A 57,075-nucleotide genomic window follows, 5' to 3' on the forward strand; every position below is an offset into this window, starting at 1 on the left:
ACTCGCCTACGACGAACTCGACCGCCTCATCGGCGAAACCACCGTCCACAACGGCCAAAGCGCCACCGTAGGCTACCGATACGACCCGTTGGGCAACCGCATCCGCACCATCCTGCCCGACGGCCGCCCTATCGATTACCTGTATTACGGCAGCGGACACCTGCACCAAATCAGCCTCGACGGCGAAGTCATCACCGACATCGAACGCGACAAACTGCACCGCGAAATCCAAAGGACGCAGGGCAGCATCAGCAGCCTGTACGACTACGACCCTATGGGTCGTCTGAAAAGCCAGCGTACCGTCTGGAGCGGCACACCAACACTCCGCGGCAAACAAAACCTGTTGGCCGGCGGCGCCGTCAACCGCCGCTACGCCTACGACAAAGCCGGCAACCTGATCCAAAGCGCCAACCAAAGAAGCGGCGTCCTTAATTATGTTTACGACAAAATCGGACGCATTCAAGAAGCCCGCAACAGCCAAACCGACCGCAGCGAAACCTTCACCTTCGACCCCGCCCACAACATCCTTTCCGACAAAGCAGCCGAAGGGAAGGGCAAAGGCAGTAACCTTGTCAGTGGCAACCGCCTCAAAGAATACAACGGCATCGAATACACCTACGACGCCTTGGGCAACCTGATTTACCGCCAGCTGCCCGACGGCGAGAACCAATATTACCAATACGATTTAGAAAACCAACTCGTCCGCGCCGAAATCAAAAAGCCCGCCGGCAATACCGAGATCTGGGAATATGCCTACGACCCGTTCGGACGACGCCTGAGTAAGGAAAGAAAAGACAAACTTGCCTGGACGAGTACCGACCCGAAACGCACCCACTTCGTCTGGGACGGAACGCGATTACTTCAGGAGTACACCTACAAAGGCAGCTACACCTATATCTACACCGACCAAGACAGCTACGAACCGCTGGCGCAAATCTTTGATAACGCCAAAGACGGCAAACAATACATCGCCTATTTCCACAACGACCAAATCGGCATACCGAGAGAGATGACCGACATCCATGGTAATCTCTTATGGTACGGCGAATACACCGCATGGGGTCGTCTGAAAAAAGATGAACGCGTCTATCGGAATGCCCATCAGCCGTTCAGATTGCAAAACCAGTACTTCGATGAAGAGACCGGGCTGCATTACAACCTGATGCGGTATTACGAGCCTGAGGCCGGGCGGTTTATGAATCAGGACCCGATTGGGTTGTTGGGTGGGGATAATTTGTATTTGTTTGCACCGAATATGCAGACTTGGATTGACTCATTAGGATTAAGCGGAAAGTTAACAATTTATTCTGATACACATGATTTTGTAGGACATGCATTTATTGGATTAGAAAAAAATGGCAGAACTCAATATATAGGTCAATGGCCTGGAGGAGAAGGGTTTAGATATAATTCAAAAGATATTACTAGTATTTTGGTTAGTGATATGGGGGGAACTATGAGTTTTAATGATACGAGGTATTTAGATAGTAAGTATTTGGTATCAAGAAGTTATGATTTGAATGATGATCAAATGAAAAAGGTTGAGTCCTATATAAGGGACTTTAATAACAAAAATACAGAAACTTCTGGATATAATTTACGAAATAGGCAGTGTGCAAGTTTTGCATATGGAGCAAGTCAAGCTGCTGATATTAAAGAAATGAAAATGTCTGGTTGGGTTACTCCTGCTTCGTTAGCTAAGAAAATTAATAAATTAAATGGTAAATAAATTATGAAATCTATTTTAAGTTCTATTTTATCTCTAATAGTATCCTCCTCTTCTAATTTACCTTATGTTTCACATTACTCGTATGATTTTCAACATGGCTGGTTAAATATAATTTTATCAGAATATAATAGTCAAAAAACTTGTGGAGATATAGGTATAAGTAATAATGAGTTACAATATAAGCTTTTTTGTGGGAAAGAAAATGGAAAAGGAATGATTCCGTTAAGTAAAATAAAATTCAAATATGAGAAAGATATTTTTTCTGCTCAAAGTATTATAAGTGGAAAAATATTTTTTTCAGTTAAATGTACACAAGAGCAATACAGATATATAGAAAAATATATTAAGAAATAAACAGCAAGCAGTAGCCCGCATGAAACCACCAATTCCGATGTAGAGTGCGAACGGTACGCACGCACGCGGTTTCTGTTTTTCAGACGACCTCACTATCTTCTTTGAGGTCGTCTGAACCATTTGTTCTTTAACAATCTCATTAGCAGTTAACATAGAGGTCGTCTGAAAACTAACTTTCAGGCGACCTTCATCTTATTTCGTCAAAAATGTGCGTACGAAAGGGTTTTCATATCATACTGCTGCCTTTGAAATAGAATAAAAGGCGTATATAAAATCATGTGGGAGAATGATTTCAGAAACTAAACGGCAGGGATTAATTTCTAGGAAACAGGCAGCAAGACTGCGTAGAATTATTGGTAAATGTTCCTAATTTTATTAATGTAAATATATTGGAAAGGGTTAATATGACATACTTGATTAAGCCATATGAATCAATTGGTGATTTTGTATTTGGTACTTCTCTTGAGGAAATACAAGAAAAACATGGAAAACCAGCAAGAATGGTTGAAGATAATATTATGAATAATAAGGTGGAATATAGGAATGCTTGTGAGTTAGTTTATGAAAACGATAAATTGGTTTATGGATATTGCTTAAAAGATTCTAATCCCATATTAGGAGATATTGATATATTTAAAAATTCAATCGAAGACCTTAAAGCTATCGATTCAGAATTTATCGAAGGAAAAAAATATATTCTTTTTAAGAATCTCGGGATTTGTATAGGAGGTATGACAGGAAAAAAAATTCCTGAAGGCAAGTTATTAATTGCATTTGATAAAAATCACTTTGATTTTTTTGAATGTTTTATCGAGGTGTAATCGAACTGTAGCCAATGAAGCTTCCAATTCCGATGTAAAGTAAGTCATAACCTGCACAAAATCTTCAGTCATGACGTAGAGTGTGTGCGGTACGTACGTACGAGGTTTTTTGGTTTATTAGACGGCCTCAATACCTCTTTGAGGCCGTCTGAAATATTGGTTCTTTAATAATCTACTAAAAGCATTTATTATTATATATCCAATAATCATAATTTAAGGGAAACGTTCATGGCGTGGCGGTTTGTGTTACCTGCTTGGGTGGTTGGTGTAGTGCTTTCGTTTGCGTTGCCGTTTGTGCCGCCATGGTGGACTTGGTTGTCTGTAATCATTGGCGCGCTTGCGTTGTGTCGAAAATTTGCTGTGGCTTGGTTGGCGTTGGCCGTCTGCATGGGCATGGCGTTTGGTGTGTGGCGGACAGGGCTGGTGTTGGCCGGGCAATGGCCTGTAGGGGAGGTGGCGGCTAAAGTTTTGATGGTTGAAGTGGCGGATATGCCGCGTGATGATGGTCGGCGCGTGCAGTTTGCGGCGAGGGCTTGGGATGAGCGTGGGCAGGCTTTTGATTTGATGTTGTCGGATTATCAGCGGCGTGATTGGGCGGTGGGCAGTCGGTGGTCTGTATCGGCGCGGGTAAGGCCGGTGATCGGTGAAGTGAATGTGCGCGGTTTGAACCGTGAAACATGGGCTTTGGCCAATGGTATCGATGGCATGGGTACTTTGGGGCGCGACAGGAAACTCGTGCGGCAAGGCGGCGGTTTTGGTTTGGCTAATATGCGTGATGCGGTAAGCCGAAGTTGGCAGGGAACGGCGGACAAATATCCTGAGTTTTCAGACGGCATAGGGCTGATGCGTGCTTTGAGTATTGGCGAGCAATCGGCGTTGCGACCGCCTTTGTGGCAGGCATTCCGGCCGTTGGGGCTGACGCACTTGGTCAGTATTTCGGGCTTGCATGTGACGATGGTGGCGGTATTGTTTGCCTGGCTGATTAAGCGAATTTTCCGTTATTCGCCGTGGATTCCGGCGAAACCGCGTGTGTGGATATTGGCCGGCGGTGTTGCCGGGGCTTTGTTTTATGCACTTTTGGCCGGTTTTTCCGTGCCGACGCAACGCAGTGTGTTGATGTTGGCTGCGTTTGCGTGGGCATGGTGGCGCGGCAGTGGCGGCTCGGGTTGGACGGCATGGTGGCAGGCTTTGGCCGTTGTTTTGTTGTTGGACCCGTTGGCCGTATTGGGTGTGGGAACGTGGTTGTCTTTCGGTTTGGTTGCTGCTTTGATTTGGGTTTCATCAGGCCGTCTGAAAGAGTCGGGCTGGCGTTTGGCAGTACGGGGGCAATGGGCGGCAACGGTATTGTCGGTGGTATTGCTGGGCTATTTGTTTGCTTCGTTACCTTTGCTCAGTCCGTTGGTCAATGCGCTGGCTATTCCTTGGTTTTCTTGGGTGTTGACGCCGTTGGCTTTGCTGGGTTCGGTTTTCCCGTTTGAACTTGTCCAGTTGGTAGCGGCATTTTTGGCGGAATATACTTTACGCGGTTTGGTATGGCTGGCTACGGTATCGCCTGAATTTGCCGTCGCAGCGGCGCCTGTGCCTTTGTTGGTGTTGGCGATGATGGCGGCTTTGCTGTTATTGTTGCCTAAAGGAATGGGCTTGAAACCTTGGGCATGTTTGGTTTTATTGGGTTTTGTGTTTTACCGTCCTGCCAAGTTGGAAGAAGGGGTGGCAAGGGTTACGGTGATGGATGCAGGACAAGGTTTGTCGGTGTTGATACAAACGCGTAATCGTAATCTTTTGTTTGATACGGGAACGGAGCAAGTGGCGCAAACAGGTATTGTGCCGAGTTTGAATGCTATGGGTGTGCGCCGTTTGGACAGCTTGATTTTGTCGCACCATGATATTGACCATGACGGCGGTTTTCAAAGTGTATCGGCTGTCGGTACCGATAAATTGCTTGCCGGACAACCTGAGTTTTATCCGAATGCAGAGTTTTGCCAAGAAGACAAATGGCAATGGGACGGCGTAGATTTCGAGTTGCTCAGGCCGTCTGAAAATACGGGCAAGGAAGATAACGACCAGAGCTGCGTATTGCGTGTCGTGGCAAACGGCAAAGCCTTGTTGATAACCGGCGATTTGGGCATGAAGGGCGAGGCCGGTTTGATTGAGAAATACGGCAATGCGCTGTATAGCCAAGTGTTGGTATTGGGACATCACGGCAGCAGCACGGCTTCATCAGGCAGCTTTCTGCATACAGTTTCGCCGCAATATGCCGTAGCATCCAGCGGCTATGCCAATGCCTACAAACATCCGACCGTTGCCGTACAAAATCGTGTCCGTGCGCACGGCATTACTTTGTTGAGAACGGATTTGTCAGGTGCATTGGTGTTTGTTTTGGGGCAAGATGATGTGTTCCGAGGCCGTCTGAAAAAGGACAAGTTTTATTGGCAGAAGAAACCGTTTGAGTAAAAAGGATAAAAGGCCGTCTGAAAGACTTTCTCAGACGGCCTTGATATTTTTGTTTGATGGGCATTATCCAAATTTTGTGTGAATCCAATTGTGGATAGTTTGGTTTGATTATTGATAATAAAGAATAAACTAAATTTGATTAAATAATAGGCAAATAGAAAAGAGAAAAATAATTACAAAGTTATTAGTAATTATCGGTATGATATTCTGTATATCAAGCAGAGCCTAAAGCAGCACAGAGTTCGTGCGTTTCTACAACGAAGATGCTGCGCAGCTGACGGCCGCCAATATTATCGGCTGATGGTTGTTTTGAAGTTTAAGGCCGTCTGAACTTGATATTTCATGTTCAGACGGCCTTAAACTTTGTGTTTGTTAACTATATAATATCCGACCCATTTGTTTAAAAAGGCCATCGCCATGAACACCATACGCACCAAAATTTGCGGTATTACCCAACCTGAAGACGCACTGGCTGCGGCCGAATTGGGTGCGGATGCCATCGGGCTGGTGTTTTACGCCAAGAGTAAACGGGCTGTGAGTATTGAGCAGGCGCAGGCGGTTGTGAGAAATTTGCCGCCGTTTGTATCGGTGGTGGCCTTGTTTGTGAATGAAAACGAGCAAACCATCCGTGAGATTTTGCGTCAGGTGCCGATAGATGTGATTCAGTTTCACGGCGATGAGGACGATGATTTTTGCCGTCGGTTTGACCGCCCGTATTTGAAGGCCGTGCGCGTACAGTCCGCTGCCGATATTCAGACGGCCTGTGCCAAATTTCCGAATGCCCGCGCTTTGCTGTTTGATGCCTATCATCCGACCGAGTACGGCGGTACGGGACAAAGTTTCGACTGGACCATGTTGCACGGCAATATCGGCAAACCATGGATACTTGCCGGCGGATTGACTGCGGAAAACGTTGCCGAAGCGGTGAAAATCAGTGGCGCGGCGGCGGTGGATGTGTCCGGCGGCGTTGAAATCTCCGGCGGGGTTAAGAGCAGGGAGAAAATGGCGGCGTTTATTCAGGCGGTAAAGGCCGTCTGAAAATTTGTTTGAATGAAAAGCAACCGGAATACAGCTATGCAAGAGCCAATCGTTGAGTCCCATCCCTTCGCAGCCTTGTTGCCGCCGCAGGCAACGGTCATGATGATGGGGACGTTTCCGCCTAAAGAAGAAAAACACGCAATGCAGTTTCATTATCCGAATTTTCAAAACGATATGTGGCGCGTGTATGGGCTGGTGTTTTTCGGCGATGCGGCGCATTTTCAAAAGCCGGGAGAAAAGGCGTTTGATGCCGATAAAATCAAAGCGTTTTTAAGTGAGAAGGGGATTGCATCCTGTCCGACTGTATTGAAGGCGATACGCGAACATGGCAATGCTTCGGATAAGTTTTTAAAAGTGATAGAAACCGTCGATTTGGTGGCAGTATTGGCGCAAATGCCTGAGTGCTGCCATCTTTGTACCACCGGCGGCAAGGCAACCGAAGTTTTGTTGGAGATTCAAGGAAACGGCATGAAAATGCCGAAGACAGGTGAAACAGTACCGTTCCCTTATGCAGGACGTGATTTGACCCTAACGCGCCTGCCTTCGACTTCGCGTGCCTATCCTTTAAGTTTGGCAAAAAAAGCGGCGGCATATCGGGCTTTTTTTGAAACGGCTGGATTGACTGTTTTTCAGGAGTAGAGCGATGGACCGTTATGAAATCTCTTTAATGACGTTTATGGCTTTGTGGTGGCTTTTTAATGTCGTCTCAGTGTGGCTGAAGGCCAAACAATGGCATATCAAGGTATTGTTGGGCGGAACGCTTTTGTATGTGATACAAATATCTGCAGTCATTATGTCTGTTAACGGCCTTAATTGGATATTTTTGAACGTAAGCACTATAAATACCAATGAGTTGATTATTGCTTTGCTGGTGCTTAACTTTTTGGGTTGGTGGTTGCTGGCGCTGTGGTTGGGGATGTTGGCTTTAAAAATATGCCTGAGAAACAAAAGCGAAGAAAAACATATTGCGCCGCCGTTGGGTACGGCATTGGTTGCAACATCGAGCTGTACGCTGTTGTTTCTATTTTGTCTGCTGATATTATTATTCAATTAGTTGCCGACAAGATGAATGGAAAACGGCTATAATTGCTGACAATTTTACTTTCAGACGGCCTTGTACTGAATCAGGCCGTCTGAAACCATAAAACGAACAAGGAAAAATCCCATGAAAAATTATCACGCTCCCGACGAGAACGGCTTTTTCGGCGAACACGGCGGCCTGTACGTTTCCGAAACCCTGATTCCGGCTTTGCAAGAATTGGCAGAAGCCTATAAAGCAGCGAAAGAAGATCCTTCATTTTGGGAAGAGTTCCGCCATGATTTGAAACACTATGTCGGCCGTCCTAGCCCTGTTTACCATGCCGCGCGATTGTCCGAGCATTTGGGCGGCGCGCAAATCTGGCTGAAGCGTGAAGATTTGAACCACACCGGCGCGCACAAAGTCAACAATACCATCGGTCAGGCATTGCTCGCCCGCCGCATGGGTAAAAAACGCGTGATTGCCGAGACCGGCGCGGGTCAGCATGGCGTGGCTTCTGCTACTGTTGCAGCACGCTTCGGCATGACTTGCGACGTGTACATGGGTGCGGACGATATCCAACGTCAAATGCCCAACGTGTTCCGCATGAAATTATTAGGTGCGAACGTGGTCAGCGTGGACAGCGGCAGCTGTACTTTGAAAGACGCGATGAACGAAGCCATGCGCGAATGGGTGGCGCGTGTAGACGATACGTTCTACATCATCGGCACTGCCGCAGGCCCTGCTCCGTATCCCGAAATGGTGCGCGATTTCCAATGCGTGATCGGCAATGAAGCCAAAGAACAAATGCTGGAAGCCATCGGCCGCCAACCTGATGTTGCCGTTGCCTGTGTGGGCGGCGGCTCCAATGCCATCGGTTTGTTCTACCCCTATATCGAAGAAGAAAACGTACGTCTGGTCGGTGTAGAAGCCGGTGGTTTGGGTGTGGATACGCCTGACCACGCCGCACCGATTACCAGCAAAGCCCCTATCGGCGTATTGCACGGCTTCCGCAGCTACCTGATGCAGGACGAAAACGGCCAAGTTTTGGGTACGCACTCCGTTTCCGCAGGCTTGGATTACCCCGGCATCGGCCCGGAACACAGCCATTTGAACGACATCAGCCGCGTGGAATACACCGTTGCCGAAGACGACGAAGCACTTGAAGCCTTTGACTTGCTCTGCCGTTTCGAGGGCATTATTCCTGCGCTGGAATCCAGCCATGCCGTTGCTTGGGCGGTGAAAAACGCACCGAAAATGAGTAAAGACCAAGTGATTTTGGTTAACCTCTCCGGTCGTGGCGACAAAGACATCAATACCGTGGCAAAACTCAAAGGCATTGAGTTGTAAGCCTTATTGATTGAGCAGTAAAGGCCGTCTGAAAAAGCTGGATTTCAGTCTTTCAGACGGCCTTTGTTTCCGTAATGATTCAGCGTAGTATTTTATCCGCGCAAACTCTATCAAGTATCGGCGGCTAAGGAAATTTATCCTTTTAAACCGAGCTTGTACGCTTTCTAAACCGATTATTCAAGTTATCCATCACCATGAAACATTTAGCAATCCATCTAAAACTATTGGGCATGGCGGCGTTTTGGGGCGCATCTTGGCCGATGGGGCGGATGCTGGGACAAGCGCTGCCGCCTTTAACGGGCGGTATGCTACGCTTTTTGACGGCGGCAATCTTGCTTTTAGGCTGGCTGTTTGCACGGTATCGGTTGCGTACTTTGGCAGTTTTGTCGCGCAAACAATGGCTTGGATTGGCACTGGCGGCGGCATTCGGCGTTTTTGGTTTTACCGTATTGTCTATGCTGGGTTTGCAACGGATTCCTGCTTCAAGGGCGACAGTGTTGGTTACGTTCAATCCTGTGTTGACGATGTTTTTTGCGGCTTTGCTATTTGGCGAGAAACTCAACGGCAAGATTGTGTCGGGCATGTTGTTGGCAGTGGCAGGCTCGATATGGGCGGTTACACATGGCGAGATTGCGGCATTTTTGTCGGGCGACGGAATAGGGTGGGGCGAAGTGCTGGTGTTTTGCAGCCTTTGCTGCTTGGTTACTTATACGATGATAGGCAGGGCGGTGTTGCGGGGGATTGATGCGCTGACGGTCACCGTGGCCACCGCTTGGATGGGTGCAATGATGTTGTTGCCGCCTGCGTTGATTTCAGACGGCCTGCCGTTTGGTATGCTTGCCGAAATGGATGGTAGGGGCTGGTTTGCTTTGATTGGCTTGTCTGTCGGCGCAACGGTATTGAGCTATGCGTGGTATTTTGAAGGCGTGAAGACTTTGGGCGCAGGCAGCGCGGCGGCGTACATCACTTTGGTGCCGGTATTCGGCATTTTGTGTTCCGCTTGGTTTTTGGGCGAAGCATTGCATGTTTCCTTGGTTGCCGGCTGTTTGGCGGCAGTGGTCGGATTGGCGTTGATGCAGTACGGAAGACGTGCCGTCTGAAATAGAAAATATGTTATATAATAATGAGACTAATCAAACCATTGTTTTAAACATGTCTGAACATTCTTCCCTGCTTGATTTCGACCGCGTCCATCTGCTCCATCCCTATACATCCATGACCAACCCTTTGCCTGTTTATCCGGTGCGCCGTGCGGAGGGTGTGCACATCGAATTAGCGGACGGCACTCGGCTGATTGACGGGATGTCGTCTTGGTGGTGTGCGATACACGGCTACAATCATCCTGTTTTGAATCAGGCGGTTGAGGTGCAGATTAAGCAGATGTCGCATGTGATGTTCGGCGGTTTGACGCATGAGCCTGCGGTAGAACTGGGCAAGTTGTTGGTCGGGATTTTGCCGCAGGGGCTGGACCGTATTTTTTATGCGGATTCGGGTTCGGTTTCGGTGGAAGTCGCGCTGAAGATGGCGGTGCAATACCAGCAGGCGCGGGGGTTGACCGCAAAGCAGAATATCGCGACGGTGCGGCGCGGGTATCACGGTGATACTTGGAACGCGATGTCCGTCTGCGATCCGGAAACGGGGATGCACCATATTTTCGGCAGTGCTCTACCGCAGCGTTATTTTGTCGATAATCCGAAAAGCCGTTTCGACGATGAATGGGACGAGGCGGATTTGCAGCCTGTTCGCGCCTTGTTTGAAGCGCATCATGCGGATATCGCCGCCTTTATTTTGGAGCCGGTCGTGCAGGGCGCGGGCGGTATGTATTTTTATCATCCGCAGTATCTTCGCGGTTTGCGCGATTTGTGCGACGAGTTTGATATCGTGTTGATTTTTGATGAAATCGCCACCGGATTTGGGCGCACGGGCAAGATGTTTGCCTGCGAACACGCGGATGTCGTGCCGGATATTATGTGTATCGGCAAGGGCTTGAGCGGCGGCTATATGACGCTGGCGGCGGCAATCACTTCGCAAAAAGTCACCGAAACGATTTCGCGCGGCGAAGCGGGCGTGTTCATGCACGGGCCGACGTTTATGGCGAACCCGCTGGCGTGTGCCGTTGCCTGCGCTTCGGTCAAACTGCTTTTGTCCCAAGATTGGCAGGCAAATATCCGCCGCATCGAAAGCATCCTGAAAGGTCGTCTGAAAACCGCATGGGACATTCGCGGCGTGAAAGACGTGCGCGTTTTGGGTGCCATCGGGGTGATCGAGCTGGAAAAAGGTGTGGATATGGCGTGTTTTCAAGCAGATTGCGTGGCGCAGGGCATTTGGGTGCGCCCGTTCGGCAGGCTGGTATATCTGATGCCACCTTACATCATTTCAGACGGCCTTTTGACCGAAATTGCCGATAAAACCGTGCAAATTTTGAGGGAACACAGCAAATGAAAGGCGTTTACTTCGTCAGCGGCATTGATACGGACATCGGCAAAACTGTCGCCACCGGCGTGTTGGCAAAACAATTATTGCAGCAGGGCAAAAACGTGATCACGCAAAAACCCGTGCAAACCGGTTGCCAAAACATCGCCGACGACATCGCCGTCCACCGCAAAATCATGGGCATACCCATGCAGGAAGTCGACAAACAAGGGCTGACCATGCCCGAAATCTTCAGCTATCCCGCCTCTCCCCATCTCGCCGCCCGTCTTGATGGCAGGGCTTTAGACTTGGACAAAATCCGTACCGCTACTCAAGAGTTGGCGACGCAATACGAAATCGTCTTGGTCGAAGGCGCGGGCGGTTTGATGGTGCCGCTGACGGAAAATCTGTTGACCATTGATTATATTCAGCAACAGGCTTATCCCGTCATCCTCGTTACCAGCGGACGGCTCGGCAGCATCAACCACACCCTGCTCAGCTTCGCCGCGCTCAAACAATATGGCATTCAGTTGCACAGCCTGATTTTCAACCATATTCACGACAGCAAAGATGAAACTGTTGCCGGAGATACCTTGGAATATCTTAAAGGCCGTCTGAAAGATGAGTTTCCCGAAGCCAAATGGCAGGAGTTGGCCAAGACAGAGGTGTCAGATGGAGCTTGATATACCGCGTGGCACGCTTTGTTCACATGCCAAAGCTTCAAGTCTTTTGCCGTTTAAGGTCGGACATCTACTGACCGTTTCTTCGCTAACCGCTGCTTTACGCGCTTCCGGTAAGGATTTTTCAGTTGAGCCTGTGTATTTGGGTTTGACGAAGGGTGCGGAAAACGGAGACGAAATCTTTGTGCGCGATGTTTTGCTCAAACTGGACGGTGAAACAGTGATACAAGCCAGAAGCGCGTGCCGACCAGACAGCAGTCTATGGACAGAATTATTAGATTGCGGAACGCAGCCTTTGGGCGAGCGCCTGTTTGACGGTACATTGCCGTTGAAACGTTCGGATTTTGAGTTTCTTCGTTTTGAAAATTCCGACCATCCATCTTTCAGACGGCCTGTGACCGCGCGCCGTTCGTATTTCGATTGGAACGGCGAAACTTTAGAATTAACAGAATATTTCTTATTGAAATTAATAGATTTATATCGCTAAGGCCGTCTGAAAATAAAACCGATTACCGATATTTGTCATATTTTTGTTATAATACAATAAATTAAATTGTTAAGATCTGTTTAATTTCAGACGGCAATAAATTATAATAAGAGTTAAGGCTCTAAAAAGCCTTTCCTTCCGAATCGACACATAAACAACGACACATTACATCAATGAACATAAGGCGCTTTTTCTTACAAATTCTACCGCGTTACGCTGTCGGACGGATGGTGATATACGCCAAGCTGATGCGCGTCGACAAACCCATTGGTACACTGCTTTTGCTGTGGCCGACTTATTGGGCATTGTGGATTGCGTCTAAAGGCGTTCCCGATGCGGATATTTTTATTGCCTTTACCGCAGGCACATTTCTGATGCGCAGCGCAGGTTGCGTCGTGAATGATTTTGCCGATCGCAATTTTGACGGCGCAGTAGAGCGCACCAAAAACCGCCCGTTTGCCAAAGGTTTGGTTTCCAAAACCGAAGCGCTGCTTTTGACCGTCATGCTGTGTCTGATGGCGGCTTTATGCTTGGTGCCACTCAACCGCTTTACTTGGCTGATGAGCCTTCCGGCTTTATTTCTGGCCATCACATATCCCTTTACCAAACGCTTTTTCCCGTTGCCGCAGTTTTATTTAGGACTGGCATTTTCGTTCGGCATTCCCATGGCCTTTGCCGCCGTACAAGGCCGAGTGCCTCCCGAAGCATGGCTGATGTTTACCGCCAATGCCTTATGGACGCTGGCTTACGACACGATTTATGCCATGGCGGACAAAGAAGACGATTTGAAAATCGGCATTAAAACTTCGGCAATCACATTTGGCCATCACGATATTACCGCCTCTATGCTTTGCCATTTTTGGTTTACCGTATTGATGGCAGTGTTGGGTATTAAAATCGGCGCAACTTGGCCTTATTGGCTGGTATTGCCGGTAACCATTTATTGGCAGTATCAGCAGTATGACGCCATCCGTACGCGCGACCGCCAGTTGTGCTTCCAAACGTTTTTGGCCAACAACCGCATCGGTTTGGCGTGGTTTTGCGGATTGGTCTGCCATTATTTCTGGTTGTTTTTGGTTTCCAAACTGTTTTAGAAAACTAGGTTAAGGCCGTCTGAAAAGAAAGGGAAAAGGGGTATGCCGGACATACCCCTTTTCATTTGAATCATGGTTTTACCATTGATAGGATTTTTACTTTAAATTCTATATAAACAAATAGTTGAATTATTTTTAGCTCGTTAAAAAATATCAAAAACAACATGGAAAATGTTAGCAGGGCGAGTGTAAATTACGCCTTCAGGATTGAGATTTGCACCGACAATCGGTACAATCCCATTGTTTTGCGACATTTAAAAGAGATACACATGAGCCTGATCGGCGAAATTTTACCTTTGTCCCATATCGTTTTGGATTTGGAAGTCAGCAGCAAAAAGCGTCTGTTTGAAGAGGCCGCACAGCTGCTGGAGAATGAAGCAGAATTACCGAATACCAACGTGTTCGACTGCCTGTTTGCCCGTGAAAAGCTTGGTTCGACCGGTTTGGGGCAGGGGGTGGCGATTCCTCACGGCCGTCACGCATGCGTGAAAAAAGCCACCGGTGCGTTTATCCGCACCAAAGAGCCGGTTGCCTTTGATGCGCCCGACGGCAAACCCGTTTCCCTGATTTTCATCCTGCTTGTGCCTGAAAACGCTACCGGCGAACATTTGGAAGTCTTGTCCAAACTGGCCGGCAGATTCTCTCAAAAAGCCATCCGCGAAGCATTGATGGCTGCTACTTCTGCCGAAGAAGTACGCACACTCCTGAGCGAAGAGTAATTCATGCCCAGCATATCTGTCCGCCGCCTGTTTTCCGACAATCAGCACAAACTCGAACTCGCTTGGGCTGCCGGTAATTCCGGCGCGGACAACCGTATCGGTGTCGAAGCCGATAAACCCGTCTTGGCCTTGGTCGGCCACTTAAACTTTATCCATCCCAACCAAATTCAAGTTGTCGGCGTGGCTGAAGCCGAATATTTGCGCCGCTTGGAAACGGGCGAGCTCAACTACGATTTCGGCGAGCTTTTCGATATTCCCATGTCTTTGGTCATCGTTGCCAATGGCTTGCCGGTTTCGCCTAAATTGCGCGATTATTGCCATACCAACAGTATTCCTTTGCTGACTTCCAAGCAGGAAAGTCCGCACCTGATGGACGTTTTGCGGATTTATCTGCAACGTACATTGGCTACTTCCACCATCAAGCACGGCGTATTTTTGGATGTATTTGAAGTGGGCGTACTCATTACCGGACAATCTGGCTTGGGTAAGAGCGAATTGGCATTGGAGTTGATTTCGCGCGGTCACAGCCTGATTGCCGATGACGCGGTCGAACTTTTCCGTACAGGTCCGGAAATGCTGGAAGGCCGTTGTCCGCCTATGCTGCGTGATTTCCTCGAAGTACGTGGTTTGGGCATACTCAATATCCGCCATATTTTTGGCGAAACCTCCATCCGTCCGAAAAAAATCCTCCAGCTGATTATCAATTTGGTTCCGGCCGACGACGGATACATGAAACAACTCGATCGATTGAGCATCCGTACCGAAACAGAATCTATCCTCAACGTCAGCGTCCGTTCCGTTACCCTGCCTGTTGCAATCGGTCGAAACTTAGCAGTATTGGTTGAAGCTGCAGTGCGCAATTACATCCTTCAATTGCGCGGTAAAGACAGCACCAAAGAATTCCTCGAACGCCATCAAACACAACTCAAAGAAAACGAACAAAATCATGAAAATCGTCCTGATTAGCGGCTTATCCGGCTCAGGAAAATCCGTAGCCCTCAAACAACTCGAAGATTTAGGCTATTATTGCGTCGATAATCTGCCTTTGGAAATGTTGCCTTCACTGGTGTTGTACCATATTGAACGTGGCGAAGAAACTCAGCTTGGCGTCAGCGTTGATATCCGTTCCGGTATCAATATCCAAGAAGCGCAAGAGCAAATCCAATATTTGCGTGACGAAGGGCATCAGGTCGAAGTCCTGTTTGTTGAAGCAGAAGAGGGCGTGTTGGTTCGCCGCTTCTCAGAAACCCGTCGCGGACATCCTTTGTCCGGTCAAAACCTGACTTTGTTGGAAAGCCTGCAAAAAGAACGCGAATGGCTCTTCCCGCTTAGAGACATTGCATATTGCATCGATACGTCCAAAATGAACGCGCAGCAGCTGCGTTATGCCGTGCAACAATGGCTCAATATTGAACGTGTCGGTTTGCTGGTCATTCTTGAATCCTTTGGTTTCAAATACGGCGTTCCCAATAATGCCGACTTTATGTTTGATATGCGCAGCCTGCCCAATCCGTATTACGATCCAGAATTGCGTCCCTTTACCGGCATGGACAAGCCTATTCAAGATTATTTGGGCCAGCAGCCGTTGGCTCAAGAAATGGTTGATGACATCGACCATTTTATTAGCCGCTGGCTGCCGCGCCTGCAACAAGAGAGCCGCAGTTATGTAACGATTGCCATCGGTTGTACCGGCGGGCAGCACCGCTCCGTTTATGTTGTGGAAAAACTGGCCGAGCGCCTCAAAGGCCGTTACGAACTCCTTGTCCGCCACCGTCAGGCTCAAAGCTTGGCAGGACGCTAACTTGCCGTTTCAGACGGCCTCAAAGGAAGAAATCATGAAAAAAATCAGTCTGACCGCATTATCCCTGCTTATCTTGACCGCCTGTGCAACAGAGCCTGTCACTGCTTACCGTTGGCACCGCACCGGCGCAAGCGAAGCTGAAGTTTCCCGCCAAATTAATACCTGCAAATCACAAGTTCAAAATGGAACCAAACGTGGCGATACATCCAAAACGTTTGAGCAATGTATGGATGAAGCAGGTTATTACAGCTACGAGCATGGCAACCTCTAAATCCTGATTGACCGATTATCCAAATACCGAGGCCGTCTGAAAAACAATGATTTTTCAGACGGCCTCAGATACGAATAGAAAGAATAAAAAGACATGGCTATCCAATGGTTTCCCGGCCACATGAACAAGGCAAAAAAAGCCATTGCCGAACGCATTAAAAGCGTTGATATGGTGATTGAGATGCTGGACGCGCGTATGCCTGCTTCCAGCGAAAACCCTTTGCTTGCTCAGTTGTCCAAAGGTAAGCCCAAACTCAAAATCTTAAACAAGCAAGACCTTGCCGATCCCGAGCGCACCAAAGTTTGGCTCGAACACTACAACAGCCGCCAAGATACCCGCGCCATTGCGCTTGATTCTTCCGAAACCGGCGCGCATGGCAAAATTACCCAAGCCTGCCGTGCCATGATTCCGCATCGCCAAGGTATCGAGAAGCCGCTGCGTGTCCTGATTTGTGGTATTCCCAACGTCGGCAAATCCACCTTGATTAACGGCATGATTGGTAAAAAATCTGCCAAAACCGGTAACGAACCAGGTATTACCAAAGCCGAACAGCGCCTTTTCCTTGCCGACGATTTCTGGCTTTACGATACCCCGGGTATGTTGTGGCCAAAAATTATCGTCGAAGAAGGCGGCTACAACCTTGCGGCCGGCGGTGCAGTCGGACGCAACGCGTTGGATGAAGAGGAAGTGGCACTTGAGCTTTTGGATTATCTTCGCCGCCATTATCTGGTTCTGTTGCAAGAGCGCTATCAAGCCGACAAAGATCCAAGCAGTCATTGGGACGATACTTCTTGGCTGGAGTGGATTGCAAAGAAACGCGGTGCGGTTTTGAGCGGCGGACGGATCAACTACCAAAAGGCCGCCGAAAATATCCTGACTGATTTCCGCGAAGGCAAAATCGGCAGAATCACGTTGGAAACGCCAAACCAATGGGAAACTTGGCTGAAAAAAGCCAGACAGAAAGAGGCCGAACTTAAAGCCATTCGCGAAGCCAGAAAGGCGGAACGAAAAGGACAGCAGCCTTTAGCCGATTAATATAAAAGGCCGTCTGAAATCTATTTTCAGACGGCCTTTTGTTGGAATAGACAATTTAGAGGGCGGTACGGCTGAAGCTGTCCAAGGCTTTATCGGTTTGGATTTGGTTGAACTGCATGGTGGTTTTGTCGCCTTGCTTTTCGTCCAATTCGATTTTACGCACCAGTGTATCGCCGTTGATCTCGATACGGTTGAAGATTTGACGGGTAATGGCGGTTTTCGGAGTTAAGGTCAACGTCCATTTTTTCTCGTTGCCGTTTAATTTCAAATCAAATTGTTTTTCTAAGCCTTGGGTATTGCCGCCCAAAAGGTCGAGGAAGAGTTTGATTTGGCGGCTTTGGCCGTTGAGTTTGCTGGCATTTGGGTTGACCCATTGGCTGCCGTTCCATTGCATGATGCCGTCTGAACGCACGCGCAGGGTAGTTTCAAATGGTTTTTGCATTTTCCAGAGCAGGCCTTTTTGTGGGACAAGGGTAAAGCTGCCGCTGGTGGTCATGGGTTTGCTGAGGGATTTGAGCTGGCGTTGTTGGACAAAATTGCCTTGCACGTTTTGCGGTTTTTGCAGGGTTTGTGCCAATTCGGCAGGGGAAAATGCCCACAAAGCCGGAGCGCTGATGAGGAGAGTAAGAGAAAGAATGGTTTTTTTCATTGTGTTTCCATAAGGTTTGAGGCCGTCTGAAAGTTCAGACGGCCTTTTATTGCTTTAATTATAAGGCTGACAAGGCCTGATTAAAGGTTGCGCTTGGACGCATCGCTTGCGCGGCTTTTTCAGGATTGGCTGCGTAGTAGCCGCCGATGTCGACCGCTTTGCCTTGTACGGCAGAGAGTTCTTCAACGATTTTGGCTTCGTCGGCAGTCAAAGCGGCTGCCAATGGCGCAAATGCGGCTTTCAGTTCGGCATCTTTGTCTTGCGCTGCCAATTCTTGCGCCCAGTAGAGGGTGAGGTAGAAATGGCTGCCGCGGTTGTCGAGTTCGCCAGCTTTGCGTTTAGGCGATTTGTCGTTCAACAGCAGTTTTTCGGTGGCTGCATCCAAAGTGTCGGCAAGGACTTGGGCTTTGGCGTTGCCGGTTTTTTGCGCCAGATGTTCAAACGATACGGCAAGCGCGAGGAATTCGCCCAAAGAGTCCCAACGCAAGTGGTTTTCTTCGAGGAATTGTTGAACGTGTTTCGGTGCAGAACCACCCGCGCCGGTTTCAAACATACCGCCGCCATTCATCAATGGAACGATAGACAGCATTTTCGCGCTGGTACCCAGTTCCAAAATTGGGAACAAGTCGGTCAGGTAGTCGCGCAGGACGTTGCCGGTTACGGAGATGGTGTCTTCGCCGTTTTTCAGACGGCCCAAGCTGAATTTAGCGGCTTCTTCAGGAGCGAGGACGCGGATGTCGAGGCCGTCGGTATCCAGTTCGGCAAGGTAGGCTTTAACCTTGGCGAGTAGGCTCTTGTCGTGCGGACGGTTTTCGTCGAGCCAGAATACGGCGGGCGTGTTGCTCAGACGGGCGCGGTTGACGGCGAGTTGTACCCAGTCTTTAACCGGAGCGTCTTTGGTTTGGCACATACGCCAGATGTCGCCGGCTTCAACGTCGTGTTGCATCAGGACATTACCTGCTGCATCAATGACTTGAACTTGGCCGTCGGCTTCGATTTCAAAAGTTTTGTTGTGTGAACCGTATTCTTCGGCGGCTTGCGCCATCAGACCGACGTTAGGAACGGTACCCATGGTTGTCGGGTCAAACGCGCCGTGTTCGCGGCAGAAGTCGATGGTTGCTTGGTAAACGCCGGCGTAGCTGCTGTCAGGAATCACGGCTTTGGTGTCTTGCGCTTTGCCGTCTTTGTCCCACATACAGCCGGAGTTACGAATCATTGCAGGCATAGAAGCATCGACGATGACATCGCTAGGAACGTGTAGGTTGGTGATGCCTTTGTCGGAATCGACCATGGCCAAATCAGGGTTGGCGGCGTAAACGGCGGCGATTTCAGCTTCAACGGCTGCGCGGGTATCCGCATCCAGTTTGTCCAGATTGGCAAGCAGGTTGCCGAAGCCGTTGTTGACGTTGACGCCGGCGGCAGCCAGTTTGTCGCCGAATTTTTCAAAGACAGGCGCAAAGAATACTTTGACGGCGTGTCCGAAGATAATCGGGTCGGACACTTTCATCATGGTGGCTTTCATGTGCAGCGAGAACAATACGCCTTTTGCTTTCGCGTCTTTCACTTGTTCGGCAAGGAAGGCGAGCAGGGCTTTTTTGCTCATTACGGTCGCGTCGATGATTTCGCCGGCTTTCAGGGTAACAGGCTCGCGCAGCTCTTTTTTGTTGCCTTGTTTGTCGGTGAATACGATGGATACGGAAGTCGCTTCAGGTACGGTAACGGATTGTTCGTTATGGAAAAAGTCGCCACTTTGCATGGTAGCAACGTGGGTTTTGGAGTCTTTCGTCCATGCGCCCATGCTGTGCGGATGTTTTTTCGCAAAGTTTTTCACTGCTTTAGGCGCGCGGCGGTCGGAGTTGCCTTCACGCAGGACAGGGTTTACCGCGCTGCCTTTAATGCGGTCGTAGCGTTCGCGTACGGCTTTTTCTTCATCGGTTTGAGGGTCGGCAGGATAGTCGGGAACGGCAAAGCCTTTAGATTGCAATTCTTTAATCGCGGCAGTCAGTTGAGGTACGGATGCGCTGATGTTCGGCAGTTTGATTACGTTTGCATCGGGTTGTTTCACCAGTTCGCCCAATTCGGCAAGCGCATCGGGTACGCGTTGCGCTTCGGTCAGGTATTCGGGAAACGCTGCCAAAATACGGCCGGAGAGAGAGATGTCGCTGGTTTTGACATCAATATCGGCGTGGCGGGTAAACGCCTGCACGATTGGCAGCAGAGATTGAGTGGCCAATGCAGGAGCTTCGTCGGTGTAGGTATAGATAATGGTGGATTTAGTCATGGGATTATTCTCTATGTAGGTTAAGTTTTTCTTTTCGGGCACATCGCGAGAAGAAACGTGCTAAGCCTATTATGGCATATTTCGGCGGATTTGGTTGTTGTTTTGATGTTATTGTTTTTTAAGTTGCGGAAAAGAAAAAGGCCGTCTGAAAAGACAGCCTAAATATAAGGACTTATCCGATAATCAAAACGGCATTGCTGCCGCCGAAGGCAAATGACGAGCTGGCGGCAATGCGTTTTTCAGACGGCCAGCGGCTGTTTTCATCGGTCAAAGCGATGTTGGGCAGCTCGGAATCGGGTGCTTTGTCCCATTGTTGCGGCGGCAGTTTGCCTTCCGGATTGTATTGGCGGTTGGCCATCAACCAAGCAAACGCGGCTTCAATCGCACCTGCTGCACCCAAGGTATGACCGGTGGACGGCTTGGTTGACGTGCAAAGGGTATGGCTGCCAAATACTTCGGCAACGGCTCGGCTTTCCATGCTGTCGTTGTGCTGCGTGCCGGTGCCGTGCAGATTGATCCAGCCGATGTCTTCCGCTTTCAAACCGGCTTTATCCAATGCGGCCTGAAAAGATTGGGCTGCGCCCAAACCATCAGGGCGGGGCGAAGACATATGGTAGGCATCGCTGCTTGCGCCGTAGCCCAGCAACTGCATTTCGCCGTCAAAATCTGCATCGCGCGTCATTACGAAAAATGCGGCCGCTTCGCCGATATTGATGCCGTTGCGGTTGGCGGAAAAGGGCTTGGCGATGCCATCTGAAAGCACTTCCAAAGAGGCAAAACCATTAATCGTCAGCGGAGAAAGCGTATCCGCGCCGCCGCAAATCACAGCATCACACAATCCGGCGCGAAGCAGTCGGGCTGCGCTGATGAGGGCGCGTGCGCCGGAAGTGCAGGCGGTGGAGACGGTATAGCGCAAGCCGTCCAAACCGTAAACTTGGGCGATAAATTCGGAGGGCGAAGCCATGGTGTGTTGCAGCTGTTTGAACGGAACATCCATCCATTCACCGCCTTGGACAACGTGTTGGAACAAGGGGATATTTTCGTCTGCGCCACTGGTGGACGTACCGGTAACGACAGCGACCCTTTCTTTGCCGTAACGGGCAATGGCCGTCTGAATCAGTCCGTCTATTTGCGAAAGTGCGTGCAGGATAAGCTGGTTGTTGCGGCTGCGATGCGCTTCGGGAATGCTGTCGGGCAGAGGCATCAGGGTTTCTTTGACTGCACCGAAAGCATGCGTTTTGCCTTTTACCCATTGGTCTGAAAAAGTCAGGGGCGTGTTTTGAGACGGCGTGAGTAAGGCATCGGCATGAACTTGCAAGCCGCTGCCCAATGCGCTGGTCAGTGCCGGACGGCTGAGATAAACAGGAGTATTCATGAATTAGTCTTCTGCAATCGGGCTGACCGTCCAGAAAGTTTGGTCGGGGAAGCCGATAAGGAATTGTTCGGAATGGTGGGCGACACACCACAAATCACGCTCGCGGTAGCTGAATACCGCGCCTTTGCCGTCTGGACAGAAGCCTTGATGGGAGGCGTTTTGTTGGCGGGCTTCAGGGTAAAGTGTGGCGGCGTGTTCGGCGGCCAAAAGCGGTAATAGGGCGGCAAATAATCGGCGCGAACTGGCATTGGGCATCACAAAGCCGTCATTTTTCCAACCTTTGGTGCTGACCGATTGACGCGATACCGGCGCACCCAGTGCATCGGTTTGGACAAAGCGGATGCCGTCTGAATGAGGCTCGACTGCCAAGAGATTGGTTTGAACGGTTTGCCCCGCCGCATTGGTCTGCTCGAGTTTGAACCATTGGCCTTCTTTGGAAAGTGGCGGCAGCGTTTGCGGTTGGGGGAGCGAGGTTGCGCATGCGGAAAGCAGCAGTGCGGCAAGCAAAGGGATAAATCGCATAAGGTTTTATCTATCGGTCAAAATATTTAATGGTGTGGATGAAGTTTCAGACGGCCTGTTCCGTTTTCAGTCTAGGCCGTCTGAAAGGCATTCATCCTTATTCTACCTTCAAATCGCCTACCAATGCGGCAAGTGTGGACAAGCGTTGCTCGGATTTTTCCACGAATGGATTGTTCGTATCCCAAGCGTAGCCTGCCAAAATAGACGAAATCATGCGGCTGATTTCAGGGCTGCGATTAGGCGCGTAGATGGCGTTTTGGAAGCGGAAATCGTACCAGCCGGTTACATAAGTGCGGAACGCGTTCACGCCGATCATCAGCTGGTCGGCAAATTCGGTTTGCCAATCGGCCGCTTCGCCTTTGAGCTGTTTGCCCAGTAAATCGGCAGCCAGTTTGGCAGAGTGCAGGGCAATGGTCACGCCGGAGGAGAAAACGGGGTCGAGGAATTCGGCGGCGTTGCCTAAAAGAGCGAAGTGTTTGCCGTATAAGGTTTTCACGTTGGCGGAGTAGCCTTGGATAGAGCGGAACGGGAAGTCGTTTTCCCAAACGGCTTTATCCAAAATTTCCGCCAGCATCGGGCATTCGTACACAAATTTTTTCAACACGGCTTCTGATTCGCCTGCCAGTTTATCGGGCGTGCCGACAACGCCGATGGAGCAGCGGTTGTCGCCGAAAGGAATCAGCCAAATCCAGACATCGCGATGTTCAGGATGCGTGTTGATCAGGATTTTGTTGCGGTCGAATTTCGGGCTGGTGATGTTGTCGTCGATATGCGTGAAGTGGGCTTGGCGCGGAGGCAGCTCGGACGGGCTTTCCAAGTCCAAAAGTCGGGGCAGGACGCGGCCGTAACCGCTGGCATCCAAAACAAATTTGGCAGTCAGTTCATAGTTTTCGCCTGTATCGGTCGCAACGCTCAAACGTGCCACATCGCCGCTGTTGTCAAACGCGGTTACGCCGTGTCCGAAGCGGACATCGACGCCTTGTTTTGCCGCTTCATCAATCAGGATTTTGTCGAAGATGCCGCGGCGCACTTGATAAATGGTGCCGGGGCCGTCTGAAAATTTTTCAGTAAAGTTGAAATCTGTGTAACGGCTGCCCCATGAAAACGCAGCACCGTCCTTAAATTGAAAGCTGGGCTCTGCATGCACTGCGTCGGCAAAACCGGCCTCTTCCAACATTTCCATGCAATGCGGCAACAAGCTTTCGCCGATGACAAAGCGCGGGAAATGTTGTTTTTCCAATACGCAAACTTTAAAGCCTTGTTTGTTCAGCAAAGCAGAAGCAACCGAACCTGAAGGACCTGCGCCGATAACGGCAACGTCAAATTCTACGGACATTTGAAAATACCTTTGATTTTAATGATAAATAATGTTTAATCCATCGCCTGAAATTTTTCAGACGGCCTTTTGCGACTTGGCGATAGAAGTTGAAACAAAATATCGCTTCAATTTCAATCGTCTTCATCTTTTGTCTAATTTTTCAACAATGTGCCTGCCAGCCAAATATTGAATGCCACGCCGATGGTAACCGTCATACCGAACGCGGCAACGGCGGGCGTGCTGCTGATGGCGAGCAGGGCAAAGGAAATAGCTGTCGTCGCGGCGGCAAGCAGCATACCGCCTAATTTTGCCGGCGCGCTGTGGTGTGCGGTGGCGGCATAGACGGCATAGTCCACACCGATGGCAGACACTAAAAGCAGGCCGAACATGGCAAACAGACTGACGGGAATGCCGGCCAAACCGAGTACGGCAACGGTGCAGATGGCGGCGGCCAGCGGCACGGCAAGGATTTTGCTGCCGCGTTTGAAACCGAACATTTTCCACAAGAGCAACCATGCCAACGCATAGGAAGCCAGTTTCAACCATGCGGCCTGATTGCGCGTGTGGTGGAACAGCTCGTTTAAGTGGGCGCGTTTGTCTGCCCAGTGTACGCCGGAGACGTGTTGAGCTACGGCGCGTACGGCGGCTTCATCGGTCATGCCGTTCAAACGAACGACGGCAGCAAAACGGCCTGGTTCCACTTCACCCAAATACAAGGAACGCCAAGCTTCTGCCAAATCGGTATTTAGGCCGTCTGAAAGCGATAATGGTTGCGTATCGGCAGCTTGTAGCAGAGCATCGCGCACGGTTTTGCGCGGAATACCGATTTCAGTAAGCGGTTTCCAGCTATCAGGCAACTTAGTCAATTCGCGCAGGCGGTTTTGCAGTTTTTGCTGCTCCGTTGTCGGTAGGATGAATTGGTCGGGCGATTGGATGCCGGACAGTTTGCCTTGCGCGATTAAGGGCTGCAGGGCGCGGCCGAGTTCGGCGGTTTTCTTCAACAAGGCATCTTCGCTTTGTGCTTCGGCCACCAAATATTTGCCGCCAAAATCCGTGCCGCTCAACTGGCCGATTTGTTGTACTTCGGTCAACATCGCGGTCGGCATATTGACCCATTGGCGGATGTCGTCACGCCAGTCGCTGCGCCACAGTCCGACTGCCAGCAAAATTCTGCCTACGATTAACCAGCCGCGTTTGTGCAGGCGGTTTTTCAGATGGCCTGACAAGGAATAGAGCTTTTCAGTTAATGCGGCAAAAGGCACGGTTTTGGCACGGTAGCAGCGAAACAGCGGCGGCAGCCATAAAACGGTGGCACCAAACGCACCAAATAAAGCGAAGCCTGAAAATACCGCGGTTTGGCGCAATACAGGCAAAGGGGTGAACCACAGCAGCGCATAGCCCAAGACGGTAATCGCCAGGCTGACGGCAAAACTCGGCAAGACATGTTTCATTGCCGATTCGGCCTGCCAAACAGTCTTTTCAGACGGCCCGAATACCGACGGCGCAAGCCAGTGCAACGGGAAATCCACCAACATGCCCACCAAGCTGGTGCCGATGACGATGGTCAGGATATGCACTTCGCCGAAGGTTAATAATGCAACTGCCAATCCGGTCAACATACCGGCTGCCAGCGGCAAGAACAGCAAAAATACGCGGCCGCTGCGGAAGACCCACAACAGCAGCGCAAAGGTCAGTCCAAGCCCGACCATGCTCATCAGCCGACTTTCTTTTTCTGCGGCTGCTTTGGATACGGCGGCGAACAATGCACCGCCTGCGCTTAAGGTTTCTGCGCCGTTTTCCGAAGCGATTTGACGGCTTTGCGCCATCAGCGGCAAGAGGGCATCGTTGCCGGAAAATTGATCGCCGCCGGCGAGCCGTCCGCGCAAAAATACCCAAGTTTTGCCTTGGTCTTCGGCAAACAGCATGCCGTTGTCCATGTCCCACTGCAAACGGCTTTGCGGATTGGCTTTGTCGGCAACAAAGCGTCCAAAGCCCAGCCAGTCTTGTTCTAAAGACAAAGGCGAGGGGGCGGCAAACGGATTGGCCGCGGCTTCTGCGCGCGCTTGAAAATAGGCTTGCGGCTGCTCAAACAGCAGGCGGATTTCGTCTTGCGGCAAAACGGCCAAGCCCAGTTTCTGCATATCCGCCCGCACCTTGTCCAAATTTGGCGTCATGCTGCTGTCGACTTGTTCAAATACGCCGCTTTTGCGCCATGCGTCGGCAATTTGAGAGGCCGTCTGAAAAGCGGTTTCGGCATCGGTACTGCCGGCAAGCAAAATGACTTGCGAATTGAGCTGCGCTTCTGCGGCTTTATCCGCGGCCGTCAGTAAGGCATCGGGTTGCTGCTCGCTTGGTAACAACGCAGTCAAATCGGTTTGGATGCGCGCTTGTGAAGCAAAGGCATAAACCAAAAACAGGGCAAGAAACAGGATAAGGGCAGTATAGAGGCGGTTTAGGAGGCGAAGATTCATCGTTCAGACGGCCTTTTGCAAATGCTGCTGTTGGTGTGTGGAATCAGTAAAAGTACAGTAAATTAAATCAGATTATTATTATTTTGTCAGTTATTAGATGGTTTGTCGGTCGGTTAAATCATTGGGCTTGAGCGAACCGAAAAACTGCCATTGCAGGGCGACGGCTTTTCCCTTCCAAACGCAGGCAAGTGCCATCGTATCCGCCAAAATCGCGCTTGTGCCGTGCCAATCGGTTTGTTTTCCAGCGCGTAAACCAACGGGGTGTCCTGAATCGAAAACATAGCCGACTGATTTCATGTCTGACGGGAAATCCAAATTCGCCGCTTTAATCAAGGCTTCTTTGAAACACCACAATCGGTAAAACGTTTCAGACGGCCAGTTTGCCGTTTCCAAATAGTCTTGCTCTTCCTGCGTGCAGACCAAAGCCGACAGCGCTTTGAAATCACGCGGGCGGATACATTCGATATCGACACCGGCTGTTAAGGGATGAGGCGCACACAATAAAGCGGCAAAGCCTTGGCTGTGGCTCAGCGATACAGTCGGTAAATCGGTTTGCTGTTTTAATGCTCGGCTGACTTGCCAGTCTTGACGCTGCGCCAGTTGCGGCGTGGCAGCCAAACGTTGGGAATCGGCTGCGTTTAGGGAGGCATGGTCGTAGCAGGCGGCAAAAGACGGATCGGCCAGCAGGTAGTGAAGGGTTGTCGTATCCATAAAATAGAAAAATGCCAAACTTCATCTTGAAGTCCGGCATTTTTGACATTGCTTAGTGGAAGCTGCCTTTCAAAACCACACGGCTGTTGAATGTAGCGATGTGGCATTCGTACTCGTTACCGCCTTTGGTTACTTTGTCAAAGTAGCTAACCAGATGAACGGATTTGGCTTTTTTGCGATGCGCAGTGCTTTGGAAGCGTTTAACTGCGCTCAAGAACGCGCGTTGGCAGGTTTCATCAGGGGTTTTGCCAACTGAGTTGGAGATTTGACGGGAAGTCAAAGTCGCGCCGGATGTGCTGCCGTAGTGAACGCGGATGCTAGGATCCAAAGCGGATTTGGCTTCGGCAGAGTTCAAAGCCACATCGACTTTACACATATAAATATCGTTTTGACCTTTGCCATTGACTTTATGTCCTTCACCCATGCTGCGGCAGGCAGAACCGGCGGCAGTTGTTTTTTGAGTAGAAGTTTGAGAGGAGGAAGTAGATGGTTGGGAATTGCCGGATTGTGAGCAAGCGGCAAGCATCAGGGCGGATACGGCAACCAAAGCAGAAAAACGTAACATACGGACTCCTTTATAATTAAGGGGTGTGAAAAAAGGTTTACAGAAAACAAAATCATTTTAACATATATGAAAGCCGTATAAAAATAGGATGATGCAAAAAATATTATATTTTTATTTAAATGATTTCATGGTGTTAAGAAAGTTTGGGGCGGTAATGCTTGACGAAGGAGGACAGAGGGCGTATATTGCGGTCTTCCTTAGGAGTAATGGCTGAGAGGCTGAAGGCACTTCCCTGCTAAGGAAGCATGTGGGGTCAACCTGCATCGAGGGTTCGAATCCCTCTTACTCCGCCAAATATGAAAGACACCGTTTATACGGTGTCTTTTTTATTATCCGGGATTGCTTGGAATCTCAGGCCGTCTGAAAGTGTGAAATGAACGATTTGATTATCCTAAACAAGCCTTATGGCGTGATTTGCCAGTTTTCTGCACATGAAAAACATCCGTGCCTTAAGGATTTTGTCGAGAAACCGGGATTTTATCCGGCCGGACGTTTGGATACGGACAGCGAGGGTTTGCTGCTGCTGACCAATAATGGCCGTTTGCAGGCGCAGATTGCTGACCCGAAATTCAAGCAGGTCAAAACTTATTGGGCGCAGGTGGAGGGTTCTCTTGATGAAGCCAAATTGGATTTGTTGCGCCGTGGCGTAGATTTGGGCGATTTTGTCACTCGTCCGGCTGAGGTCAGGGTATTGGAAGAAGGCGAAGCGGATGTTTTATGGCCGCGCGTGCCGCCGATTCGCGTGCGCAAATCCGTGCCTGATTTTTGGGTGGAAATCAAAATTTCGGAAGGGAAAAACCGCCAAGTGCGAAGGATGACGGCGAAAGCAGGCTTTCCGTGTTTACGCTTAGTCCGCGTGGCAATAGGCCGTCTGAATCTGTTTGATTTGAATTTGGAATTGGGACAATGGCGGTTTGCGCCGCATCGTCCTTAAATAGGATGAATAAAGGCCGTCTGAACTATTCAGACGGCCTTTTGTTATGGAAAAATCAATGATGTGAATGACCGATTTGGAAAGTCAAAGTGGTGTAGTTCGCCTGTTTTTGGCACACGCTTTGATCGGGGAAATCGGCTTTGTATTCTACGCTGGCTTTCCAGAAACCTTGGCGCAATGGAATGATGCTGACTTCGCCTTTGTCATCGGTGGTATCGGAGAAGGCTTGGGCTTCGGTTTTATGGGTTTTGCTGCGGTCGCTGGTGTCGAAGCCGTCAAATGTAGCGGTAACGGTAGCGTTGGGTAGCGGCTCGCCATTGAAGAGGACGCGGACTTTGAAGCGTTCGCCGACGTGGACGTTGGCAGGGTTGTCCAAAGGTACGATTTCTAAATGTTGGCCGACTTGCTTGGTGATGATGGCAGTATCTGCGCTTTCGTGGCCGACATTGACGATGTTTTTACCGAACATACGGGTTTGCTCGCAATAGTTTGCATCAGGCATTTCTTTGATGCTTGCCTGCTTCCAGCCCGCGCTGTTTTTTGACCAGAAAGTCGGTTGGTATTCGGCGGTTACCAAGTAGCTGCCGTCTTTGACCGGTAGTTTGCTGCGGTATTGGTAATTGTATGTACCTTTTTGAATCATGTTTTCTTTGCCTTTCTCAGTCACCAGTTGCATGGGTTTGCTGAAAATGTGCAGGCGGTCTTTGGCGATGGGCTCGAGCTCCGGGAATTCACCATAGCCCAATTCGGCTTCAAGGTATTCGCCGCCATGTGTGTGGGCGGTTTCAACCCAAACGCGGTGGGCGTGTGCGGCAGTGCTGAACAGGAAGGCAGATGCGATAAGCAAAGCGGTTTTTTTCATGATTTCTCTCCGATTTTCGATGTGTAGAAAAGATAGAATAAAGTCGTTCGTTATAATATAACAAAATTATTTAAATTTAAAGAGAGGCTGTCTGAAAACTTTCAGACGGCCTTTTAGCTGATTGTTTTTTGAATCGGATTATCAAAACGGTTTAGTCCCCGTCACGACAGACGTCAATCGCTTCCTGCAAACTGCTGACGCCGTAGATTTTCAGGTTTGGAAACTCTTTGGCATTGCGCGGCATATTGGCTTTGGGGACGATAGCGCGTTTGAAGCCGAGTTTTTCCGCTTCTTTAAGCCGCTCTTGTCCGCGTGCAACGGGGCGAACTTCACCGCTTAAGCCGATTTCGCCGAATACAACGGTTTTTTCGGGCATGGGGCGGTTGCGGAAACTGGAGAGCATGGCGAGGATGACGGCAAGGTCGGCGGCGGGCTCGCCGATTTTGACGCCGCCGACGGCGTTGAGGAACACATCTTGGTCGAAGCAGGCGATGCCGCCGTGACGGTTGAGGACGGCGAGCAGCATGGCGAGGCGGTTTTGTTCGAGGCCGACGGTGAGGCGTTTGGGGGTAAAGCCGTGCGCGTCATCGACCAATGCCTGAATTTCGACGAGAAGCGGGCGGCTGCCTTCCTGAGTGACCAAAACGCACGAGCCGGGCGTGTCATCGCGGTAGCTGGCGAGGAAGATGGCGGACGGGTTGGATACGCCTTTTAAACCGTTTTCGGTCATGGCGAATACGCCCAGTTCGTTTGCCGCACCGAAGCGGTTTTTAATGGCGCGTATCATGCGGTAGTTGGAATGCTGGTCGCCCTCGAAATACAGCACGGTATCGACCATGTGTTCCAGCACGCGCGGGCCGGCAATCGCGCCGTCTTTGGTAACGTGTCCGACCAGTATCATGGCGATGCCCATCTGTTTCGCCATTCGAGTTAGTTGGGCGGCACATTCGCGCACCTGTGACACGGAGCCGGGTGCGGAAGTGATTTGGTCGGAATACATGGTTTGGATGGAGTCGATGACGACAACTTCGGGCTGATGCTGTTTCAAGGCCGTCTGAATGGCTTCCATGCGGATTTCGGCAAGCAGGTTCACGCCTTCGGTGGGCAGTTCCAAACGTTGTGCGCGCAGGGCGACTTGTTGGGCGGATTCTTCACCGGAAATGTACAGCACTTTACGGCTTTGCGCCATTTTGGCGATGGTTTGCAACAGCAGCGTGGATTTGCCGATGCCGGGATCACCGCCGAGCAGGATAACCGCGCCATCGACCAAACCGCCGCCCAATACGCGGTCAAGCTCGCCCATGCCGGTCGGATTGCGCGGCACTTCGGTAGCGGTAACGGCGGAGAGGGATTGGACGGTCGAGGTGTCCGCCGCCCAAGATTGAAAGCGGGCGTTTTTCGGCTCGGGCGCAGCCAGGCTTTCCTGAAGCGTGTTCCACTCGCCGCAATGCGGGCATTTGCCCTGCCATTTCGGGGAAGTACCGCCGCATTCGGAACATTGGTAGATGGTTTTGGGGGCTTTTGCCATGGTGTTTTCCCTGTGGAATATTTGATGTGTGAAAAGGTCGTCTGAAAACAATCATATCGTTTTCAGACGACCTTGGGATTATGAATACTTTATTTATAATTTCAAGTATTCATCACTTGTTTAATGCAGCGGCATTTGCTGTTTTTTTGCGGCATAATAGGAAAAATTTACATGGAAGTTTTAGAAAAATGATTTTATTTCAAAATAACGATGGTAAGCTTCTTGCCTTGCCTTGCCTTGCCTTGCCTTGCCTTGCCTTGCCTTGCCTTGCCTTGCCTTGCCTTGCCTTGCCTTGCCTAGTTCTCTATTGAAATCCCTTCAAGGGTTTTTATCAAATCTATGCATAGGAGTGAAATCCTATGTTATCTAAAAAAATCTCAAATTTTAATTCATCTGACAATAAACCCAGAATTCTATCTCTATTTTCAGGATGTGGAGGTTTAGATTTGGGTTTTCACCAAGCTGGTTATGAAACTGTTTGGGCGAACGATTTTTCCCATTGGGCTTGCGAAAGTTTCCGTAAAAATATCGGCGATGTCATCGTAGAAGGTGATATTGAACAAATTGATCCGAATGATCCAACTATTCCCGATTGCGACATCATTTTAGGCGGGTTCCCTTGTCAAGATTTTTCCATGATTTGGAAACAGCCGGGCTTAGAGGGTGAACGCGGCAATCTTTATAAAAGCTTTTTACGTTTTGTAAATGCAAAAAAACCGAAAGTTTTTGTTGCTGAGAATGTGAAAGGTTTGTTGACTGCTAACAAGAAAAAAGCCATCCAGCAAATTATTACCGACTTTGAAAATTGCGGTTATTACGTTCAGGCAAAGCTGTATAACTTTGCTGAATTTGGCGTACCTCAATTTCGTGAACGTGTGCTGATTGTCGGAGTACGTTTGGATACAGGATTTGATTTTCATCATCCAAAACCGACACACAATGAAACTGGCGAAAATGGCTTAAAACCATATGTAACTGCTGGTCAGGCGATATCTAATATTCCACAAAATGTTAGTAATAATGAATTACTAAAAATTAGTGATAAAACACGCCGTATGTTGGAATTAATTCCTGAAGGTGGAAATTTTACTGATATTCCTAAAGATCATCCTTTATATGTGAAAGGTATGATTAGCCACGTTTATCGTCGTATGCATCGGAACGAGCCATCAAAAACAATTATTGCAGCAGGTGGCGGTGGTACTTGGGGCTATCACTTCCCTGAACCGCGTGCTTTTACTAATAGAGAACGAGCAAGGCTTCAAAGTTTTCCTGATGATTTTGAGTTTGTCGGATCAACAACTGAAGTACGTCGCCAGATTGGTAATGCTGTTCCTCCTCAAGGTGTAGTTGAGCTAGCAAAGGCTATCTTACCAATTTTTTCAGGCAACTATAAAAAAGTAGATTTACATAAGAAATTGAAAGCAGAGAAGGATGTTTTATTTCATGACCGACTGAGCAAAATTCGAGGGGGAAAACAATGAATACAGTTTTTTCCAATATCGCCAATGCCAAAATTACTGAAAAATCGCTTAATACAGTTTGGATGGATTTATTTAAATCAGCGGATGAAGTTTTGATGGTAACAGGTTATGTATCTAATGATGCAGTGGTTGAGCTACATAAAATTTTGGAGCTAAATGATCACATTCAAAAAATAGATTTATTGGTTGGAATGCATTATTTGGAAGGTTTTAGCCATTTGCAATATGACAGCTTATGTAAACTAAATGATTTTTTGCAACATGAGAAAAGAGGAGCTGTCTATATTTCTCCTTTTGTGAAATTTCACGGAAAAATGTATTCCTTTAAAAATCATCAACAAATCAATGGGTTAATTGGTTCTGCTAACTTAACGTGTTTTTGGGATAGTACGGAACGTACTTATGAAACCATGTTACATTTGGATGGTAAGGTTGCACAGATGTTGCAGGCAGATATTCAAAATACCATTCATAAGCTAGGCAAAAATATCCAAGAAGTTGAGAGGCCGAGTACATTTATTGAACATAACAGTCATTTAGAAAATTGTTTGGGGGTACAGAAAATTGTACCAGAAAAGATTCGGCAACTATTTGCCCAAAAGTCAGAATATCATTTCTCAATTCCGGCTAAAACCGAAGAAAAAAGTAATTTGAATGTATTTTTTGGAGAAGGTCGACGAGATAAACGGGGGTTTGTCAAACCACGACCCTGGTATGAAGTAGAGTTGATTGTATCCAAAGACATCACTTCACAAGAAGGTTATCCGATTCTGAAGTCTTTTACAGTTATTACTGATGATGGTTGGCAATTTCAATGTAAGACATCGGGAGATTATTCCAAAAATTTCCGCTCAGAAAATGATTTGAAAACACTTGGCAAATGGATTAAAGGTCGTTTGGAAAATCGTGGTTGTCTGCAAAATAACGAGAAGATTACGCATGAAACCTTACGCCAATACGGTAACGATCATTTTGAGTTCCGTTCAACCGACAATCCTGATGTTTGGCTGCTCTCATTTAAGGGGAAAAACTAAATGTTGCAAACCTACTTGAATCAATTGACCCCGCCTGAATTAGCTGATTCTGTTAAAAATACCGTTGATGGTTTTATGGGGAAATTATCACAAACTGAACCGAAAATCGCTCAAAATGTTTTATTGCTGGGCAATGTTCAAAGTGGCAAAACGGCACAGGTTTTGGGTGTATTAAGTGCGCTGGCTGATGATGGCGACCACAAAGTTTTTTTGTATCTTACTACTGACAGCGTAGATTTACAGGAACAGACAGTCAAGCGCGCCGAAGCTAATCTGAAAAATTTTATTGTGTTGTCTGAAAACGATGACCGAAGTTTTATGCAGGTAATGAAGGCAAATAATCCCATCTTGGTTGTGATTAAAAAGAATGCCCGTGTATTGAAACGTTGGCGTAATTTGTTTGCCAGTCAAAGTAGCCTGAAAGGCTATCCTTTGGTTATTGTGGACGATGAAGCCGATGCGGCCAGCCTAAATACTAATGCTGATAAGCCGGATAAAGATGTCAGTACTATCAATAAACTGCTAAATGACATTAAGAATTCCTGTTGTCAAAGCCTATTTATTCAGTTGACCGCCACACCTCAGACCAAGCCTGATATTCATCATTTTGAGGAAATTTATGAAAAACTAATAGAACTTTTAGAAAATAAGCAAATTTATATTCTCGTCGTTAACTCGCAGACAGAATCAGATTTTGATTTAGAAAGAGGCTTTAACATTATTATTGGTGGGAATGTGATTGGACGAGGCTTAACTATTCCGAAATTACAAACGGTTTATTATAGTCGCACTGCCAAAAAACCGAATGCAGATACTTTCTGGCAACATTCGCGTATTTTTGGATATGACCGTGATAAATCATTATTACGGCTTTATATTCCGTTTGATGTCTATTACTTCTTTGTACAACTCAATCAAGCAAATAATCTGATTATTGAGCAGGCAAAAAATTCAGACGGCAATATTCAGGTTATTTATCCGGAAAATATCAATCCGACTCGAAAAAATGTATTGAAATTCGACAGTATCAATCAAATTGTGGGTGGTGTGAATTATTTTCCACTTCACCCAAACGAGGATAATTTGTCGGAGATTAACAAGATTTTGCCTTCTATTTTGAAAGATGAAATTCAATCTGATTTATATCAAATGGATATAGAAGATTTATTCTTGGTTCTAGATAAATTGGGTCATTATGTCCCAGATGACTGGAATAAGGAAAAATTTATTGCTGGTGTAGAAGCATTAAAGGTACAACGTCCAAGTTTTAAAACTTACGTTTTGATCAAAACAGGACGTAAACTTTCTCGAGCAACTGGCACAATGCTTTCGGAAGACGACCGTAAATTAGGAGAAAAATATCCCAATGATTTATTTCTTACACTTTATCAAGTAGTAGGAAATAAAGACAAAGGTTGGCAGGGAGAAGATTTTTGGTTACCTAATATTAAGTTGCCATATAAGGGACTGGTGTATTGGGGGGTGAAATAACATAAAAAAGGTCGTCTGAAAATAATCATATCGTTTTCAGACGACCTTTTTTATTGAGAAATAACAGGTTTATTTTTTGCTGTCTTTATCCGCATCTTTTTTCGGTGCAGGTTTTTTCGCTGCCAAGCCCAAAGATTTTTGCCATTCGGCTGGATTTTTCACCAAGTCCAAGGCTTTACGGAGTTGATCGTCTTTGGCCGGATTTGGAATGCGGCGGCTGGAGATGTCTTCGTCTTTGTCTTTTTTAGACTTGTCTTTATCGGCTTTGGTTTCTGCGTTGGCAGGCGTTTCAGTGCTGCTGTTGACGTCTTGGCCGCCCAACGGATTGCCGATATGGCCGACTAAATCGGCTTCGCGGCTTTCAAAGGCTCGGTCTTTGTCTTTGACTTCAACGTCAGGAACAATGCCTTGCGCTTGAATCGATCGGTCGTTTGGCGTGTAGTAAAGGGCTGTGGTCAGTTTGACTGCGCTGCCGCCGGAAAGCGGAATCAGGGTTTGCACTGAGCCTTTGCCGAAACTTTGTGTGCCGACGACGACGGCGCGTTTGTGGTCTTGCAATGCGCCGGCAACGATTTCGGAAGCGGAGGCCGAGCCTGCATTAATCAGGACGGTCATCGGAATGGTTTTCAGCTCGGCAGGCAATCCGGCCAATGGGTCTTTGCCGCTGGTGGTGATGTAGTCTTCGGCAGTTGCTTTGAGTACCATGCCTTCTTTTTTGTTGCGGCCTTTGGTGCTGACAACGGTTACGTCAGGTTGTAAGAAGGCGGCGGATACGCCGACTGCGCCGTTGAGCAGGCCGCCCGGGTCGTCGCGTAAGTCGAGGATGATGCCTTTGAGCGGACCTTTGTTTTCTTTGACGAGGGCTTGTGCGGCTTCGTTGAGTGCGGCAACGGTGCGCTCTTGGAATTGGGAGACGCGGATGTAGCCGTAGTCTTTTTCAAGCAGGTGATGGCGCACGCTTTTGACTTTGATGATGGCGCGGGTCAGGTTGATGACGATGGGTTTGTCGGCATTTTTGCGTGAAAGGGTCAGGGTGATTTTGGTACCCGGTTTGCCGCGCATTTTTTTGACGGCTTCGCTGACGGTCAGGCCGCGGGTAGAGGTATTGTCGATTTTGACGATGAAGTCGCCGCTTTTCACGCCGGCGCGTTCTGCCGGAGTATCTTCAATCGGGGCAACGACTTTGACGAAGCCGTCTTCTTGTCCGATTTCCATGCCCAGACCGCCGAATTCGCCGCTGGTGGATTCTTTCATTTCGGCATAGCCTTTTTTGTCCATATACTCGGAATGAGGATCGAGATCGGACACCATGCCTTTCATTGCGCCTTCAAAGAGCTCGGCGTCGGGTTTGTCTTGGTAATAGTTGGCTTTGATTTGGCCGTACACTTCTGCCATGGTGCGGATGGTTTGCACGGGCAGGGCCTCGTTGTCTTTTTTATCTTTTTCGGCGGCAAAACTTTGTACACTCAGACTGAGGGCGATGCCGCTAAATGCGCCGAGAGTGTAGATTGCAACTTTTTTCAAAGTGGATTTTGTTGACATTCGTTTGACTTTCTTTTTGTGCACGGTAAGCAAAGTGGTTTTTGTTTTCTCTGAACCCGTTGACTTTATGTGATTTAAACGCTTGAAACAATAAGTTTAAGGTAAAAGTTTGTTGTTTAATGTGCTGAACAGGCGTGAAAATCGTGTTTTATTGTAGTTTATGATGAAAATTCAGACGGCCTGAAGGGGAAAAGCCCACCCAGGCCGTCTGAAACATCAGTTAATCCATGAAAGCGGATTCATGACTTGTCCGTTGTAGCGGACTTCAAGGTAAAGGCCGGTTTCGCCCGACGGCAAAGTGCCGCTGGTGCCAATTTTGCTGCCGGCATTGACGGCGTAGTTTTGGGCGGTGTCGATTTCGTTCAGACCGGAGTAAATGCTGACATAGCCGTCGCCGTGGTCGAGGACGACTACTTTGCCGTAGCCTTCAAGTTCGCCGGCAAAAGTAACCGTGCCTGAGGCAATGCTGCTGACCGGAGCAGGAACGGTATTGTAGAACACGCCTTTCCAAACTTCACCATCGCCACGGTCTTGACCGAACAGGCCTGCCAGTGTGCCGTTAACCGGTTTTTTCAGACGGCCTTGCATACGGCTGAAGCTGTTGGCGTTGCTGACGGTAAAGCCTTGGGTGTTGGGGGCTTGCAGTTTCATGTCTTCGTCAGTCAGCGTGGACATGGCGGCGCGTTCTGCTTCAGCTTTTTGTTGGGCGGCAGCCTGCTCTTTGCGGGCTTTTTCAGCGGCGGCCAAGCGGATTTCGGCGGCTTTTTTACGCGCTTCGGCTTCGGCTTTGCGTTGCTCGGCTTTGCGTTTTTCCAAATCTTTCAAGAGATTGTTGAGGCGTTGCTCGTTTTCTCTGTGGTTGATTTTCTTTTGCGCTTCTTTGGCCATTTGCGCGTTTTGACGGCGGCTTTCGGCTTGTTCGGTGGTATTGGTTACGCCTTGTTGGCGCAATGAAGCTTGGATATTGGCTTGCAGTTTTTTCAGGTAAGCCAATTCATTGTTGATTTTTTGCTCTTGCGCTGCCAGCTCTTTCTGTTGTTTTTCCAAGTCTCTCATGACTTGGTCGTTGGCGTTGTTGATATAACGCGTGTAACGCAGGAAGCGGGTTTTTTGACCGGCATCGGCGTTTTTCAGGAAGAGGGCGACCGCGTTGGGCTGGCTGTTTTTATAGTTGCCGGAAACAAAACGCGAAATTTGGGCGCGCGTGTTGGAAACTTCGGCTTTTAACTGGTTGGCATCGGCATTGAGCTTTTGGAATTTTTCCCATGCGTCGCGTTGTTTGCGGTTGATGCCGGAGAGGTTGTTGCGTGTTTGTTGCAGCTGTTTGAGCGTGGCATTGACATGGACAATGAAACCCTCGTTGCGTTTGGCAAAGGATTTCTTGGTTTCCATATCGTTGGCGGCGGCAGTTACGGCTGCTTTGAAATCGTTTTCGGCTGAAGAAGCGGCTTTCGGCTCAACTTTAGGCTCGGCTTTTTTGTTTTGCTCTTTGGCTTTTGTGTCTTTTTTAGTGTCTTTTTTGTCTTCAACAGCTTTGTTCGCAGTCTCTTTGGCTTCTTTAGCGTCGGCCTTTTTGTCTTCGGCTGCTTTTTTTACGGGCTCTTTGGTTTTTTTGCCGTCTTTTTTATCTTCAGCCACTTTCTTAGCAGGCTCTTTGGCTTTACTGTCTTTTTTATCTTCAACAGGTTTCTTGTCTTGTTCTTTGGCTTTGCCGGATTTTGCGGCTGTGGCTTTTTTGTCTTTTGCTGTTTCTTTAGGCTCTTCGGCTTTACGGTCGGCCTTTTTATTGTCGGCAGCTGCTTCGGCGGCTTTAGCCGTTTTGTTTTTGGCTGAAGCGTGTTCGTTTTTGTCGGCGGTTTCCTTCTCTTTGGAGGCTTTGGCTTTAACCGCTTTTTTGTCTTCCTCTTTTTCTTTTGCTGCTTGTTTTTTTGAGGTTTCTTTTTTTACATCTGCCTTAGCGGCTTCTTTCTCTTTTTTTACGGGCGCAGCTTTTTTGACGGCGGCCGCTTTTTCTTTCGGCGCGTCTTTGGCAGCATAGGTTGGTAGGGAGAAACTGAGCAACAGGGCGAGAATGAGGGGTTTGTAACGCATGGTTCGATCTTGCTATCAAAGTAGGAACAATAGGACGGATTATACTGTCTGTAAGGCCGTCTGAAAATAATATCGGGTTGCAATATGGACGAACGGTCTTATATAGTAACGATAGAGTAGGCGGACGGGATTTAAGTCTGCCTGGAAACTGACAGTCTGCATCGACAGGATATTATGAAAAAATATTTATTAGTAGTGTTGGGTGCCATGGTTTTGGCGGCTTGTGGTGACAATACCGATAAAATCGGGCGCGCCAGTACAGTGTTTCATATGCTGGGTAAAAACGACCGTATTGAAGTGGAAGGTTTTGACGATCCTGATGTGCAGGGGGTGGCCTGTTATATTTCGTACGCGAAAAAAGGCGGTTTGAAAGAAACGGTCAATCTGGAAGAAGATGCCAGCGACGCATCGGTTTCCTGCGTGCAAAGTGCGGAAGTCATCCGTTATAACGAGTCTGCGGTTTTGAAACCGCGACAAGTGTTCAAACGCAGTGCCAGCATAGCATTTAAGAGCCAGCAGATTATCCGCTACTACGATCCGAAACGTAAGTCTTTCGCTTATTTGGTGTACAGCGATAAAATCGTTCAAGGCTCGCCGAAAAACTCTTTGAGCGCGGTATCGTGTTTTGCCCATGCGAAAACCGATACGCCTGTACCGGCAGGCGGCGCGGTTTACGGTGCGTGCGTGGTGGATGCGCCGGTTGCCGAGGGACAAAAATAATAAAATCAGCTTATAGATTAAAAGAATATGAATTTAGCCAACCATTTCCTGATTGCCATGCCTCATATGGACGATCCGTTTTTTACGGATACGGTCATTTATGTGTGCGAACACGATGAAGAAGGTGCGCTGGGCATCATCATCAACAAGCCTTCGCCGATTACCATGGACATGATTTTCGCCGCCGCCGACCGTAATATCCCGTTGCGCCTGCAACATGAAAACGTGATGATGGGCGGGCCGGTTCAGATTGAGCGCGGCTATGTCGTGCATACGCCGATCGGCCGCTGGCAAAACAGCATGGTGGTTACCGATAACGTCGCGCTGACTTCTTCGCGCGATGTGATTGAAAACTTGTCTAAAGAAGGTGCGGTTGATAAGGCTTTGATCAGCATTGGTTATTCGAAATGGGGCAAAGGGCAGTTGGAACGCGAGCTGGCAGAAAATGTTTGGCTGACCGTTCCCGCGGACGAGCATATTCTGTTTGATGTGCCTTACGAACTCCGTTATGCCGCCGCTTTTGAAAAATTGGGCGTCAATCCGAACGCCTTGGTTTCGGGAGTCGGCCATGCCTGATGCACCAAAAGGCACGGTTTTGGCCTTTGACTTCGGCGAGGCGCGTATCGGCGTGGCGCAGGGGGATGCCGAGTTGGGCATGACCCATCCGTTGGCAACGTTAACCGGCAACAGCAATGATGAAAAATTCGAGGCCATTGCCAAGCTGGTCAAAGAATGGCAACCCAAGTATTTTGTGGTCGGTCTGCCGACGCATACCGACGGGACGGAGCATGAGTTGACCCGTTTGAGCCGCAAGTTTGGCCGCCGTTTGCACGGACGTTTTAACTTGCCGGTTTATTGGGTGGACGAAAGGATGTCTTCCCTATACGCGGAAAGCTTGCTTGCAGAAGCCCAAGTATTTGGTCGAAAACAAAAATCCGTACTTGACCAAGTAGCGGCGCAGGCAATTTTGCAAGGGTTTTTTGAAGGTGGTGCGGCCGAGTATTTCAATGGCCGCGAAGAATAGCTTTATTCATTATAAAGGCCGTCTGAAACTGGGTTTCAGACGGCCTTTGTTTTGTTACGGCTTTGGGATAAAAGAAGTTTAGTTTGGTTAAGCCTGATTTTTTCAGTTCAAGTTTTGCTACACTCCGTTTTCTTTTTTTAGACACAAATACAAGGAAAAAGTCATGGCACTCATGGACAATCTTTTGAATGCGGCTACTCAAATGTTGGGTGGCAGCAGCGAAAACGGCGCACAAGGTTCTCTGACCGATATGGCGATGGATTTGGTGAAACAGCAAGGCGGCGTGGGTAACCTGATCAACCAACTGCAACAAGGAGGTTTGGGCGATGCACTGAGCAGCTGGGTTTCCAACCAATCCAGCAACCTGCCTGTGTCCGGCAGCGACCTGCAAAATGCGTTGGGCAGCGATACGGTAAACCAAATCGCGCAAAAATTCGGCGTGGATGCTGGTCAAGCAGGCGATTTGTTGGCAAAAGTGTTGCCAGACTTGGTCGATAAAGCCACGCCTAACGGCACGGCTCAAGATGCGGATGGCTTCGGCTTGGACGACATCGCTTCTATACTGCTGAAAAACTTTATGAAATAATGAGTTAAATTATTTGATAAGGCCGTCTGAATCCGTTCAGACGGCCTTATAACTTTTGGTTCACGGTAAATAACCAATAAGTCTTTTTCTGATGGGGGCGGATGGCTTATGATGGACACTTCATTTCACCAAATAAGAAGGTTATACACATGTCCCGCTTGACCATACACACAGTTGAAACCGCTCCTGAAGCTGCTAAACCACGCGTTGAAGCCGTATTGAAAAACAACGGCTTTATTCCTAACCTGATCGGCGTTTTGGCCAATGCGCCTGAAGCTTTGGCGTTTTATCAAGAAGTTGGCAAGCTGAATGCGGCCAACAGCCTGACTGACGGCGAAGTTGAAGTTGTCCAAATCATCGCCGCCCGTACCAACGAATGCGGTTTCTGCGTTGCCGGCCACACTAAACTGGCTACTCTGAAAAAACTGCTGTCCGAACAATCCATCAAAGCCGCACGCGCATTGGCTGCAGGCGAGTTTGACGATGCCAAACTGGGTGCTTTGGCGACATTCACCCAAGCCGTTATGGCGAAAAAAGGCGCGGTATCAGACGACGAGCTGAAAGCTTTCTTTGATGCAGGCTACAACCAACAGCAAGCCGTTGAAGTCGTCATGGGCGTTGCTTTGGCAACCTTGTGCAACTACGTCAACAACCTTGCCAAAACTGAAATCAATCCTGAATTGCAGGCATTTGCCTAATTTCATCAAAGGCCGTCTGAAAATTCAGACGGCCTTTTAGTAAAAAGCAAGGGATATCCTTGTTGCCAAGAATAATTTATGAGTAGAACCATCTACGCTTCAAACCTTATTCAGAGGAAAAATCATGACACGCGAAGCTTTATTGAACAATGTTGCCGCACTCGTTAAAAGCAAGCTGAAACCATTGGTGGACGACATCGACCGCAAAGGCCTGTATCCGAAAGAATTTATGCTGGAATTGGGCAAAATCGGCGGTTTTGCCGCGACCGGTACGGTTGAAGAAGGCGGTAACGGTTTGGGTTTGGCAACGCAAATCGTTGTATTGCGCGAAATCGGTAAAGAATGCGGCGCCACTTCGTTCAGCGCATGGTGTCAGGCGGCTTGCGCGTGGTATCTGCACCAATCGCCTAATCAAGCAGTTAAAGACAAATATTTTGCCGATATTCTGCAGGGTAAAGTTTTGGCCGGTACGGGCATGTCCAATACCGTCAAACACCTTGCCGGCATTGAAAAACACAACCTGCAAGCCGAGCGCGTCGAGGGCGGCTACAAAGTCAATGGCGCTTTGCCTTGGGTATCCAATATCGGCGAAGACCATATTTGGGCGAATACCGCCCAAGTCGGCGACAGCTATGTGATGTTTATCACCGGCGGCCAATGGGAAGGCGTGACCCTGCAAGATTGCCCTGAGTTTTGCGGTTTGGAAGGCACGCGCACTTACAGCCTGAATTTTAAAGACGTGTTTATTCCCGATGAAGATGTGATTGCTGCGCCTGAGCAATTCCAGTCTTATATTCCGACCATTAAAGCCGGTTTCATCTTGCTGCAAATAGGTATCGGCGCCGGTGTGATTGACGGTGCGCTCGGCATTATCCGTATGGCCAATGTAGTGAACGCGGAAGTGAACGCTTACCTCGACCACAGCTACGATGATTTGAAAGCCGCGTTGGACGACGCATGGGCGGAAACCGAACGCCTCGCCGATGATGCGTGGAACAACAAACCTGACACGCTGGCAACCTTGAAACTGCGTGAAGCCGCTGCCGTGTTGGCTCTGAACGCCACTCAATCTGCCGCATTGCATGCAGGGGCGAAAGGTTATCTGATGCGCAGTCCGGCGCAACGCCGCGTCCGCGAGGCCATGTTCGTCGCCATCGTAACACCGGCCATCAAGCACCTGCGTAAAGAAATCGCCGCTTTGGAAGCAGCGCAATAAATTCAAAATATCAACAATAAAACACACAAAAGGCCGTCTGAAAATACGGTTTCAGACGGCCTTTTAAAATAGAAGGAACACAAAATGGCTCAATATATGTGCGGCCCTTGCGGCTGGATTTACGACGAAGACCTCGGCGACCCCGAACACGGCCTGCCTGCCGGAACCAAGTTTGAGGATATTCCCGACGACTGGAAATGTCCTGAGTGCGGCGTAGGTAAAGAAGATTTTTATCTGTTGGATTTCGTGATATAACTTGGTCAATTTAAAAAGGCCGTCTGAAATTTCAGACGGCCTTTGTTTTATCGGCGGTATAAAGCAACCATGGTTTCAGCCGCTTTGACGCAGCTTTCCACATCGGCAACCAAAGCGATGCGGACGTAGCCTTCGCCCGGATTGCCTTGTTCGGTATCGCGGGCGAGGAAGCGGCCGGGCAACACTTGGATAGCGGCTTTCTGCCACAGGTTGCGCGTGAATGCCAAGTCGTCGCCATCGGGAACTTTCAGCCAAATGTAGAACGACGCGTCAGGAAGTTTGACATCGAATGCCTGTTGCAAAATAGGGATGACGCGGTCGAATTTTTCTTGGTAGAGGCGGCGGTTGTCAATGACGTGTTCTTCATCGTTCCAAGCGGCAATGCTGGCGCGTTGGACGGGAATGCTCATCGCGCTGCCATGATAGGTGCGGTAGAGCAGGAAGTTTTTGAGCAACTCGGCATCGCCTGCGACAAAGCCCGAACGCAAACCGGGGACGTTGGAGCGTTTGGACAGGCTGGTAAACATAATAATGTTACGCGTGCCGCGTCCTAATTGCGCCGCAGCCTGCAGGCCGCCGATTGGTTTGTTGCCGTCAAAATAGATTTCGGAATAGCATTCGTCAGAGGCAATAACGAAGCCGTATTTGTCTTGCAAATCAAAAATTTCTTTCCAGTCTTCCAATTGCAGGACGCTGCCACTCGGATTGTTGGGCGAGCAGACGATCAGGACTTTGGTGCGTTGCCATACGTCTTCGGGCAGGCTGCTCCAATCAGGATTGAAGCTGGGCGCAGGACAGTTGGCAAAATGGATTTCGCCGCCGCCCAAAATAGTCGCGCCTTCGTAAATTTGATAGAAAGGATTAGGGCTGATAACGACCGGTTTGGGGCCGTCTGAAGCCGGATTTAAAACGGTTTGGATAAAAGAGAACAAAGCTTCCCGGCTGCCCAATACTGGCAGGATTTCATTGTCGGGATTGAGGCTCAAACCATCATAACGGCGGGCAACCCATTCGGCACAGGCTTGGCGCAGTTCGGGCAGGCCTGCGGTCAGCGGATATTTTTCCAGTTCGTGCAGGGAGGCGGTCAGCGCGTCGGTGATGACTTTGGGCGTCGGGTGTTTCGGCTCGCCGATTTGCAGATGAGTGGGCGTTACGCCTTCGGGTGCATCAATGCCTTGCATGGCTTCACGCAGGCGGGCGAAAGGATAGGGTTTGAGATGGTTCAATAATGGGTTCATGATGTTTCTGCCGATAAATTAAGGCAACAATCTTAGCATTTTTTAGATGGATTGGGACAAAAAGGCCGTCTGAAAACAGGGTTTAAATGTTTTTCAGACGGCCTTTTGAATATTGATGCGTTTATTTGGCAGGGACGACGGGCAGTGAACCGTTCAAGAGATAATGAATGGTTTCTTGAACCGTACGGATGGCGTTGCCAAATGGCAGCGGGTCTTTACCGCGGAAAAACAGGCCTTTGTCGACTTCGCCGCGGAATGCTGCGGAAAGTTGGATGTCGATACAGAATTGGCCGGCTTTGGCCAAACCATCGCGCAAGCCGCAACTGGTCAGGCAGTTCAGGCCTTGGGTGCAACGGCGCGGATCATTTTTGGCATTGGCTTGCAATTTGGCTTCGCGTTTGATGTAGCTGTCGAGGAATTTGGTGCGCACACCGCGAGCAGGCAAACCGGCAACAGACATGAATTCAACCACTTTTTCGGTTTCCGCACCGGCCAGCGTTTTCTTGAAGTTGATGTGGGCATCGCCTTCTTCGGTCACGGCAAATGCGGTACCGATTTGAACGGCGGACGCGCCCCAGTTTTTCAAGGCTGTTTTGACTTTTTCAAAGTTTGCCATACCGCCGGCGAGTACCAACGGGATTTTTTCGCTTTCCAAGCCCAAGTTTTTGAATACTTCAAACGTTTCTTCAATAACGCGTTTGAACTCAAATTTGGCATCGTTCACGCCGTCAACGGTTGCTGCACCCAAGTGGCCGGCTGCGTGGGCAGGGTGTTCGATAACGATGGCATCGGGCAAGATGCCTTTTTTCATCCAACGTTTCAAAACAATGTTGATACCGCGTGATTCAGACAAGATAGGGAAGAGGGCGACATCTTTGTGGTAGCCCTCTGCCATTTCCGGCAGATCTAAAGGCAAACCTGCGCCCATCACAATCGCGTCTGCACCGGATTCGCAGGCCTGACGGACGTAGGCGGCATGGTCTTTTACGGCTTTCATGACGTTGACGGCAATCATGCCTTTGCCTTCTGAATCGGCTTTGGCTTTTTTGATTTCACGGTCAAGCGCGATGCAGTTGAGGCGGGTGTATTTTTCTTCGCTGGAATCGATTTTTGATTCGGCCAGCAAATCTTCGTGCAAGTGGCGCAAATCGACGCTGGCGATGGTACCTACGCCGTTTTCGCGCGCAACCGCGCTGGAGAGTTTTGATGCGGAAACGCCTACACCCATACCGCCTTGTACGACGGGAATCAGTGATTTGCCACGGATAATCAATGGGTCAAAGTTGTTTTGCATGGATGCTCCTTCATAGATTCTGGATGGTGCCGTCTGAAATCCTATGAAATGGATTGGATAACGGACTGATGTGTATATAAATAAGTGTGTTTTTCGCCGCCGTTTTTCAGACGGCATGAGGCGTGTTTTTAAAATTTTAGGAATTATACTCTAAGTTAGTGTAAAAATTAGAGTATTAATACAGTTTTTTTGAAGGAAAAATTGAAAAGTCTTGTTAATAAAAGAATAAATTTTATGACAGGTTTGGTTGCGGAGAAGAAATTGCAAACAAAATCCACAAAGAAAAAGGCCGTCTGAAATTTCAGACGGCCTTGAGTATGGGAATCAGACAGATGTCGGATTACATTTGTTTTTTAGCGGCGTCAATGGCGCGTTGGTCAGGGTTGATCAAGATTTCAACGCGGCGGTTTTGTGCACGGCCTTCAACAGTAGCGTTGGAGGCGATTGGTTGACGGGAGCCGTAACCGAAAGTGCTCAAACGGGTGCTGCTTACGCCACGGGATTGCAGGAAGGTGGCAACAGATTCGGCGCGGTTGCGAGACAATGGTTCGTTGATGGCATCGTTGCCGGTATTGTCGGTGTGGCCGTTGATGGTCAAAGTGGTGTCAGGATATTGAACCAAAGTTTGCGCGGCGGCAGACAAGGCGCTTTGAGCATGGCCGCTCAGGGCAGTGCTGCCGGTAGCGAAGGTTACGTTTTCAGGCATAACCAGTTTGATTTGGTTGCCTTGACGTTCAACTTCGATGTTGGTGTTGGCCAGGCTTTGACGCAGTTTTTTCTCTTGGTAGTCCATGTAACCGCCGATACCGGCACCTACTGCACCACAAGCCAATGCGGAGTTACGCGCGCCTTTACCGCCGTGGGTCAGCGCACCAACGATGCCGCAAACAGCCGCACCGCCCAAACCGTACATAGCGGTTTTGCTGGCGGATTGTTGACCGGTAACAGGATCGGTCACACAGCCGGTGAGTGCCAAAGGAATGGCAGTAGCAATAACGGTCAGGGGTTTCAAGAATTTCATGTCGTATCCTCTTTTTAGATGACGGCTCGGGCCGTCTGAAAAAATGAATAAAAACCGCGTGGGTCATTACGAATTAATGATACCGAATATCCGAAACGCAAAAGAATGGGTTTAACCCGATATTACGCAAATATTTGCCAGTTAACATAATACTGAAACATTTATGCATTTTTCTGCCCGTTTGGCCATTTTGTAGTCAGATGAAAAGTAAGTTTCTTTACGATTTCTTCCGTTTTTCCTTTTTACGGCGATACCAGCTGACAAATGCCCATTTCAATCTGACTTTGACATCGTATCCCACCGAGCCTGCGCCCAGTATGAACAAAACGGCGGAAACGGGTAGGGCGAAATGATGGCCGACCAAATGATAACCCCATACGCCAACCACGCCGCCCAGTAAAAACGACAGCATCAAGCCGCTTAAAAGCCACATTTTCGGTTTGTTGACGCGGACGTGCGGCAGGCGCGGATGATGTTGTTTGGAATAATAAAGTGCGCGGGAAATTTCAATGCCCAAATCGGTTGCAGTGCCGGTCATGTGGGTGGAACGGATGGCGGAGCCGGACAAAAGCGTAATGACGGTATTGTGCATGCCCATGATAAAGCACAATAAAAACAATGCTAAAGACGGCATGATGAAATCCGATCCGCCAAAATCCCATTCCATCGCGGTAATGCCGAACAAACCGAAGATCAACAGATAAACCGCTTCCAGCCACATGGAAAAACCAAAGCTGCCACGGAAACGCATTTGCTGCGTCCACAAAATGACCCAGCCCGAATGCGCGGCTCCTGCAACAAAACACAACACGCTGATTGTGGCAATAATGGCCACACTCCACTCTTGAAGATACAAAACATCTGCCAACAGCGACATTGAGCCGGTAACGTGGGAGGTATAACGTGAGAATGCGAAGTAACCGCCGGCATTAATCGCGCCGGCAAGAAAGGCCATGATGTAGCCTAGCCGTCTGAAACGGGCGTCGGAAATATTGTGTTCGTGCAGGTACGGACGGTCTGCCTGCCAAAACGGCGGCGTGTGTTGCCTATGGTGGCGCGGTCGGTAAGAGTGAGGCCGTTTGTCGTCGTTCATTGATTTGAGGATAGGGTCGAGCATTTATATTGGGTGTATTTTATATGCAACTGCCTGCTGCTAAGAACAAATAATATAAAGTGTCCCCAAGTTGCCACACTTGCCCATTATAAGATGAGGGCGTACATTAATAGCCATGCATGAGTATAAGGAAACATCCGATGAATCCTATCCGCCTAACCTTATTGATAGGTGCTGCCGCATTGCTTGCCGCCTGCGCCACCACGCCTGAGCAAAAAGCCGCACGCGCCCAAGCGCAGAAACGCTATGAGCAGGATCTTCAAGTCAATCTTGCCGCCCAATGCGATCAGGAAACTGCCGCGCTGATCCGCCGCAAATTTGACGAAGAAGGCAAACCCGGTGCCGCAACTGCGGAACAAAAAGCCTTCCGCCTCAAATATATCGACAAAGTTTCCGATCCGATGTTCCAAGCCTGCTACAAAATGGCATGGCAAAACTATATTTCCCAAGAACAGCTGCGCGAAGCCCGCTACTATCGCTATTACGACGATTGGGGTTATCCGTTTGGCCGTTATCCTTGGTGGTGGTAAGGTATTAACAAACTTTAAGGCCGTCTGAAAGCATATATTTATTGGTTTCAGACGGCCTAAGGTTTATTGAAACGGCAATAACGTTTACAATAGCCGCCTATTCAAACACAATACCCACCACCCATGAACATCTGGCTTGGACAGCGACACGCGCCCAAATTTCCGCAAGGAGCTGCCGTAACCATCGGCAACTTTGACGGCGTACACCTCGGGCACAAACACATTCTACAAAAACTCAAACGAGAGGCAGACCAGCGCGGTCTGCCTGTTGTCGTTGTTGTTTTTGAGCCCCAGCCCAAAGAATTTTTTGCGCGCAAAGCCGGGAAAAAGCTGCCTTACCGCATCAGTCCGCTGCGTACCAAATTGCGCCTTTTGCGTGAAACCGGCTGTGTGGATGCCGTTTGGGTCTTGCGTTTTAACCAAGCTTTCTCCGATATGAGCGCACAAGCGTTTATCGACCAGCTTTTGCGCCAAACGCTTAACACGCGTTATTTGTTGATTGGCGACGATTTCCGTTTCGGTGCCGGCCGTGAAGGTTGTTTTGAACTCTTAGCTCAACAGTCCGATATGCAAACCGAGCGCACACCGTCCGTTATCGTTGAAGACATCCGCACCAGCAGTACCGCCGTCCGCCAAGCCCTTTCAGACGGCAAGTTGGAATACGCCAAAAAATTGTTGGGCCATGATTACGTGTTAAGCGGCAAGGTCAAACACGGGCAAAAACTCGGCCGCACCATCAACGCGCCTACCGCCAATGTTCAGCTTCCTCCGTATCATTATGCGCTAAGCGGCGTATTTGTCGTTGAAGCAGACGGCACATTCGGTACGCGCCGAGGCGTTGCCAGCTTTGGTTTTAATCCCACTGTCAGCAACAACCGCTCGCAAAAGCTGGAAGTCCATCTGTTCGATTTCAACGGCGATTTGTACGGCCAGCGTATCTTCGTCCGCTTCCTGCACAAACTGCGTGACGAGAAAAAATTTGAGAGTATCGAAGCATTGAAAACCCAAATTTTGCAAGATATGGAAGATGCGAGGGTTTGGGAAGCATAGAAACGCTTCTAGAAGCTTATAAAATCAAGATAATTGGGCTACAATAAGTCCTTTGAATTTTTTTCAGACGGCCTGTTCTTTTCAAAATGAGCAATCAGGCCGTCTGAAACCGAAATACCGCAACAATAGAGATTAAAAAATGACCGATTACAGTAAAACCGTAAACCTGCTCGAGAGCCCGTTTCCAATGCGCGGCAATCTTGCCAAGCGCGAGCCTGCATGGCTGAAAAGCTGGTACGAGCAAAAACGCTACCAAAAACTGCGCGAAATCGCCAAAGGCCGTCCGAAATTCATTCTGCACGACGGTCCTCCGTATGCCAACGGCGACATCCACATCGGTCATGCCGTCAATAAAATTCTCAAAGACATCATTATCCGCAGCAAAACCCAAGCCGGTTTTGACGCGCCTTACGTACCGGGTTGGGACTGCCACGGTTTGCCTATCGAAGTGATGGTAGAAAAACTGCACGGCAAAGATATGCCTAAAGCCCGTTTCCGCGAATTGTGCCGCGAATACGCCGCCGAACAGATTGCCCGTCAGAAAAAAGACTTTATCCGCTTGGGCGTGTTGGGCGACTGGGACAATCCTTACCTGACCATGGATTTCAAAACCGAAGCAGATACCGTGCGTATGCTCGGCGAAATCTACAAATCCGGCTATCTCTACCGCGGCGCCAAACCGGTTCAATTCTGCTTGGACTGCGGCTCTTCATTGGCCGAAGCCGAAGTGGAATATAAAGACAAAGTATCGCCTGCGATTGACGTTGCCTATCCGTTTAAAGACACTGCCGCGCTTGCCGCCGCATTCGGTTTGGCAAGTATCGAAGGCAAAGCGTTTGCCGTCATCTGGACGACCACGCCTTGGACGCTGCCCGCAAGCCAAGCCGTGTCTGCTGGCGCAGACGTGGTGTATCAACTGATTGATACGCCCAAAGGCAAATTGGTGTTGGCCAAAGATTTGGCAGAAGACGCGCTCAAACGTTACGGTTTTTCAGACGGCATTGCTATTCTTGCCGAAACCACCGGCGACAAGCTGGAAAACCTGCATATGAATCATCCGTTCTTCGAACGCGATATTCCCATGCTCAACGGCGACCATGTTACCACCGATGCCGGTACCGGCTTGGTGCATACTGCGCCTGCGCATGGTCTGGAAGACTACGCTGTCTGCAATAAATACGGCATCGAGCTTTACAACCCTGTCAACGCCGAAGGTAAATACATCAGCGAAACCCCGCGCGTTGCCGGCATGAGCGTTTGGGAAGCTAATCCCGTTATCCTGCAATGGCTGGAAGAAACCGGCAACCTATTGGCAAGCAGCAAAATCGAACACAGCTACGCACATTGCTGGCGTCACAAAACGCCGTTGATTTACCGTGCGACCGGCCAATGGTTTGTCGGTATGGATAAAGCCGGAAAAGACGGTAAAACCCTGCGCGACAAAGCCATCAAAGCCGTTGATGACACCGAATTCTTCCCGTCATGGGGTCGTGCGCGTTTGGAAGCCATGATTGAAGGCCGTCCTGACTGGGTGGTTTCACGCCAACGCTATTGGGGTACGCCGATGACTTTCTTTGTTCACAAAGAAACCGGTGAACTGCATCCGAACTCTGCTGAGTTGTTGGAAAAAGTTGCCCAAAAAATCGAAGAAAAAGGCATCGAAGCATGGTTCTCTCTCGATAAGAGCGAACTCTTGAGCGCGGAAGATTGTGAAAATTACGACAAACTTTCCGACACGATGGACGTGTGGTTCGACTCAGGTTCGACCCATTATTCCGTCTTGAAACAACGCGAAGAATTGGAATGGCCGGCTGACTTGTACCTCGAAGGCAGCGACCAACACCGCGGCTGGTTCCAATCGTCTATGTTGACCGGTTGTGCCTCATCAATGGGTCGCGCGCCATACAAACAGCTGCTGACCCACGGTTTTGTGGTTGACCAAAACGGCCGCAAAATGTCGAAATCCATCGGCAACGTCGTTGCACCGCAAGAAGTTTACAACGAGTTCGGCGCAGACATCCTGCGTCTGTGGGCGGCATCCACCGATTACAGTGGCGAATTGGCGATTTCCAAAGAAATCCTCAAACGCGTAACTGAAAGCTACCGCCGTATCCGCAATACCTTGAGCTTCCTGTTTGCCAACCTCAGCGACTTCAATCCTATTGAAGATGCCGTGCAACAGGCAGACATGGTGGAAATCGACCGTTACGCCGTGGTATTGGCACGTCAGCTGCAAGAGCGTCTGGCAGGCGATTACTATCCGCGCTATGCCTTCCACTTCGCTGTAAAAGATATTGTTTCTTTCTGCTCGGAAGACTTGGGCGCGTTCTACCTCGATATCCTGAAAGACCGCCTCTACACCACCAAAGCAGACAGCCATGCACGCCGCAGCGCGCAAACTGCGCTGTATCACATCACACGCAGTTTGGTTCTGCTGATTGCTCCGATTTTGTGCTTCACCGGCGAGGAAGCATGGGACATCATTGGTGGCGGCGAAGAAGACAGCGTCCTCTTCCACACATGGCATGAGTTCCCATTTATCAATGAAAAAGCCGAAGCCGAATTGGTGAAAAAATGGACGGCAATCCGCGAAGTACGCGAAGCAGTAACTGCCGCCATCGAGCCTTTGCGTACGGATAAAACCGTCGGTTCTTCATTGCAAGCCGAAGCCGAAATTACGGCTCCTGAAGAAATTGCCGATTATCTGAACACTTTGGGCGAAGAATTGCGTTTTGCTTTGCTGGTGTCTAAAGCAGAAGTGAAAGTAGGTGATGAACTTGCTGTAACCGTTAAAGCCAGCGATGGTGAAAAATGCGAACGCTGCTGGCACTATACCCACGATGTGGGCGCAGTTGCAGGCCATGAAACCATCTGTAAACGTTGTGCAGACAACGTTGATGGTAAAGGCGAAGACAGACATTACGCTTAATTGTTTGGTCTAAGATAAAGGCCGTCTGAAAACTTTGGTAATAGGTTTCAGACGGCCTTTGTTATAGCGAATAGATTTTGAAGGGTAATTGGGATTTGTAGTTTTGGTCAATAGAGATAGTCAGTATGGGCATAGTGGATTTGATGCATATTGAAAAATATATTTTTGTAGAAAGCACTTTTCAAAGGGTCTTACTTATCCGTGGAATATGGATGTATTTTGAACCTTCAAATAGCCTCTTGCATTTTCTTATTAAATGGAAACTATATTCTTTATTCGTTTTATCCAATATAAAAGGCCGTCTGAAACAAGTTTTCAGACGGCCTTCAGCTATTCTATTGCTAAGTAGGAATTAGCGGGCAGAGCAAGAAGTTTCTACTTTGTTGCCGTATGGGTCAGTGAAGCCGAAGAATGCTTCGCTGCCTTTTTGATGCCATTCAGCGCCTTTGCCGAACAGGCCTTGGTTGGCAACATAGCGTTCGCCTGAACCTGCAACAGCAGAAGACAGGGTGGCAACTTTGTCGTCCAGACGCAGTTCAACTTGGTTGGTGCTCAAGTTGCGGACTTGTACAGACAGGCCGTTTTCGCAGCTGAATGATTGAACACGGCCGTCATTATGTTGCTGACCATGTTCGTGTGCATGGCCGTGGTCATGATTGTGCTCATGACGTTGACCATGGTCATGGCGATGGGCTTCAGGTGCGGCACAGGCAGCGAGGCTCATGGCGGCGGCAATTGCAAGCAGGGCTTTTACTTTCATTTTTGACTCCTATGGTCAGTGTTGAAGGAAGAATGTAGCGGCATGTTATAAATATCTTTATGGCTTCACAATAGGGATAACCATTATTTACTTTTCCTTCCTGTTTCCAGGAGTATGGCAGGATTCTTTGTAGTTTTGATATGAATGATTAATGCCGTTTGAAAAAAAGCCGCACTTGCGCTAGAGGTAAACGAAAGTGCGGAAAATTCAGAGAGTTACATTGAAAGAAGGATAGAGCAGCTTAACGCTGGCGTGCTTTAAAACGGGGATTGCTCTTGCAAATGACGTACACTTTGCCTTTTCGGCGGACAATTTGGCAGTCGCGGTGTCGTTTTTTTGCAGTTTTCAGGGATGAGAGGACTTGCATCATTTATCCTTTCTGAAAGAAGACATCATGGATTGGTAACGTTGGTTGAACTTGCTGGCGCGGCCTTCAATATTGACGTTGCGTTGTTTGCCTGTATATACGGGGTGGGACGCGGAAGAGGTATCAAGAGAGAAGAGGGGATACTCTACTCCGTCTTTCCAAACCATGGTTTTTCCGTGGGTATTGGCACATGAACGGATGAGCCATCCTTGGTCTGCACCGCTGTCGTAAAACAGGACGGTACGATAGTTGTCTGGGTGGATATCGGGTTTCATTTCTTTCTCCAGTGATTGTTATGGTATAACATTATACTCCTAGAAAAAGAGCAGGCAAGTGTTTTTTGGTTTTTCTTTATCACGGGGTTGCGGCATTTTGATAAAATATGCTGTTTCAGACGGCTTTTTTTCATGAGGCCGTCTGAATATTTTGTTTTCTGATGATAGGGATATGATGTATTTGTATAAGGGTTTCAGATTGGGTGGTGCGGTAAGCAAGGTTATGCCGATTATCCATGTATTGTCCAAGCTGGGGCTGTTGTTTTCACTGCTGTTGGCAGTGCCGACACTGATGTCGTATTTTTATCACGACAGCGCGTTTATCGTGTTTGCCTATACGGCTTTGACGGTATTGTTGGTGTCGTGCGTTACTTGGGTGCTGACTTTGCGTTTCAACCGCGAGTTGCGGCCGCGTGACGGATTTACCCTGGTATTGATGCTGTGGCTGGGCTTTGCCGTCGTGGCGGCGATGCCGATTTATTTTTATATGCCGTCCATGAGTTTCACCGATGCGTTTTTTGAAGCGATGTCGGGGCTGACGACAACAGGGGCAACAGTGATTTCCGGCTTGGATACGCTGGATCCGTCGGTAAATTTTTGGCGGCACATGCTCAACTGGCTTGGCGGTATGGGTATTATCGTGCTGGCTGTAGCGATTTTGCCGATGTTGGGCGTGGGGGGGACGCAGCTTTTTAAAGCGGAAATTCCAGGTATGGATAAGGAAAGCAAGATGGCTCCCCGCATTTCACAAGTGGCCAAACGATTGTGGTTTGCCTATGCGCTGACAACTGCTGCCGCCTTTGTGTCCTTACATATTGCCGGCATGGACTGGTTTGATGCCTTGTGCCATGCGATGTCGGCTGTGGCTTTGGGCGGTTTTTCGACACATGATGACAGCATTGCTTATTTCAATTCTGTAGCAGTCGAATGGACGTTGATGTTTTTTACTGTCTGGGGCGGTATCAATTTTGCCAGTCACTTTACTGCGCTGGGCAACCGCTCTTTGCAGGTGTATTGGAAAGATGAAGAATGCCGCTCCATGTTGCTGGTTTTGTCGGGCAGTATTTTGATTTCGGCATTGTATTTATGGCAGCAGGACGTTTATCAAAGCCTTGGTGAAGCTTTGCGCTTTGTCAGCTTCAACTTTGTGTCCATCGGATTGGCCAGCGGTTTCTCCAATGCTGACTTTGCCCAATGGCCGCTGATTGTGTCGTTGTGGATGTTTTTCCTGTCGAACGTATTGGCAAGTTCAGGCTCTATGGGTGGCGGTATTAAAAATGTGCGTGCGTTGGTATTGTTCAAATTCAGCTTGCGCGAAATGTTGATTTTGCTGCACCCGCGCGCGGTTCGTACGGTAAAGGTCAACAACCGTTCCATTCCGGATCGAATGGCGTTGACTGTCATGTCGTTCATCTTTATTTATTTTATGACGGTCATTGTATTCAGCTTTTTACTGATGGCTGCAGGCTTGGACTTTTTATCCGCCTTTACGGCAGTCATTGCTTGTATTACTAATGCAGGGCCGGGTTTGGGGGCAGTTGGTCCGTCGCATAATTACGCCGCGCTGAGCGATGTACAGAAGTGGCTGTGTACGGCGGTGATGTTGTTGGGACGTTTGGAGATTTTTACCGTTCTGATTTTGTTTACTCCGGCATATTGGAAGAAATAAGTATGAGAAAAAGGCCGTCTGAAATTTCAGACGGTCTTTTTATAATGGCTGGGCCTTGAGCAATTCTTTGAATTGTTCGCCAGTTTCAGGGTGTTTCAAACCGTAAGCCACGGTTGCTTCAAGGTAACCCAATTTGCTGCCGCAGTCGTAGCGTTTGCCATCAAACGCATGAGCCAACACAAACTCGTGGTCGAGCAGGCGGGCGATACCGTCTGTCAGTTGGATTTCGTTACCGGCACCTCGGGGCAGGTTGGTTAACAAGTCAAAAATACGCGGGGTCAGGATGTATCGACCGACAACAGCAAGGTTGGAAGGCGCTTCTTCCGGTTTTGGTTTTTCAACGATATTGACTACACGTTGATAGCTTTTCAGTTTTTCAACTTCCACGATACCGTAAGAGCCTGTTTGGGAAGGAGCAATAGTTTCAACGCCTAAAACGCTGTTACCGCTTTGGTTGTACACATCAACCATCTGTTTCAATGCACCTTTAGGCGCATCAATCAAATCATCTGCCAAAATAACGGCAAAAGGTTCATTACCAACGGCAGCCTGCGCGCACAATACGGCATGACCCAAACCCAATGCTTCAGTTTGACGGATGTACATGCAGGTAATGTTGGAAGGCAGGATATCGCGAACGTGCGCCAACAGTTTGTCTTTTTGACGCAATTCCAATTCGGTTTCCAACTCGTATGCTTTGTCGAAGTGATCTTCGATGCTGCGTTTGTTACGGCCGGTGATAAACACCATTTCGGTACAGCCGGCTTCAACCGCTTCTTCAACTGCATATTGAATCAGAGGTTTGTCCACGATAGGCAGCATTTCTTTGGGGCTGGCTTTGGTTGCAGGCAAGAAACGGGTGCCCATACCGGCAACGGGAAAGACGCATTTTTTAATGGGTTTCATATTATTATCCTATTTTAACTATGGGTTTATACCCCAAAAAGTGTAAAGATGTAGTCGTATGTAACAATAATACCACATGATAAAGTATCAGGCTGTTTGAAAAGGGGGATTGGTCATAAATACTGTCTTATCCCAGCAACGTCAGCAATTCTTCTTCGCTCAATACGGCTACGCCCAAAGTTTGGGCTTTTTCCAATTTACTGCCTGCGGCTTCTCCGGCGACAACGTAGTCAGTTTTTTTAGATACGCTGCCGGAAACTTTACCGCCTGCAGCCTCAATCATGGCTTGGGCTTGGTCGCGTTTGAGTGTGGGTAAAGTCCCTGTCAATACAAAGGTTTTACCTGCTACGGCTTCATTAATGCTGTCTGAAATAGTTTCATCTTGAAGATTAGACCGCGTTTGAGCAAAGAAAGTTTTCATATTTTCAAGCAGGGCTGCGTTTTGCGGTTTACTGCGCCATGTCTGCCAATCAGCAGGCAACGCTTTGTCAGTTTGCAAGCCTTCTATGCTTTGTCCGGCAAGCTCCCACAAGGCCAGTGCTTTGGTTTCGCTGATTTTAAAATCGGGCAGGCGGGCAATCCAGCGTTGCGGTTCGGCATGGCGCAACGGTGGGATAGTGACAGTCTGGCTTTGCGGGGCGACACCTACAGCCAGCAGCTCGTCTATCATAGCCTGTTGCGCTTCTTGGGCAAAAAAGTGGGCGATGGAGCGGGCAACCACCGTACCGATATCAGGCAGGCAGGCGAGGATGGGTTCGGGTGCATGGCGGACATGTTCGAGCGTACCGAATGTCTGCGCCAGCATTTTAGCGGTGCGTTCTCCGACATGACGGATGCCGAGGGCAAAAAGGAAGCGGGCAAGTTCGGGTGTTTTGCTGGCTTCTATGCCTGCGAGGATGTTTTCCGCCCATTTGGTCGGCTGTTTTTTACTGGTCTTGCTAAGCAGGGCATTGCCGGTCTCGCCTTCAAAGTCTTCAATATCACTGTTTAATGATTCTTCCTCATTAGTCGATGCTTTATCCGCTGTTTCCTTCATTTTTTGCAGGGTTGGAATATCGAGGCGGTAGAGGTCGGCGAAATGACGAACTAAATCTTGTGCGACCAGTTGCTCGATTTGTTTTTGACCAAGTCCGTCAATGTCCATGGCTTTGCGTGAGGCAAAGTGGATTAAACCTTGCGCGCGTTGAGCCTGGCAAAGCATACCGCCGCTACACCGGGCAACTGCTTCGCCTTCTTCGCGTTCGATTTCGCTGTGACAGATAGGGCAATGGGTAGGCAGGCGGTAGGGTTTGTGAAGCGGTT

55 protein-coding genes and 1 tRNA gene (1 of these 56 only partly in view) are annotated in these 57,075 nt (G+C 48.9%); 35 read left to right on the forward strand and 21 right to left on the reverse strand.

Features of this window, described 5'->3' with window-relative positions; all coding sequences use genetic code 11:
* The 18 genes from ACTHSX_RS06245 to ylqF form a co-directional block, all read left to right on the forward strand.
* The coding region (locus tag ACTHSX_RS06245) for an RHS repeat-associated core domain-containing protein (protein WP_440379657.1) at positions 1-1,729 on the forward strand (1,729 nt) is incomplete at its 5' end.
* Positions 1,730-1,732: 3 nt separating this feature from the next.
* The gene (locus ACTHSX_RS06250; protein ID WP_440377124.1) at positions 1,733-2,083 is read left to right on the forward strand and encodes a hypothetical protein; all 351 of its coding nucleotides are present in this window, start codon (positions 1,733-1,735) and stop codon (positions 2,081-2,083) included.
* A 404-nt stretch (positions 2,084-2,487) separates the two neighbouring features.
* Positions 2,488-2,904 (forward strand): CTP synthase, encoded by a 417-nt coding sequence (locus tag ACTHSX_RS06255; protein ID WP_188212207.1) that lies wholly within the window; start codon positions 2,488-2,490, stop codon positions 2,902-2,904.
* 228 nt (positions 2,905-3,132) lie between these two features.
* A complete protein-coding gene (locus tag ACTHSX_RS06260) occupies positions 3,133-5,358 on the forward strand; it encodes a DNA internalization-related competence protein ComEC/Rec2 (RefSeq protein ID WP_440377125.1) in 2,226 nt (741 codons plus the stop codon).
* A gap of 417 nt (positions 5,359-5,775) precedes the next feature.
* Complete coding sequence (locus tag ACTHSX_RS06265) at positions 5,776-6,396, forward strand: phosphoribosylanthranilate isomerase (RefSeq protein WP_308880977.1); 621 nt, start codon at positions 5,776-5,778, stop codon at positions 6,394-6,396.
* A gap of 36 nt (positions 6,397-6,432) precedes the next feature.
* On the forward strand, positions 6,433-7,035 hold the full coding sequence (locus ACTHSX_RS06270; RefSeq protein WP_440377126.1) for a DNA glycosylase: 603 nt from the start codon (positions 6,433-6,435) through the stop codon (positions 7,033-7,035).
* A 4-nt stretch (positions 7,036-7,039) separates the two neighbouring features.
* Positions 7,040-7,450, forward strand: coding sequence for a hypothetical protein (locus ACTHSX_RS06275; protein WP_440377127.1), 411 nt, complete (start codon positions 7,040-7,042; stop codon positions 7,448-7,450).
* A 111-nt stretch (positions 7,451-7,561) separates the two neighbouring features.
* Positions 7,562-8,764, forward strand: coding sequence for a tryptophan synthase subunit beta (trpB, locus tag ACTHSX_RS06280; RefSeq protein ID WP_440377128.1), 1,203 nt, complete (start codon positions 7,562-7,564; stop codon positions 8,762-8,764).
* Positions 8,765-8,958: 194 nt separating this feature from the next.
* Complete coding sequence (locus ACTHSX_RS06285; RefSeq protein WP_440377129.1) at positions 8,959-9,864, forward strand: DMT family transporter; 906 nt, start codon at positions 8,959-8,961, stop codon at positions 9,862-9,864.
* A 52-nt stretch (positions 9,865-9,916) separates the two neighbouring features.
* Positions 9,917-11,206, forward strand: a complete 1,290-nt coding sequence (gene bioA / locus ACTHSX_RS06290; protein WP_440377130.1) for an adenosylmethionine--8-amino-7-oxononanoate transaminase — start codon at positions 9,917-9,919, stop codon at positions 11,204-11,206.
* Positions 11,203-11,859, forward strand: a complete 657-nt coding sequence (gene bioD, locus ACTHSX_RS06295) for a dethiobiotin synthase (protein WP_440377131.1) — start codon at positions 11,203-11,205, stop codon at positions 11,857-11,859. The genes bioA and bioD overlap by 4 nt, the downstream gene beginning before the upstream one ends.
* Complete coding sequence (locus ACTHSX_RS06300; RefSeq protein WP_440377132.1) at positions 11,849-12,343, forward strand: chorismate--pyruvate lyase family protein; 495 nt, start codon at positions 11,849-11,851, stop codon at positions 12,341-12,343. The genes bioD and ACTHSX_RS06300 overlap by 11 nt, the downstream gene beginning before the upstream one ends.
* Before the next feature lie 227 nt (positions 12,344-12,570).
* Positions 12,571-13,437 (forward strand): 4-hydroxybenzoate octaprenyltransferase, encoded by an 867-nt coding sequence (ubiA, locus tag ACTHSX_RS06305; protein WP_440377133.1) that lies wholly within the window; start codon positions 12,571-12,573, stop codon positions 13,435-13,437.
* A gap of 269 nt (positions 13,438-13,706) precedes the next feature.
* A complete protein-coding gene (gene ptsN / locus ACTHSX_RS06310) occupies positions 13,707-14,156 on the forward strand; it encodes a PTS IIA-like nitrogen regulatory protein PtsN (protein WP_003680500.1) in 450 nt (149 codons plus the stop codon).
* Between the two features lie 3 nt (positions 14,157-14,159).
* Complete coding sequence (gene hprK, locus ACTHSX_RS06315; RefSeq protein ID WP_036490342.1) at positions 14,160-15,122, forward strand: HPr(Ser) kinase/phosphatase; 963 nt, start codon at positions 14,160-14,162, stop codon at positions 15,120-15,122.
* Entirely contained in the window at positions 15,103-15,957 is an 855-nt protein-coding gene (gene rapZ / locus ACTHSX_RS06320) for an RNase adapter RapZ (RefSeq protein WP_440377134.1), read from the forward strand. The genes hprK and rapZ overlap by 20 nt, the downstream gene beginning before the upstream one ends.
* A gap of 34 nt (positions 15,958-15,991) precedes the next feature.
* Positions 15,992-16,228: a protocatechuate 3,4-dioxygenase gene (locus ACTHSX_RS06325; RefSeq protein WP_049351430.1), complete on the forward strand. Its 237-nt coding sequence runs from the start codon at positions 15,992-15,994 to the stop codon at positions 16,226-16,228.
* A 93-nt stretch (positions 16,229-16,321) separates the two neighbouring features.
* A complete protein-coding gene (gene ylqF / locus ACTHSX_RS06330; RefSeq protein WP_440377135.1) occupies positions 16,322-17,263 on the forward strand; it encodes a ribosome biogenesis GTPase YlqF in 942 nt (313 codons plus the stop codon).
* 55 nt (positions 17,264-17,318) lie between these two features.
* Here the strand turns inward: ylqF and ACTHSX_RS06335 are convergent, their stop codons facing one another.
* The 8 genes from ACTHSX_RS06335 to ACTHSX_RS06370 form a co-directional block, all read right to left on the reverse strand.
* Positions 17,319-17,912: a LolA family protein gene (locus ACTHSX_RS06335; protein ID WP_003747363.1), complete on the reverse strand. Its 594-nt coding sequence runs from the start codon at positions 17,910-17,912 to the stop codon at positions 17,319-17,321.
* A gap of 58 nt (positions 17,913-17,970) precedes the next feature.
* Entirely contained in the window at positions 17,971-20,193 is a 2,223-nt protein-coding gene (locus ACTHSX_RS06340) for an NADP-dependent isocitrate dehydrogenase (protein WP_440377136.1), read from the reverse strand.
* Between the two features lie 172 nt (positions 20,194-20,365).
* Complete coding sequence (locus ACTHSX_RS06345) at positions 20,366-21,568, reverse strand: beta-ketoacyl-ACP synthase (RefSeq protein ID WP_440377137.1); 1,203 nt, start codon at positions 21,566-21,568, stop codon at positions 20,366-20,368.
* Between the two features lie 3 nt (positions 21,569-21,571).
* Complete coding sequence (locus ACTHSX_RS06350) at positions 21,572-22,090, reverse strand: hypothetical protein (protein ID WP_440377138.1); 519 nt, start codon at positions 22,088-22,090, stop codon at positions 21,572-21,574.
* A gap of 97 nt (positions 22,091-22,187) precedes the next feature.
* Entirely contained in the window at positions 22,188-23,426 is a 1,239-nt protein-coding gene (locus ACTHSX_RS06355) for an NAD(P)/FAD-dependent oxidoreductase (protein ID WP_049351436.1), read from the reverse strand.
* A gap of 134 nt (positions 23,427-23,560) precedes the next feature.
* The gene (locus ACTHSX_RS06360) at positions 23,561-25,879 is read right to left on the reverse strand and encodes an MMPL family transporter (protein ID WP_440377139.1); all 2,319 of its coding nucleotides are present in this window, start codon (positions 25,877-25,879) and stop codon (positions 23,561-23,563) included.
* Between the two features lie 93 nt (positions 25,880-25,972).
* Positions 25,973-26,590 carry a 4'-phosphopantetheinyl transferase family protein gene (locus tag ACTHSX_RS06365; RefSeq protein WP_440377140.1) on the reverse strand — a complete coding sequence of 206 codons (618 nt, stop codon included), beginning with the start codon at positions 26,588-26,590 and terminating at the stop codon, positions 25,973-25,975.
* Between the two features lie 52 nt (positions 26,591-26,642).
* Complete coding sequence (locus tag ACTHSX_RS06370) at positions 26,643-27,155, reverse strand: hypothetical protein (protein ID WP_223168965.1); 513 nt, start codon at positions 27,153-27,155, stop codon at positions 26,643-26,645.
* Positions 27,156-27,355: 200 nt separating this feature from the next.
* Here ACTHSX_RS06370 and ACTHSX_RS06375 point away from each other — a divergent pair.
* A tRNA-Ser gene (locus tag ACTHSX_RS06375) sits at positions 27,356-27,448 on the forward strand.
* A gap of 80 nt (positions 27,449-27,528) precedes the next feature.
* Positions 27,529-28,089 carry a pseudouridine synthase gene (locus ACTHSX_RS06380; protein ID WP_440377141.1) on the forward strand — a complete coding sequence of 187 codons (561 nt, stop codon included), beginning with the start codon at positions 27,529-27,531 and terminating at the stop codon, positions 28,087-28,089.
* A gap of 55 nt (positions 28,090-28,144) precedes the next feature.
* Here the strand turns inward: ACTHSX_RS06380 and ACTHSX_RS06385 are convergent, their stop codons facing one another.
* Positions 28,145-28,951 (reverse strand): DUF4198 domain-containing protein, encoded by an 807-nt coding sequence (locus ACTHSX_RS06385; protein ID WP_440377142.1) that lies wholly within the window; start codon positions 28,949-28,951, stop codon positions 28,145-28,147.
* Between the two features lie 151 nt (positions 28,952-29,102).
* Positions 29,103-30,479: a DNA repair protein RadA gene (gene radA, locus ACTHSX_RS06390; protein ID WP_440377143.1), complete on the reverse strand. Its 1,377-nt coding sequence runs from the start codon at positions 30,477-30,479 to the stop codon at positions 29,103-29,105.
* A gap of 80 nt (positions 30,480-30,559) precedes the next feature.
* Here radA and ACTHSX_RS06395 point away from each other — a divergent pair, with 80 nt between their 5' ends.
* The 4 genes from ACTHSX_RS06395 to ACTHSX_RS06410 are packed head-to-tail and all read left to right on the forward strand — an operon-like array spanning position 30,560 to position 34,488.
* Complete coding sequence (locus tag ACTHSX_RS06395; RefSeq protein ID WP_440379658.1) at positions 30,560-30,790, forward strand: hypothetical protein; 231 nt, start codon at positions 30,560-30,562, stop codon at positions 30,788-30,790.
* A 48-nt stretch (positions 30,791-30,838) separates the two neighbouring features.
* A complete protein-coding gene (locus tag ACTHSX_RS06400) occupies positions 30,839-31,963 on the forward strand; it encodes a DNA cytosine methyltransferase (protein WP_070590764.1) in 1,125 nt (374 codons plus the stop codon).
* Positions 31,960-32,997, forward strand: coding sequence for a restriction endonuclease PLD domain-containing protein (locus ACTHSX_RS06405; RefSeq protein WP_063075382.1), 1,038 nt, complete (start codon positions 31,960-31,962; stop codon positions 32,995-32,997). The genes ACTHSX_RS06400 and ACTHSX_RS06405 overlap by 4 nt, the downstream gene beginning before the upstream one ends.
* Entirely contained in the window at positions 32,998-34,488 is a 1,491-nt protein-coding gene (locus ACTHSX_RS06410; protein WP_440377145.1) for a Z1 domain-containing protein, read from the forward strand. It begins immediately after the preceding gene.
* A 69-nt stretch (positions 34,489-34,557) separates the two neighbouring features.
* On the opposite strand, the gene ACTHSX_RS06415 is transcribed toward ACTHSX_RS06410, so the two are convergent.
* Positions 34,558-36,030, reverse strand: a complete 1,473-nt coding sequence (locus ACTHSX_RS06415) for a S41 family peptidase (protein WP_440377146.1) — start codon at positions 36,028-36,030, stop codon at positions 34,558-34,560.
* Positions 36,031-36,246: 216 nt separating this feature from the next.
* The gene (locus ACTHSX_RS06420; protein ID WP_440377147.1) at positions 36,247-38,121 is read right to left on the reverse strand and encodes a peptidoglycan DD-metalloendopeptidase family protein; all 1,875 of its coding nucleotides are present in this window, start codon (positions 38,119-38,121) and stop codon (positions 36,247-36,249) included.
* 174 nt (positions 38,122-38,295) lie between these two features.
* Here ACTHSX_RS06420 and ACTHSX_RS06425 point away from each other — a divergent pair, with 174 nt between their 5' ends.
* The 7 genes from ACTHSX_RS06425 (at position 38,296) to ACTHSX_RS06455 (ending at position 42,620) form a co-directional block, all read left to right on the forward strand.
* Entirely contained in the window at positions 38,296-38,841 is a 546-nt protein-coding gene (locus ACTHSX_RS06425) for a CreA family protein (protein ID WP_440377148.1), read from the forward strand.
* A 27-nt stretch (positions 38,842-38,868) separates the two neighbouring features.
* Entirely contained in the window at positions 38,869-39,417 is a 549-nt protein-coding gene (locus tag ACTHSX_RS06430) for a YqgE/AlgH family protein (RefSeq protein WP_049322876.1), read from the forward strand.
* Entirely contained in the window at positions 39,410-39,865 is a 456-nt protein-coding gene (gene ruvX, locus ACTHSX_RS06435; RefSeq protein ID WP_440377149.1) for a Holliday junction resolvase RuvX, read from the forward strand. The genes ACTHSX_RS06430 and ruvX overlap by 8 nt, the downstream gene beginning before the upstream one ends.
* Before the next feature lie 163 nt (positions 39,866-40,028).
* A complete protein-coding gene (locus ACTHSX_RS06440) occupies positions 40,029-40,451 on the forward strand; it encodes a YidB family protein (protein ID WP_440377150.1) in 423 nt (140 codons plus the stop codon).
* Between the two features lie 149 nt (positions 40,452-40,600).
* The gene (locus ACTHSX_RS06445) at positions 40,601-41,149 is read left to right on the forward strand and encodes a carboxymuconolactone decarboxylase family protein (protein ID WP_070590773.1); all 549 of its coding nucleotides are present in this window, start codon (positions 40,601-40,603) and stop codon (positions 41,147-41,149) included.
* 124 nt (positions 41,150-41,273) lie between these two features.
* Complete coding sequence (locus ACTHSX_RS06450) at positions 41,274-42,365, forward strand: acyl-CoA dehydrogenase family protein (protein ID WP_440377151.1); 1,092 nt, start codon at positions 41,274-41,276, stop codon at positions 42,363-42,365.
* 84 nt (positions 42,366-42,449) lie between these two features.
* On the forward strand, positions 42,450-42,620 hold the full coding sequence (locus tag ACTHSX_RS06455) for a rubredoxin (RefSeq protein WP_003680460.1): 171 nt from the start codon (positions 42,450-42,452) through the stop codon (positions 42,618-42,620).
* Between the two features lie 47 nt (positions 42,621-42,667).
* Here ACTHSX_RS06455 and dapC read toward each other — a convergent pair whose 3' ends face one another.
* The 4 genes from dapC to ACTHSX_RS06475 form a co-directional block, all read right to left on the reverse strand.
* Positions 42,668-43,858, reverse strand: coding sequence for a succinyldiaminopimelate transaminase (dapC, locus tag ACTHSX_RS06460; RefSeq protein ID WP_440377152.1), 1,191 nt, complete (start codon positions 43,856-43,858; stop codon positions 42,668-42,670).
* 121 nt (positions 43,859-43,979) lie between these two features.
* Positions 43,980-45,152 (reverse strand): nitronate monooxygenase family protein, encoded by a 1,173-nt coding sequence (locus tag ACTHSX_RS06465; protein WP_315111199.1) that lies wholly within the window; start codon positions 45,150-45,152, stop codon positions 43,980-43,982.
* Positions 45,153-45,492: 340 nt separating this feature from the next.
* The gene (locus ACTHSX_RS06470) at positions 45,493-46,173 is read right to left on the reverse strand and encodes an OmpA family protein (protein WP_440377153.1); all 681 of its coding nucleotides are present in this window, start codon (positions 46,171-46,173) and stop codon (positions 45,493-45,495) included.
* A 217-nt stretch (positions 46,174-46,390) separates the two neighbouring features.
* The gene (locus tag ACTHSX_RS06475) at positions 46,391-47,266 is read right to left on the reverse strand and encodes a YoaK family protein (RefSeq protein ID WP_440377212.1); all 876 of its coding nucleotides are present in this window, start codon (positions 47,264-47,266) and stop codon (positions 46,391-46,393) included.
* Positions 47,267-47,427: 161 nt separating this feature from the next.
* Between ACTHSX_RS06475 and ACTHSX_RS06480 the strand changes: the two genes are divergently transcribed.
* The 3 genes from ACTHSX_RS06480 (at position 47,428) to ileS (ending at position 51,796) form a co-directional block, all read left to right on the forward strand.
* Entirely contained in the window at positions 47,428-47,817 is a 390-nt protein-coding gene (locus ACTHSX_RS06480; protein ID WP_049351446.1) for a hypothetical protein, read from the forward strand.
* Between the two features lie 123 nt (positions 47,818-47,940).
* Positions 47,941-48,867, forward strand: coding sequence for a bifunctional riboflavin kinase/FAD synthetase (gene ribF, locus ACTHSX_RS06485; RefSeq protein WP_440377154.1), 927 nt, complete (start codon positions 47,941-47,943; stop codon positions 48,865-48,867).
* 139 nt (positions 48,868-49,006) lie between these two features.
* Complete coding sequence (gene ileS / locus ACTHSX_RS06490; protein ID WP_440377155.1) at positions 49,007-51,796, forward strand: isoleucine--tRNA ligase; 2,790 nt, start codon at positions 49,007-49,009, stop codon at positions 51,794-51,796.
* A 352-nt stretch (positions 51,797-52,148) separates the two neighbouring features.
* On the opposite strand, the gene ACTHSX_RS06495 is transcribed toward ileS, so the two are convergent.
* The 3 genes from ACTHSX_RS06495 to ACTHSX_RS06505 form a co-directional block, all read right to left on the reverse strand.
* Positions 52,149-52,556 (reverse strand): MliC family protein, encoded by a 408-nt coding sequence (locus tag ACTHSX_RS06495; RefSeq protein WP_254323085.1) that lies wholly within the window; start codon positions 52,554-52,556, stop codon positions 52,149-52,151.
* A 241-nt stretch (positions 52,557-52,797) separates the two neighbouring features.
* On the reverse strand, positions 52,798-52,923 hold the full coding sequence (gene ykgO / locus ACTHSX_RS06500) for a type B 50S ribosomal protein L36 (protein WP_003685279.1): 126 nt from the start codon (positions 52,921-52,923) through the stop codon (positions 52,798-52,800).
* Complete coding sequence (locus ACTHSX_RS06505; RefSeq protein WP_049328620.1) at positions 52,923-53,198, reverse strand: type B 50S ribosomal protein L31; 276 nt, start codon at positions 53,196-53,198, stop codon at positions 52,923-52,925. The genes ykgO and ACTHSX_RS06505 overlap by 1 nt, the downstream gene beginning before the upstream one ends.
* 172 nt (positions 53,199-53,370) lie before the next feature.
* Here ACTHSX_RS06505 and ACTHSX_RS06510 point away from each other — a divergent pair, with 172 nt between their 5' ends.
* Complete coding sequence (locus ACTHSX_RS06510; RefSeq protein WP_440377156.1) at positions 53,371-54,867, forward strand: TrkH family potassium uptake protein; 1,497 nt, start codon at positions 53,371-53,373, stop codon at positions 54,865-54,867.
* Positions 54,868-54,906: 39 nt separating this feature from the next.
* Here the strand turns inward: ACTHSX_RS06510 and galU are convergent, their stop codons facing one another.
* Positions 54,907-55,773: a UTP--glucose-1-phosphate uridylyltransferase GalU gene (galU, locus tag ACTHSX_RS06515; protein ID WP_440377157.1), complete on the reverse strand. Its 867-nt coding sequence runs from the start codon at positions 55,771-55,773 to the stop codon at positions 54,907-54,909.
* 127 nt (positions 55,774-55,900) lie between these two features.
* Positions 55,901-57,075, reverse strand: the 3' portion of a protein-coding gene (gene ligA / locus ACTHSX_RS06520; RefSeq protein WP_440377158.1) for an NAD-dependent DNA ligase LigA. It continues 1,294 nt past the right edge of the window; the window shows 1,175 of its 2,469 coding nt (coding positions 1,295-2,469); its start codon lies beyond the right edge, outside the window; it ends in the stop codon at positions 55,901-55,903.

Origin of the sequence: Neisseria sp. P0014.S002, assembly GCF_051958295.1 — a bacterium.
In the GTDB taxonomy this organism is placed as follows: Bacteria; Pseudomonadota; Gammaproteobacteria; order Burkholderiales; family Neisseriaceae; genus Neisseria; species Neisseria flavescens_B.

Bases quoted from the DNA above. Each gene is read 5' to 3' on its own strand.
- ACTHSX_RS06250 (WP_440377124.1), top strand. From the start codon at position 1,733: ATGAAATCTATTTTAAGTTCTATTTTATCTCTAATAGTATCCTCCTCT.
- ACTHSX_RS06255 (WP_188212207.1), top strand. From the start codon at position 2,488: ATGACATACTTGATTAAGCCATATGAATCAATTGGTGATTTTGTATTT.
- ACTHSX_RS06260 (WP_440377125.1), top strand. From the start codon at position 3,133: ATGGCGTGGCGGTTTGTGTTACCTGCTTGGGTGGTTGGTGTAGTGCTT.
- ACTHSX_RS06265 (WP_308880977.1), top strand. From the start codon at position 5,776: ATGAACACCATACGCACCAAAATTTGCGGTATTACCCAACCTGAAGAC.
- ACTHSX_RS06270 (WP_440377126.1), top strand. From the start codon at position 6,433: ATGCAAGAGCCAATCGTTGAGTCCCATCCCTTCGCAGCCTTGTTGCCG.
- ACTHSX_RS06275 (WP_440377127.1), top strand. From the start codon at position 7,040: ATGGACCGTTATGAAATCTCTTTAATGACGTTTATGGCTTTGTGGTGG.
- trpB (WP_440377128.1), top strand. From the start codon at position 7,562: ATGAAAAATTATCACGCTCCCGACGAGAACGGCTTTTTCGGCGAACAC.
- ACTHSX_RS06285 (WP_440377129.1), top strand. From the start codon at position 8,959: ATGAAACATTTAGCAATCCATCTAAAACTATTGGGCATGGCGGCGTTT.
- bioA (WP_440377130.1), top strand. From the start codon at position 9,917: ATGTCTGAACATTCTTCCCTGCTTGATTTCGACCGCGTCCATCTGCTC.
- bioD (WP_440377131.1), top strand. From the start codon at position 11,203: ATGAAAGGCGTTTACTTCGTCAGCGGCATTGATACGGACATCGGCAAA.
- ACTHSX_RS06300 (WP_440377132.1), top strand. From the start codon at position 11,849: ATGGAGCTTGATATACCGCGTGGCACGCTTTGTTCACATGCCAAAGCT.
- ubiA (WP_440377133.1), top strand. From the start codon at position 12,571: ATGGTGATATACGCCAAGCTGATGCGCGTCGACAAACCCATTGGTACA.
- ptsN (WP_003680500.1), top strand. From the start codon at position 13,707: ATGAGCCTGATCGGCGAAATTTTACCTTTGTCCCATATCGTTTTGGAT.
- hprK (WP_036490342.1), top strand. From the start codon at position 14,160: ATGCCCAGCATATCTGTCCGCCGCCTGTTTTCCGACAATCAGCACAAA.
- rapZ (WP_440377134.1), top strand. From the start codon at position 15,103: ATGAAAATCGTCCTGATTAGCGGCTTATCCGGCTCAGGAAAATCCGTA.
- ACTHSX_RS06325 (WP_049351430.1), top strand. From the start codon at position 15,992: ATGAAAAAAATCAGTCTGACCGCATTATCCCTGCTTATCTTGACCGCC.
- ylqF (WP_440377135.1), top strand. From the start codon at position 16,322: ATGGCTATCCAATGGTTTCCCGGCCACATGAACAAGGCAAAAAAAGCC.
- ACTHSX_RS06335 (WP_003747363.1), bottom strand. From the start codon at position 17,912: ATGAAAAAAACCATTCTTTCTCTTACTCTCCTCATCAGCGCTCCGGCT.
- ACTHSX_RS06340 (WP_440377136.1), bottom strand. From the start codon at position 20,193: ATGACTAAATCCACCATTATCTATACCTACACCGACGAAGCTCCTGCA.
- ACTHSX_RS06345 (WP_440377137.1), bottom strand. From the start codon at position 21,568: ATGAATACTCCTGTTTATCTCAGCCGTCCGGCACTGACCAGCGCATTG.
- ACTHSX_RS06350 (WP_440377138.1), bottom strand. From the start codon at position 22,090: ATGCGATTTATCCCTTTGCTTGCCGCACTGCTGCTTTCCGCATGCGCA.
- ACTHSX_RS06355 (WP_049351436.1), bottom strand. From the start codon at position 23,426: ATGTCCGTAGAATTTGACGTTGCCGTTATCGGCGCAGGTCCTTCAGGT.
- ACTHSX_RS06360 (WP_440377139.1), bottom strand. From the start codon at position 25,879: ATGAATCTTCGCCTCCTAAACCGCCTCTATACTGCCCTTATCCTGTTT.
- ACTHSX_RS06365 (WP_440377140.1), bottom strand. From the start codon at position 26,590: ATGGATACGACAACCCTTCACTACCTGCTGGCCGATCCGTCTTTTGCC.
- ACTHSX_RS06370 (WP_223168965.1), bottom strand. From the start codon at position 27,155: ATGTTACGTTTTTCTGCTTTGGTTGCCGTATCCGCCCTGATGCTTGCC.
- ACTHSX_RS06380 (WP_440377141.1), top strand. From the start codon at position 27,529: ATGAACGATTTGATTATCCTAAACAAGCCTTATGGCGTGATTTGCCAG.
- ACTHSX_RS06385 (WP_440377142.1), bottom strand. From the start codon at position 28,951: ATGAAAAAAACCGCTTTGCTTATCGCATCTGCCTTCCTGTTCAGCACT.
- radA (WP_440377143.1), bottom strand. From the start codon at position 30,479: ATGGCAAAAGCCCCCAAAACCATCTACCAATGTTCCGAATGCGGCGGT.
- ACTHSX_RS06395 (WP_440379658.1), top strand. From the start codon at position 30,560: ATGAATACTTTATTTATAATTTCAAGTATTCATCACTTGTTTAATGCA.
- ACTHSX_RS06400 (WP_070590764.1), top strand. From the start codon at position 30,839: ATGTTATCTAAAAAAATCTCAAATTTTAATTCATCTGACAATAAACCC.
- ACTHSX_RS06405 (WP_063075382.1), top strand. From the start codon at position 31,960: ATGAATACAGTTTTTTCCAATATCGCCAATGCCAAAATTACTGAAAAA.
- ACTHSX_RS06410 (WP_440377145.1), top strand. From the start codon at position 32,998: ATGTTGCAAACCTACTTGAATCAATTGACCCCGCCTGAATTAGCTGAT.
- ACTHSX_RS06415 (WP_440377146.1), bottom strand. From the start codon at position 36,030: ATGTCAACAAAATCCACTTTGAAAAAAGTTGCAATCTACACTCTCGGC.
- ACTHSX_RS06420 (WP_440377147.1), bottom strand. From the start codon at position 38,121: ATGCGTTACAAACCCCTCATTCTCGCCCTGTTGCTCAGTTTCTCCCTA.
- ACTHSX_RS06425 (WP_440377148.1), top strand. From the start codon at position 38,296: ATGAAAAAATATTTATTAGTAGTGTTGGGTGCCATGGTTTTGGCGGCT.
- ACTHSX_RS06430 (WP_049322876.1), top strand. From the start codon at position 38,869: ATGAATTTAGCCAACCATTTCCTGATTGCCATGCCTCATATGGACGAT.
- ruvX (WP_440377149.1), top strand. From the start codon at position 39,410: ATGCCTGATGCACCAAAAGGCACGGTTTTGGCCTTTGACTTCGGCGAG.
- ACTHSX_RS06440 (WP_440377150.1), top strand. From the start codon at position 40,029: ATGGCACTCATGGACAATCTTTTGAATGCGGCTACTCAAATGTTGGGT.
- ACTHSX_RS06445 (WP_070590773.1), top strand. From the start codon at position 40,601: ATGTCCCGCTTGACCATACACACAGTTGAAACCGCTCCTGAAGCTGCT.
- ACTHSX_RS06450 (WP_440377151.1), top strand. From the start codon at position 41,274: ATGACACGCGAAGCTTTATTGAACAATGTTGCCGCACTCGTTAAAAGC.
- ACTHSX_RS06455 (WP_003680460.1), top strand. From the start codon at position 42,450: ATGGCTCAATATATGTGCGGCCCTTGCGGCTGGATTTACGACGAAGAC.
- dapC (WP_440377152.1), bottom strand. From the start codon at position 43,858: ATGAACCCATTATTGAACCATCTCAAACCCTATCCTTTCGCCCGCCTG.
- ACTHSX_RS06465 (WP_315111199.1), bottom strand. From the start codon at position 45,152: ATGCAAAACAACTTTGACCCATTGATTATCCGTGGCAAATCACTGATT.
- ACTHSX_RS06470 (WP_440377153.1), bottom strand. From the start codon at position 46,173: ATGAAATTCTTGAAACCCCTGACCGTTATTGCTACTGCCATTCCTTTG.
- ACTHSX_RS06475 (WP_440377212.1), bottom strand. From the start codon at position 47,266: ATGAACGACGACAAACGGCCTCACTCTTACCGACCGCGCCACCATAGG.
- ACTHSX_RS06480 (WP_049351446.1), top strand. From the start codon at position 47,428: ATGAATCCTATCCGCCTAACCTTATTGATAGGTGCTGCCGCATTGCTT.
- ribF (WP_440377154.1), top strand. From the start codon at position 47,941: ATGAACATCTGGCTTGGACAGCGACACGCGCCCAAATTTCCGCAAGGA.
- ileS (WP_440377155.1), top strand. From the start codon at position 49,007: ATGACCGATTACAGTAAAACCGTAAACCTGCTCGAGAGCCCGTTTCCA.
- ACTHSX_RS06495 (WP_254323085.1), bottom strand. From the start codon at position 52,556: ATGAAAGTAAAAGCCCTGCTTGCAATTGCCGCCGCCATGAGCCTCGCT.
- ykgO (WP_003685279.1), bottom strand. From the start codon at position 52,923: ATGCAAGTCCTCTCATCCCTGAAAACTGCAAAAAAACGACACCGCGAC.
- ACTHSX_RS06505 (WP_049328620.1), bottom strand. From the start codon at position 53,198: ATGAAACCCGATATCCACCCAGACAACTATCGTACCGTCCTGTTTTAC.
- ACTHSX_RS06510 (WP_440377156.1), top strand. From the start codon at position 53,371: ATGATGTATTTGTATAAGGGTTTCAGATTGGGTGGTGCGGTAAGCAAG.
- galU (WP_440377157.1), bottom strand. From the start codon at position 55,773: ATGAAACCCATTAAAAAATGCGTCTTTCCCGTTGCCGGTATGGGCACC.